Origin of the sequence: Brevundimonas sp. (genome assembly GCF_044239655.1) — a bacterium.
Lineage (GTDB): Bacteria > Pseudomonadota > Alphaproteobacteria > Caulobacterales > Caulobacteraceae > Brevundimonas.
Map to the genome: position 1 here is coordinate 1 of NZ_JBIIAY010000007.1, position 53,776 is coordinate 53,776.

At 66.9% G+C, this 53,776-nt stretch carries 45 protein-coding genes, 2 tRNA genes and 2 pseudogenes; 25 read left to right on the plus strand and 24 right to left on the minus strand.

All coding sequences use genetic code 11. The features are described 5' to 3' along the window. The 3 genes and pseudogenes from ACILQR_RS01925 to ACILQR_RS01935 form a co-directional block, all read left to right on the plus strand. Positions 1-260 (plus strand): annotated as a pseudogene (locus tag ACILQR_RS01925) (protein translocase subunit SecF); the annotation flags it as partial. Positions 261-461: 201 nt separating this feature from the next. Then, positions 462-1,082, plus strand: a complete 621-nt coding sequence (locus tag ACILQR_RS01930) for a hypothetical protein (protein WP_395649835.1) — start codon at positions 462-464, stop codon at positions 1,080-1,082. 1 nt (position 1,083) lies between these two features. Beyond that, a complete protein-coding gene (locus ACILQR_RS01935) occupies positions 1,084-1,734 on the plus strand; it encodes a squalene/phytoene synthase family protein (protein WP_395649836.1) in 651 nt (216 codons plus the stop codon). Here the strand turns inward: ACILQR_RS01935 and ACILQR_RS01940 are convergent. Beyond that, positions 1,731-2,609, minus strand: coding sequence for an oxygenase MpaB family protein (locus ACILQR_RS01940; RefSeq protein ID WP_395649837.1), 879 nt, complete (start codon positions 2,607-2,609; stop codon positions 1,731-1,733). The genes ACILQR_RS01935 and ACILQR_RS01940 overlap by 4 nt on opposite strands. Position 2,610: 1 nt before the next feature. Next, positions 2,611-4,002 carry a methylenetetrahydrofolate--tRNA-(uracil(54)-C(5))-methyltransferase (FADH(2)-oxidizing) TrmFO gene (trmFO, locus tag ACILQR_RS01945; protein ID WP_395649838.1) on the minus strand — a complete coding sequence of 464 codons (1,392 nt, stop codon included), beginning with the start codon at positions 4,000-4,002 and terminating at the stop codon, positions 2,611-2,613. A gap of 81 nt (positions 4,003-4,083) precedes the next feature. Here trmFO and ACILQR_RS01950 point away from each other — a divergent pair, with 81 nt between their 5' ends. The 3 genes from ACILQR_RS01950 to ACILQR_RS01960 all read left to right on the plus strand — a co-directional run bounded on the left by ACILQR_RS01950 (position 4,084) and on the right by ACILQR_RS01960 (position 6,710). Then, positions 4,084-4,887 (plus strand): hypothetical protein, encoded by an 804-nt coding sequence (locus ACILQR_RS01950; RefSeq protein WP_395649839.1) that lies wholly within the window; start codon positions 4,084-4,086, stop codon positions 4,885-4,887. Positions 4,888-5,041: 154 nt separating this feature from the next. Continuing rightward, positions 5,042-5,761 carry a hypothetical protein gene (locus ACILQR_RS01955; RefSeq protein WP_395649840.1) on the plus strand — a complete coding sequence of 240 codons (720 nt, stop codon included), beginning with the start codon at positions 5,042-5,044 and terminating at the stop codon, positions 5,759-5,761. Positions 5,762-5,810: 49 nt separating this feature from the next. Further along, positions 5,811-6,710, plus strand: a complete 900-nt coding sequence (locus ACILQR_RS01960) for a hypothetical protein (protein WP_395649841.1) — start codon at positions 5,811-5,813, stop codon at positions 6,708-6,710. A gap of 6 nt (positions 6,711-6,716) precedes the next feature. On the opposite strand, the gene uvrA is transcribed toward ACILQR_RS01960, so the two are convergent. After that, positions 6,717-9,659: an excinuclease ABC subunit UvrA gene (uvrA, locus tag ACILQR_RS01965; RefSeq protein ID WP_395649842.1), complete on the minus strand. Its 2,943-nt coding sequence runs from the start codon at positions 9,657-9,659 to the stop codon at positions 6,717-6,719. A gap of 103 nt (positions 9,660-9,762) precedes the next feature. Further along, on the minus strand, positions 9,763-10,200 hold the full coding sequence (locus tag ACILQR_RS01970; RefSeq protein WP_395649843.1) for a hypothetical protein: 438 nt from the start codon (positions 10,198-10,200) through the stop codon (positions 9,763-9,765). A gap of 128 nt (positions 10,201-10,328) precedes the next feature. Between ACILQR_RS01970 and ACILQR_RS01975 the strand changes: the two genes are divergently transcribed. Then, on the plus strand, positions 10,329-10,457 hold the full coding sequence (locus tag ACILQR_RS01975; RefSeq protein WP_395649878.1) for a hypothetical protein: 129 nt from the start codon (positions 10,329-10,331) through the stop codon (positions 10,455-10,457). A gap of 64 nt (positions 10,458-10,521) precedes the next feature. Next, on the plus strand, positions 10,522-12,033 hold the full coding sequence (locus tag ACILQR_RS01980) for an ABC-F family ATP-binding cassette domain-containing protein (RefSeq protein WP_395649877.1): 1,512 nt from the start codon (positions 10,522-10,524) through the stop codon (positions 12,031-12,033). Here ACILQR_RS01980 and ACILQR_RS01985 read toward each other — a convergent pair. The 4 genes from ACILQR_RS01985 to ACILQR_RS02000 all read right to left on the minus strand — a co-directional run bounded on the left by ACILQR_RS01985 (position 12,030) and on the right by ACILQR_RS02000 (position 15,548). Then, complete coding sequence (locus ACILQR_RS01985; RefSeq protein ID WP_395649844.1) at positions 12,030-13,610, minus strand: EAL domain-containing protein; 1,581 nt, start codon at positions 13,608-13,610, stop codon at positions 12,030-12,032. The genes ACILQR_RS01980 and ACILQR_RS01985 overlap by 4 nt on opposite strands. Positions 13,611-13,699: 89 nt before the next feature. Next, positions 13,700-14,143 carry a flagellar basal-body protein FlbY gene (locus ACILQR_RS01990; protein WP_395649845.1) on the minus strand — a complete coding sequence of 148 codons (444 nt, stop codon included), beginning with the start codon at positions 14,141-14,143 and terminating at the stop codon, positions 13,700-13,702. Further along, positions 14,140-14,436 (minus strand): rod-binding protein, encoded by a 297-nt coding sequence (locus ACILQR_RS01995; protein ID WP_395649846.1) that lies wholly within the window; start codon positions 14,434-14,436, stop codon positions 14,140-14,142. The genes ACILQR_RS01990 and ACILQR_RS01995 overlap by 4 nt, the downstream gene beginning before the upstream one ends. Continuing rightward, entirely contained in the window at positions 14,436-15,548 is a 1,113-nt protein-coding gene (locus ACILQR_RS02000; protein ID WP_395649847.1) for a flagellar basal body P-ring protein FlgI, read from the minus strand. Before ACILQR_RS02000 ends, ACILQR_RS01995 begins: the two co-directional genes overlap by 1 nt. 181 nt (positions 15,549-15,729) lie before the next feature. Between ACILQR_RS02000 and ACILQR_RS02005 the strand changes: the two genes are divergently transcribed. Further along, positions 15,730-16,155 (plus strand): flagellar assembly protein FliX, encoded by a 426-nt coding sequence (locus ACILQR_RS02005; RefSeq protein WP_395649848.1) that lies wholly within the window; start codon positions 15,730-15,732, stop codon positions 16,153-16,155. Positions 16,156-16,336: 181 nt separating this feature from the next. Beyond that, positions 16,337-16,771: an RNA polymerase-binding protein DksA gene (gene dksA / locus ACILQR_RS02010; protein WP_271143782.1), complete on the plus strand. Its 435-nt coding sequence runs from the start codon at positions 16,337-16,339 to the stop codon at positions 16,769-16,771. Between the two features lie 3 nt (positions 16,772-16,774). On the opposite strand, the gene ACILQR_RS02015 is transcribed toward dksA, so the two are convergent. Next, entirely contained in the window at positions 16,775-17,179 is a 405-nt protein-coding gene (locus ACILQR_RS02015; RefSeq protein WP_395649849.1) for a type II toxin-antitoxin system VapC family toxin, read from the minus strand. Further along, positions 17,176-17,439 carry a type II toxin-antitoxin system VapB family antitoxin gene (locus tag ACILQR_RS02020; RefSeq protein ID WP_395649850.1) on the minus strand — a complete coding sequence of 88 codons (264 nt, stop codon included), beginning with the start codon at positions 17,437-17,439 and terminating at the stop codon, positions 17,176-17,178. The genes ACILQR_RS02015 and ACILQR_RS02020 overlap by 4 nt, the downstream gene beginning before the upstream one ends. 103 nt (positions 17,440-17,542) lie before the next feature. Here ACILQR_RS02020 and gltX point away from each other — a divergent pair, with 103 nt between their 5' ends. Next, positions 17,543-18,889, plus strand: coding sequence for a glutamate--tRNA ligase (gene gltX, locus ACILQR_RS02025; protein ID WP_395649851.1), 1,347 nt, complete (start codon positions 17,543-17,545; stop codon positions 18,887-18,889). Between the two features lie 58 nt (positions 18,890-18,947). Here the strand turns inward: gltX and ACILQR_RS02030 are convergent, their stop codons facing one another. Beyond that, complete coding sequence (locus ACILQR_RS02030; protein WP_395649852.1) at positions 18,948-19,262, minus strand: CC_3452 family protein; 315 nt, start codon at positions 19,260-19,262, stop codon at positions 18,948-18,950. Between the two features lie 121 nt (positions 19,263-19,383). Beyond that, complete coding sequence (locus ACILQR_RS02035) at positions 19,384-19,989, minus strand: TIGR00730 family Rossman fold protein (protein WP_395649853.1); 606 nt, start codon at positions 19,987-19,989, stop codon at positions 19,384-19,386. A 120-nt stretch (positions 19,990-20,109) separates the two neighbouring features. On the opposite strand from ACILQR_RS02035, the gene ACILQR_RS02040 reads away from it, so the two are divergent. The 4 genes from ACILQR_RS02040 to ACILQR_RS02055 all read left to right on the plus strand — a co-directional run bounded on the left by ACILQR_RS02040 (position 20,110) and on the right by ACILQR_RS02055 (position 26,769). Further along, the gene (locus ACILQR_RS02040) at positions 20,110-20,823 is read left to right on the plus strand and encodes a hypothetical protein (RefSeq protein WP_395649854.1); all 714 of its coding nucleotides are present in this window, start codon (positions 20,110-20,112) and stop codon (positions 20,821-20,823) included. A 314-nt stretch (positions 20,824-21,137) separates the two neighbouring features. Continuing rightward, positions 21,138-22,676: a hypothetical protein gene (locus ACILQR_RS02045; RefSeq protein WP_395649855.1), complete on the plus strand. Its 1,539-nt coding sequence runs from the start codon at positions 21,138-21,140 to the stop codon at positions 22,674-22,676. An 80-nt stretch (positions 22,677-22,756) separates the two neighbouring features. Continuing rightward, the gene (locus ACILQR_RS02050; protein ID WP_395649856.1) at positions 22,757-25,396 is read left to right on the plus strand and encodes a TonB-dependent receptor domain-containing protein; all 2,640 of its coding nucleotides are present in this window, start codon (positions 22,757-22,759) and stop codon (positions 25,394-25,396) included. A 152-nt stretch (positions 25,397-25,548) separates the two neighbouring features. Further along, positions 25,549-26,769, plus strand: a complete 1,221-nt coding sequence (locus ACILQR_RS02055) for an NAD(P)/FAD-dependent oxidoreductase (protein ID WP_395649857.1) — start codon at positions 25,549-25,551, stop codon at positions 26,767-26,769. 35 nt (positions 26,770-26,804) lie between these two features. On the opposite strand, the gene ACILQR_RS02060 is transcribed toward ACILQR_RS02055, so the two are convergent. Beyond that, positions 26,805-26,879: transfer RNA gene (locus tag ACILQR_RS02060), tRNA-Asn, on the minus strand. Between the two features lie 65 nt (positions 26,880-26,944). On the opposite strand from ACILQR_RS02060, the gene ACILQR_RS02065 reads away from it, so the two are divergent. After that, a complete protein-coding gene (locus ACILQR_RS02065) occupies positions 26,945-27,751 on the plus strand; it encodes a TrmH family RNA methyltransferase (protein WP_395649858.1) in 807 nt (268 codons plus the stop codon). 320 nt (positions 27,752-28,071) lie between these two features. Then, a complete protein-coding gene (locus tag ACILQR_RS02070; RefSeq protein WP_395649859.1) occupies positions 28,072-29,721 on the plus strand; it encodes a M28 family metallopeptidase in 1,650 nt (549 codons plus the stop codon). A 10-nt stretch (positions 29,722-29,731) separates the two neighbouring features. Here ACILQR_RS02070 and ACILQR_RS02075 read toward each other — a convergent pair whose 3' ends face one another. After that, entirely contained in the window at positions 29,732-31,591 is a 1,860-nt protein-coding gene (locus ACILQR_RS02075) for a hypothetical protein (RefSeq protein WP_395649860.1), read from the minus strand. Further along, positions 31,591-32,931 (minus strand): MFS transporter, encoded by a 1,341-nt coding sequence (locus ACILQR_RS02080; RefSeq protein WP_395649861.1) that lies wholly within the window; start codon positions 32,929-32,931, stop codon positions 31,591-31,593. Before ACILQR_RS02080 ends, ACILQR_RS02075 begins: the two co-directional genes overlap by 1 nt. Before the next feature lie 456 nt (positions 32,932-33,387). On the opposite strand from ACILQR_RS02080, the gene ACILQR_RS02085 reads away from it, so the two are divergent. The 3 genes from ACILQR_RS02085 (at position 33,388) to ACILQR_RS02095 (ending at position 37,970) form a co-directional block, all read left to right on the plus strand. Beyond that, positions 33,388-36,180 carry a TonB-dependent receptor gene (locus tag ACILQR_RS02085; RefSeq protein WP_395649862.1) on the plus strand — a complete coding sequence of 931 codons (2,793 nt, stop codon included), beginning with the start codon at positions 33,388-33,390 and terminating at the stop codon, positions 36,178-36,180. A gap of 130 nt (positions 36,181-36,310) precedes the next feature. Then, positions 36,311-37,708: a DUF6880 family protein gene (locus ACILQR_RS02090; RefSeq protein WP_395649863.1), complete on the plus strand. Its 1,398-nt coding sequence runs from the start codon at positions 36,311-36,313 to the stop codon at positions 37,706-37,708. Positions 37,709-37,885: 177 nt separating this feature from the next. Further along, a tRNA-Leu gene (locus tag ACILQR_RS02095) sits at positions 37,886-37,970 on the plus strand. 124 nt (positions 37,971-38,094) lie between these two features. Here ACILQR_RS02095 and ACILQR_RS02100 read toward each other — a convergent pair. After that, a complete protein-coding gene (locus ACILQR_RS02100; RefSeq protein ID WP_395649864.1) occupies positions 38,095-39,756 on the minus strand; it encodes an amino acid permease in 1,662 nt (553 codons plus the stop codon). A gap of 174 nt (positions 39,757-39,930) precedes the next feature. Here ACILQR_RS02100 and hrpB point away from each other — a divergent pair, with 174 nt between their 5' ends. Both hrpB and ACILQR_RS02110 read left to right on the plus strand, forming a co-directional pair. Continuing rightward, on the plus strand, positions 39,931-42,408 hold the full coding sequence (gene hrpB / locus ACILQR_RS02105) for an ATP-dependent helicase HrpB (protein ID WP_395649865.1): 2,478 nt from the start codon (positions 39,931-39,933) through the stop codon (positions 42,406-42,408). A gap of 63 nt (positions 42,409-42,471) precedes the next feature. Continuing rightward, a complete protein-coding gene (locus tag ACILQR_RS02110) occupies positions 42,472-43,758 on the plus strand; it encodes an MFS transporter (RefSeq protein WP_395649866.1) in 1,287 nt (428 codons plus the stop codon). Here the strand turns inward: ACILQR_RS02110 and ACILQR_RS02115 are convergent. From ACILQR_RS02115 to ACILQR_RS02125, 3 genes are read right to left on the minus strand one after another with little or no spacing between them, the layout of a single operon-like run. Continuing rightward, complete coding sequence (locus ACILQR_RS02115; protein WP_395649867.1) at positions 43,742-44,554, minus strand: TrmH family RNA methyltransferase; 813 nt, start codon at positions 44,552-44,554, stop codon at positions 43,742-43,744. The two genes, ACILQR_RS02110 and ACILQR_RS02115, sit on opposite strands and share 17 nt — an antisense overlap. Continuing rightward, entirely contained in the window at positions 44,551-45,447 is an 897-nt protein-coding gene (locus tag ACILQR_RS02120) for a class I SAM-dependent methyltransferase (protein ID WP_395649868.1), read from the minus strand. The genes ACILQR_RS02115 and ACILQR_RS02120 overlap by 4 nt, the downstream gene beginning before the upstream one ends. A 9-nt stretch (positions 45,448-45,456) precedes the next feature. Then, the gene (locus ACILQR_RS02125; protein WP_395649869.1) at positions 45,457-46,863 is read right to left on the minus strand and encodes a glycosyltransferase; all 1,407 of its coding nucleotides are present in this window, start codon (positions 46,861-46,863) and stop codon (positions 45,457-45,459) included. A gap of 88 nt (positions 46,864-46,951) precedes the next feature. Between ACILQR_RS02125 and ACILQR_RS02130 the strand changes: the two genes are divergently transcribed. Then, complete coding sequence (locus ACILQR_RS02130) at positions 46,952-47,608, plus strand: TetR/AcrR family transcriptional regulator (RefSeq protein ID WP_395649870.1); 657 nt, start codon at positions 46,952-46,954, stop codon at positions 47,606-47,608. A 13-nt stretch (positions 47,609-47,621) separates the two neighbouring features. Here the strand turns inward: ACILQR_RS02130 and ACILQR_RS02135 are convergent, their stop codons facing one another. Then, positions 47,622-49,709: a transglycosylase SLT domain-containing protein gene (locus ACILQR_RS02135; RefSeq protein ID WP_395649871.1), complete on the minus strand. Its 2,088-nt coding sequence runs from the start codon at positions 49,707-49,709 to the stop codon at positions 47,622-47,624. Between the two features lie 93 nt (positions 49,710-49,802). Here ACILQR_RS02135 and dapA point away from each other — a divergent pair, with 93 nt between their 5' ends. Next, positions 49,803-50,699: a 4-hydroxy-tetrahydrodipicolinate synthase gene (gene dapA, locus ACILQR_RS02140; protein ID WP_395649872.1), complete on the plus strand. Its 897-nt coding sequence runs from the start codon at positions 49,803-49,805 to the stop codon at positions 50,697-50,699. After that, positions 50,699-51,202 (plus strand): SsrA-binding protein SmpB, encoded by a 504-nt coding sequence (smpB, locus tag ACILQR_RS02145; RefSeq protein ID WP_395649873.1) that lies wholly within the window; start codon positions 50,699-50,701, stop codon positions 51,200-51,202. The genes dapA and smpB overlap by 1 nt, the downstream gene beginning before the upstream one ends. A 9-nt stretch (positions 51,203-51,211) precedes the next feature. Here the strand turns inward: smpB and ACILQR_RS02150 are convergent, their stop codons facing one another. From ACILQR_RS02150 to ACILQR_RS02165, 4 genes and pseudogenes are all read right to left on the minus strand, one after another. Continuing rightward, positions 51,212-51,439, minus strand: coding sequence for a hypothetical protein (locus tag ACILQR_RS02150; protein ID WP_395649874.1), 228 nt, complete (start codon positions 51,437-51,439; stop codon positions 51,212-51,214). Between the two features lie 54 nt (positions 51,440-51,493). Further along, complete coding sequence (locus tag ACILQR_RS02155; RefSeq protein WP_395649875.1) at positions 51,494-52,441, minus strand: hypothetical protein; 948 nt, start codon at positions 52,439-52,441, stop codon at positions 51,494-51,496. 26 nt (positions 52,442-52,467) lie between these two features. Further along, positions 52,468-53,436, minus strand: coding sequence for a hypothetical protein (locus ACILQR_RS02160; protein ID WP_395649876.1), 969 nt, complete (start codon positions 53,434-53,436; stop codon positions 52,468-52,470). Between the two features lie 17 nt (positions 53,437-53,453). Beyond that, positions 53,454-53,776 (minus strand): annotated as a pseudogene (locus tag ACILQR_RS02165) (hypothetical protein); the annotation flags it as partial.

Here is a 53,776-nt window from a genome sequence, read left to right on the forward strand (position 1 = left end):
TGATCGACCTGTCGCTGAACGAGACCCTGACGCGGACCATCATCACCGGCGTCACCGCCGTCATGGTGCTGGCGGCGCTGGCCATCTGGGGCGGCGAGGCCCTGCGCGGCTTCTCCCTGGCCCTGATGTTCGGGATCATCGTGGGCACCTATTCGTCCATCTACGTCGGCGCGCCGATCATCCTGCTGTGGGGCGTGAAGCGCGGCGAGATCGGCGAGGAAGCCAAGCCGGTGAAGCTGGGGATGGCGTCGCGGCCGTAGGTTTCCTTCTCCCCTTGCGGGAGAAGGTGGCAGCCGCAGGCTGACGGATGAGGGGTCACGCAGACGGTTGGAACAGCGTCCGGCAACCTCATCGTCGAAACCGAGCCACCCCTCATCCGTCACGCTCCGCGTGCCACCTTCTCCCGCAAGGGGAGAAGGACTAGGCTGGCTCTTTCCGAATCCCTGGGGAGGGCTTGATCCATGGCCAATCTGCTGACGAACTTTCGCACGACGATCCTGCTGAGCGTGGCGCTCGCGGTCTTGATGATGTTCGCGTTCGGGCGGGTGGCGCCGGGCGGGTTCGACCTGGGCTTCTGGCAGGCGGCGCTGCGATGGGTCCACGTCGTCGCGGGCATCCTGTGGATCGGGCTGCTGTACTACTTCAACTTCGTCCAGATCCGGGTCATGCCGTCGATCCCGGCCGAGCTGAAGCCCGCCATCGGCAAACATATCGCGCCCGAGGCCCTGTTCTGGTTCCGCTGGTCGGCGCTGGCGACGGTGCTGGCGGGTCTGGCCGTCATGTTCACGCGCGGTCATGCCTATGCGGCCGAGGTGCTGAGCTTCGGGTTTGCGGGCGGGATGGTGCAGGGCGACCAGGGCTTCACCCTGATGGGCGTCGGCGTCTGGCTGGCCGTCATCATGTTCCTCAACGTCTGGGGCATCATCTGGCCGAACCAGAAGCGGGCGCTCGGCATCGTGGTGGTCGATGACGAGAAGAAGGCCAAGGCTGCGCGCGTCGCCATGCTGGGCAGCCGTACCAACCTGTTGCTCAGCCTGCCCATGCTGACCTCCATGGCCATGTACCAGACCCTGTTCGGCTGATTTGGACCAGGCGGCGCCCCCATTCGATGAGGGTGGCCTGGACGACCAGGTCCATGCCGCCGACCTCGATCGCTGGCTGTCCAGCCGGTTCGTGGCGGATGAGCGTGCGCGCGCCGACTTGATCGCGCTCTACGCGTTCGAAGCCGAACTGATGGCCATCCCGACGCGGGTGACCCAGCCGATGCTGGCCGAGATGCGCTATGTCTGGTGGCGCGACCAGCTGGACGGGGTCTTCGCCGGCGTGCCGAGGAAGGGCCATCCGGTGCTGGAGGCCTTGACGGATGTGGTGGCGCGACGGGGGCTGGAGCGCAGCCCCTTAGAGGCGCTCATCGAGGCGCACATTGGTCGGGTCCATGGCGAACCTCACGACCTGGACGCCTTCTACGTCGGGCCGATGCAGGCGGCGGTGCATGTGCTGGCCGGGCCGGGACACGACGCGGCCGTGATCGAGGCCGGGCGGGTCTGGGGCCTCATCCAGGTCGGGCGATCGGAGGAAGCGCGGGCGCTGCGGGGGAGGGCGAACCGCGCGCTCAAGGGCCTGCCGACCGGTGCATTTCCGGCGGTGGCCCATGCGGCGCTGTCGGACCCGTCGCAGGGCGAAGGCGGCAAGCGGCTGCGGCTGGTTTGGGCGAACCTGACCGGACGAATCTAGCGCGGAGCGCCCGTGGGCCATGCCAGGACGTCTTCCGGCCAGACCCGGCGGTTGGGGGAGCCGGTATAGACCCAGTCCAGGGTGCGCTGCATCGTGCGGGCTCCGGCGCGGGTGATGGGCGAGGCGGGCGGCAGGCCATGCATCCGACGAGCCCAGTCGGGCAAGAGGTCGGCACCCGCCGCCATGATCAACTCCGCGGCTCGGTCCTCGGCCAGGCCGCCGACCTTCTGGCGCATGACCAGGGCGGCGACCTCGCGGGTGCGGGCATCGGCCTTCAGTTGCGGCCGCATCGACTGGATCAGGGCCTCGGCCGAGGCGCGGTCGGTGGGGACGGGATCGGCCCCCAGCGCCCGACCGATGCGGGCCATCTCGGCCAGATAGGCGTCCTGGTCCGCCATCGACATGCCGGGCTGGCCATAGCGGACCCAGGCGTCGAGGAAGCTGGTCGTCTCCGTAACATGGACCCAGGCCAGCAGGGCCGGGTCGCTGACGCGATAGGGGGTGCCGTCGGCCGTCGTACCGGAGAGCCTGTCGTGGATCGAGCGCACCTTGTCGATCGCTGCCTGACCCGAAGGGGCGTGGTCATAGGTGGTGACGGCGATGAACTTGGCCGTTCGGCGCAGGCGGCCGTGCATGTCGGCGCGGAAGTCGGAATGGTCCCAGACGCCGGCCAGCACCGCCGGATGCAGCATCTGAAGCAACAGGCCGGACACCCCGCCGATCATCATGGTGACGATGTCGCCGTTGACCCGCCAGGCGACGGAGTCGGCGGGGAACAGGGCGTCGGCGCGGCGCAGGGCGGGTCGCTCGCCCCGCTCATAGTCGTTGAACAGTTCGTTGATCCGGCGACGGATGGCGACCTTGGCGAACTCCATGTCAGGCCGCGTCACGCCACTGCTTGAGCGCCTCGATGGCCCGGATGCTCATCAACCGCTTCTTGGCGCGGCCGCGTTCCTTCAGCGGGATCTTCTTGCCGGCCTCGTCGACCTTGGGCGTGTCGAGGGGCGGCAGCAGGCCGTAGTTGATGTTCATCGGCTGGAATTTCGAGCCCGTCAAATGACCCCCGGTGATGTGCTCGACCAGGGCACCGATGGCGGTGTGGGCGGCAGGGGCATCCAGCGGCTTTCCAAGGCGCTCGGCGGCAGCCAAGCGTCCGGCCAGCAGGCCCGTGGCGGCGCTCTCGACATAGCCCTCGACGCCGGTGACCTGACCCGCGAAGCGCAGTCGGGGCATGGATTTCATCCGTAACTGGCGATCCAGCAGATGCGGGCTGTTCAGATAGGTGTTGCGGTGCAAGCCACCCAGCCGCGCGAACTGGGCGTTCTGAAGCCCCGGGATCATGCGGAAGGTCTCCGCCTGGGCCCCGTGTTTCAGCTTGGTCTGAAAGCCGACGATGTTGAACAATGTGCCGAGCGCATTGTCCTGACGCAGCTGGACGATGGCGTGGGCCTTGACCAGCGGGTCGCGCGGGTTGGTCAGGCCAACGGGCTTCATCGGGCCGTGGCGCAGGGTCTCGCGACCGCGCTCGGCCATGACTTCGATGGGCAGGCAGCCGTCGAAATAGGGGACGTTCTCCCACTCCTTGGACTCGGCCTTGGGGCCGGTGCTCAGGGCGTCGATGAAGGCCTCGTACTCGCCCTTGTTCATCGGGCAGTTGACGTAGGCCGCAGCGTCTCCGCCCGGCCCCTCCTTGTCATAGCGCGACTGCCGCCAGGCGATGTCGAAGTCGATCGACTCGGCGTGGACGATAGGGGCGATGGCATCGAAGAAGCTCAGGGACTCCTCGCCGGTCAGCGTCAGGATCGCCTCGGCCAGGGCGGGGGAGGTCAGGGGGCCGGTGGCCACAATGACGCTATCCCAATCCTCGGGTGGCAGGCCGGCGATTTCCTCGCGTTCGATGGTGACCAGCGGGTGGGCCTGTAGCGTCGCCGTCACCTTCTGCGAGAAGCCTTCGCGGTCGACGGCCAGGGCACCGCCGGCGGGCACCTGATGGTCATGGGCGCTGGCCATGATGATCGAGCCGAGTTCGCGCATCTCTGCGTGCAGCAGGCCCACCGCATTGTGCTCCCAGTCGTCCGACCGGAAGGAGTTGGAACAGACCAGTTCGGCCAGGCCGTCGGTGTGGTGGGCATCGGTCCTGACGCCGGGCACGCCGCGCATCTCGTGCAGGATGACGGGCACGCCGGCCTGGGCGATCTGCCAGGCGGCCTCGGATCCGGCGAGGCCGCCGCCAATGACGTGGATGGGTTTCAGTTCAGTAGGGTTCATCGGGGCCTTCTAGGGCCTTGGGGCGCAATCGTCAGCCTCCGTATGCTGGCGCCGGGCGGGGTGCGTCGTTACGGAAGGGGCATGACCGAGCGGCTGAGCCAGAAACTGATATTGCGCGAGACCCTGGCCGAGACCCTGCGCCGGGTTCCCGAGATGTGGCGGGGCGCGGGCGGGGCGATCGGGATCGCGGTGCTGGCGGCCGTGGTGCTGGCCGTCGTCCCGCTGGCCGGGCCGATGCGGGCGGTCTGCTGGGTGTGGCTGGTGACGGCGTCGCTGGTCGCGTTCGGGGCAGTGACGCGGATCGGGGTGGCGCGGGATCTGGCGGGTGGCAGGGTGCTGGGCCTGGGGCCGTTCGGGTTCCAGCTGACGCGGACCGAGGCACGGCTGGCGGGGGCGACCCTGCTGTGCGCGCTGTTCATGACCATCATCCTGTCGTTGCTGGCGCTGGTGGCCCTGGCCCTGTTCGGCGGAGCGGGGCTGGACGCCGAGGCGATCCGGGCGCGCGACTGGGCCGGGGCGGGGCCGTTGTGGAAGCGGGTGTTGCTGGCCATCGTCGGGGTGATCGTGCTGGGTGCCCCGGTGCTGCTTGGGCTGCGGCTGTCGCTCTTTGCCCAGGCGACGGTAGGGCGCGGGCGGATGACGTCGCTGACGGTCACCCGCCTGACCAACGGGTCGATGCTGCCGCTGTTCGTCGGGTTGCTGCTCGTCGAGATGCCGAAGACCCTGTGGCTGGTCCTGATGGTCGTGGGGGCTGTCAGCGGGCCGGTGGCCGTGATCGGCGGGATCGTCGTGCTGGCAGTCGTCCAGGCTCCCCTGACGGCATCGTTCCTCGGAGCGGCCTATCGACGGCTGGAACGCCCCGGCGAGGATCTGGCCCCGCTTTAGGGCCTTCGCCCCGGTCGGCGACCCATGCTAGAGGCCGCAAATGAAATTCTCGGCAGGCGAAGCGGCGTTTGAAGGCTTTCGGGTCACCCGTCAGCACCCCAGGGCGGTACTGGCCTGGGTCGGGGTCAGCGTCCTGGTCCTCGGAGCCATGGGGTTGACCGCCCTGCCGATCCTCAGCCCTGGCATGAGTGAATTCAAGGCCTCGATGATCAGTGGCGCCCAGCCGTCGACCGAACTTCAAATGCGGATCCTGCGGGCCATGATCGCCGTGATCCCGCTGTACCTCGTCAGCCGGGCCATCCTGCTGCCCGCGCTTTATCGCGCGATGGCTTCCGACAGCCGCGACCGGTTTGGATTTTTGCGCCTGGGGCGGGACGAGTTGCGCGTGTTGGGCGTACTGGCGATCCTGTTGTTCATCTCGCTGGTTCTCGACCAGGCGGGTGCGTTGCTGAACGGCCTGCTCTCGATGGGCGGGCTGGGTGTTCTCGGGAGTGCGGCTGAAGCCGTTGCGATGCTGGCGAGCATCTATGTCTCTGTGCGGCTGGTGCTGCAGGCGCCTGCATCCTTCGTGACCGGAACGATCGATATCTCGGGGGCCTGGCGGGGAACTCGCGGACTGTTCTGGCGTCTGCTCGGCCTGGCCATCATGGCGGGCGTGATGGGGATTGTCGTGACACTGCTTCTTTCGATCGTGGCCCTGCCGTTCAGCGAGGCTGCTGGCGGGTTCACAGAGATGTCGCCCCTCACTACCGTCTCGGGTCTCGGGTTGGTGATCGTCGGAGCTGTCGCCATGACGCTGAGCATGGTCATCGTCTCGGCCCCCTTCATGGCGGTCTATCGCGCCCTGGATGGCGATCATTCACGGCAAGGCTGACAACCGGTCCGGTTTGGCCCTAGTGTGAAGCAGGGCAAGGGGAACAATCATGGCGTTTTCAGCGAGCGATGCGGCGTTCGAGGGGTTTCGGATCGTGCGCCGGCGACCCTTGTCGGTCCTGGCCTGGGCCCTGGCCTATGTGGTCTTCTTCGCCGTGGGCTTCCTGCTGGTCGGGCACTCATTCATTTCGGTGATGACCCAGATCGAGGCGCTGGAACAGGCGGGCGGTTCCCCCACGATGACGGACTTCGCCCCGATCATGGGGGCCTATGGTACGATCTTCGGGGTCGCCTGGCCGCTGTCGATCCTTCTCGGCACCGTCCTGAGTACGGCGATCGCGCGGGCGGTGGTGCGGCCCAAGGACAGCGCCCTGGGCTATCTGCGGCTCGGCATCGACGAGTTCCGGGTGCTCGGGGCCATGGTCGTCCAGTTCCTGCTGCTGATGGTCTATTATGCGGTCGTCGGCGGGGTCTGTGTGGGGTTGGGCGTCTATGCCCATTCCAGCGGCCAGGGTTGGGCATGGTTGGCCTGTGTGCTGGTCGGGCTGATCGGATTTCTGGCGTTGATCTGGCTGATTGTGCGGCTCAGCCTGACCGTGCCGATCATCGTGGCGGAAGGCCGGTTCACCCTGTTTGGCTCGATGCCGGTGACCAAAGGCCGGTTCTGGCCGCTGCTGGGGATGGCGCTGCTGGCCGGTATCATGTCGATCGTGGTGGCGGTCCTCGGCGGGCTGATCTCCATGCCCATCGCGCTTCTGACAGGCGGACCCCTGGTGGCCCAGCTTGAGACGGTCGAGGGGCTGTCGACCATCGAGATCCTGACGAAGCTGGCGCCGGCGCTGATCGCCACCGGCGTCGTCAACGCCATACTGTCGGCGTTGCAGCTTGCCATTCTGTATGCGCCGTTCGCCGAGGCCTATCGCCAGATCAAGGGCGTCGAGGCGAGCTGACGCCGGTCAGCTCGCCTCGACCTTTTTCTTCGCCCTGGCTGGCTTCTCGACCGATGCCGTGAGTGCGGCGACGCGGGCCTTTCGCCGGGTCTCGTGGCGATCGAGCACCTCTTTCAGGTATTTTCCGGTCCAGCTGGCGTCGTTCATGGCGACCTGTTCAGGTGTGCCGACCGCGACGATCTCGCCACCGCCGTCGCCGCCCTCAGGTCCGAAGTCGAGCAGGTAGTCGGCAACCTTGATCACATCCAGATTGTGCTCGATCACCACGATGGTGTTGCCGCTGTCGACCAGTTCCTGAAGCACCTCCAGCAGCTTCCTCGTGTCCTCGAAATGCAGACCGGTGGTGGGCTCGTCGAGGATATACAGGGTCTTACCGGTGGCCCGTTTCGACAGCTCCTTGGACAGCTTGACCCGCTGGGCCTCACCGCCCGACAGGGTCGTCGCCGACTGTCCGACCTTCACGTAGTCCAGGCCGACGCGTGACAGGGTCAGCATCTTGTCGCGGATCGGCGGCACGGCCTTGAAGAAATGCCCGGCCTCCTCGACGGTCATGTCGAGGACATCGCTGATCGACTTGCCCTTGAAGACGATCTCCAGGGTCTCGCGGTTGTAGCGTTTGCCCTTGCAGATGTCGCAGGTGACATAGACGTCGGGCAGGAAGTGCATCTCGATCTTGATCAGCCCGTCGCCCTGACAGGCCTCGCAGCGCCCGCCCTTGACGTTGAAGCTGAACCGACCCGGCCCGTAACCGCGAGCCTTGGATTCAGGGAGGCCGGCGTACCAGTCGCGAATGGGACCGAAGGCCCCGGTATAGGTCGCCGGGTTCGAGCGCGGGGTGCGGCCAATCGGCGACTGGTCGATGTCGATGACCTTGTCGAAATGCTCCAGCCCCTCGATGCGGTCGTAGTTTGCGGGGGCGTCCGAGGCGTTGTGCAGCCGGCGCGCGGCCGCCTTGTACAGGGTCTCGATGGTGAAGGTCGACTTGCCGCCGCCGGACACGCCGGTGACGCAGGTGAACAGGCCGACGGGCACGGCACCGGTCACGGATTTCAGATTGTTGCCGGTCGCGCCGCTGATCTTCAGCATCTTCTTCTTGTCGACCGGGCGACGGCCGTCAGCGGGCAGTTCGATCTCGCGCTCGCCGGTCAGGTATTTGCCGGTCAGGGATTTGGGGTTGGCCATGACCTCTTCGGGCGTGCCCTCGGCACAGATCTCGCCGCCGTGAACGCCGGCGGCCGGGCCCATGTCGATGACATAGTCGGCGGTCAGGATCGCCTCCTCGTCATGCTCGACCACGAGGACGGAGTTGCCGAGGTCGCGCAGGCCGCGCAGGCTTTCCAGCAGTCGGGTGTTGTCGCGCTGGTGCAGGCCGATCGACGGCTCATCGAGCACATACAGCACCCCGGTCAGGCCCGAGCCGATCTGTGACGCCAGCCGGATCCGCTGGCTTTCGCCGCCGGACAGGGTGCCTGAGGCGCGGGAGAGGGACAGGTAGTCGAGGCCGACGTTGTTCAGGAACCGCAGGCGGTCGCCGATTTCCTTCAGGATGCGCCGGCCGATCTCCATCTGCTTGTCGGTCAGTTGCTCCGGCAGGGCGCTGACCCAGTCGTAGGCCTTCTTGATCGACAGGGTCGAGATGTCGGCGATGTCGGAGCCGTCGATCTTGACCGCCAGGGCCTCGGGCTTCAGCCGCTTGCCGTGGCAGAAATCGCAAGGAGTCTCGGACTGGAACCGGCCCAGTTCCTCGCGGACCCAGGCGCTGTCGGTCTCGCGCCAGCGACGGTCGAGGTTGGGGACCACACCCTCGAACGGCTTCGACACCTCGTATTTGCGGGCATTGTCGTCATAGACGAACTTGATCTTTTCGGTGCCCGTGCCGTTCAGGATGACCTTCTGGGCCTTCTCCGGCAGGTCGCGCCACGGCTTGTCCATCGAGAAGCCATAGTGAAGCGCCAGCGCCTGAAGCGTCTGGGTATACAGCGGTGACGGCCCGCGAGACCACGGGGCGACGGCACCCTTGTGCAGGGTCTTGTCGCGGTCGGGGATGACCAGGTCTGCGTCGAAGGCCAGCTTTACGCCCAGGCCGTCGCAGACCGGGCAGGCCCCGAACGGATTGTTGAACGAGAACAGCCGGGGCTCGATCTCACTGATCGTGAAGCCCGAGACCGGACAGGCGAATTTCTCGGAGAAGGTGATCCGACGGGGCTCCTGGCCTTCGTCGGCATTGGCCCATTCGGCGACGGCGATGCCGTCGGCGAGACCGAGCGCCGTCTGGATCGAGTCGGCGTAGCGCGCTTCCAGTCCGCCCTTGGTGACGATCCGGTCCACGACGATGTCGATGTCGTGCTTGAACTTCTTGTCGAGCGTCGGCGCGTCCTCGATGGCATGGAACTGACCGTCGATCTTCAGCCGCTGGAAGCCCGAGCGTTGCCACTCGGCCATCTCCTTCTTGTATTCCCCCTTGCGGCCCCGGACGACGGGAGCCAGCAGCAGCAGGCGTTCGCCGTCGGGCAGGGCGACCAGCTTGTCGACCATCTGACTGATCGTCTGGCTCTCGATCGGCAGGCCGGTCGCGGGCGAATAGGGGACACCGACCCGCGCCCAAAGCAGGCGCATATAGTCATGGATCTCGGTCACCGTGCCGACGGTCGAGCGCGGGTTCTTGGAGGTCGTCTTCTGTTCGATCGAGATCGCTGGCGACAGACCCTCGATCAGATCCACGTCCGGCTTGCCCATCAGTTCCAGGAACTGGCGGGCGTAAGCGCTCAAGCTCTCGACGTAACGCCGCTGGCCCTCCGCATAGATGGTGTCGAACGCCAGCGAGGATTTTCCCGACCCCGACAGGCCGGTCATCACGACCAGCTTCTCGCGCGGGATGTCGACATCCACGCCCTTGAGATTGTGCTCGCGCGCGCCGCGCACGCGGATGAAGTTGTGCTTTTCGGTCATGGGTCCGGGAAACGCAGGGAGCCGGACAAGGGTCCGGTGCAACGTCACTATATGGGGACTGATCCGCTCGATTCAGCAAGAACAATGTGGGAACATTGCCGCGTCAGTCAGCGGAGAGGAACTCTCCGACATTGAGCACCACCGTGCAGCTGTAGTCGCTGGCGCCCTCAGTCGAGCAGCTGTCGATGCCCACAGTGTCCCGGACCAGTCTTTGAGCGTAGCGCTCTGTACGCCCGTACACAGCATACTCGGACAATTGTGCGGCGCTCCACGCACCAAGGGCATCGTAGAAGGCGTGGGCGACCGGACCAGTGCAGGTGAAACGCAGATGGTTCTGGCCGGGCTCCTTTACATAGGTTTTCGCCGCCGCCGCAGCGGCGATGCAGTCGGCGTAGTGGCGAGCCTGGGGCGGAGGCATCTCGCCCTCGGGCCTGATCAGGAAGGGTCCGCGGGTCGGCTGAACCTCCATGGCTTTTGTCGAGGCGCAGGCCGACGCGACCAGGGCGACGACGAGACAGGCGGCGACGGGTGTAGCGCGCATGATGAGGGTCCTCCACATGGGACCTTTTCACACAGCCGTGTTCAGGGCCAGCCGCCGTTGCGCTTGCATCGGCCGGCCTGTGAAGCCATCTTCGACCCATCGCGATCCCCGCGAGGAGACTTCAGCCCATGATCATCGCCCTGGAAATCGGCGCCGCCCTTTCCGCATCCGCGATGTTGATGGTTCTCTATGTCTCGTCTCTCCCCAAGCCCAAGCGGGTCAAGGTCCGCATCCAGGACAGGCGTACCCGCCGCTAAGGCGGGCGTTGTCCTCGATCGGGTCGTCGTTCGCACGCCGGACGGATCCACACTCTTCAACAATCTGAGCCTCGCCTTCAGCGGCGAGCGCACCGGCGTGGTCGGGCGCAATGGCGTCGGCAAGTCCACGCTGCTGCGGCTGGTCGCGGGCGATCAGACCCCGGCCGAGGGTTCAATCGCGCGTGCGGGCTCGGTCGGCGTCCTGGCCCAGCGCGTCGATCCGGGACCTGACGAGACGGTGGCCGAGACCCTTGGCGTGGCGGAGGCGACAGCGGTGATCAGCCGCGTGCTGGCGGGAGAGGGGACGGTCGAGGATCTGGCCGACGCGGACTGGGGTGTTGATGGGCGGATCGAGGATGCTCTGGCGCAGGTCGGGTTGGCGGGCCTCGACCTGTCGCGCGCGACGGCCAGTTTGAGCGGCGGGGAACAGACGCGGGTACGACTGGCGGGACTGCTAATCGCCGCGCCGGACATATTGCTGCTCGATGAGCCGACGAACCATCTCGACGCCGAGGGCCGGGCGATCGTCGCGGAGGTTCTGGGGCGCTGGACCGGTGGCACAGTCGTGGTCAGCCACGATCGGGTGCTACTGCGCCGCATGGACCGGATCGTCGAGCTGTCGAGCCTGGGGGCGTCGATTTATGGCGGCAACTACGATCTCTATCTCGAACTCAAGGCGGCGGAACGGGCAGCGGCAGAGCGGGAACTGGCCTCGGCCGGGCGTGAGGTTGACCGGGTGCAACGCGAGGGCGCTCGCGCAGTCGAGAAGAAGGCCCGCCGTGACCGGGCCGGGCGAGCCTTTGCCGCCTCGGGGTCGGCACCGAAGATCGTCCTGGGCATGATGGCCGAGCGGGCCGAGAGCTCCGGCGCGCGCGAGGGTCGGCTGGCCGAGCGGCGAAGGGAGGAGGCCGAGGCCGCCCTGGCGGAAGCTAAAGCACGAGTTGAACGGGTCCGCGCACTCTCCATCCCGGTCCCGCCGTCTGGGCTGGCGGCGGGGCGGACGGTGCTGCGGATGGAAGGGGCCGGCTGGGCGACGCCGCAGGGGCGGCGGATCGTCGGGCCGCTCGACCTGTCGATCACGGGGGCCCGGCGCGTGGCGATCACCGGGCCGAACGGGGCGGGCAAGACGACCCTGCTGAGGCTGGCCGTCGGAATGCTGGAGCCGACGTCTGGCCGTGTCGAGCGGCCGGTGCGCGCGGCCCTGCTGGATCAGGATGTCTGCCTGTTGCACGCCGGCGAAACCCTGGTTGAGGCGTTCCGACGCCTCAATCCGGAGGCGACGGATCATGAGGCACGGGCTGCCCTCGCGCGGTTCCTGTTCCGTAACGTCGCCGGCGACAAGCGGGTCGAGGTGCTGTCAGGCGGCGAGCGGTTGAGGGCAGGCCTGGCCTGCGTCCTCGGCGGGGCCCGCCCGGCGCAGCTTCTCGTGCTGGACGAACCGACCAACCACCTCGACCTCGACGCGATCGCGGCGGTGGAAGCGGCGCTCCGGGCCTATGACGGTGCCCTGATGGTGGTCAGTCATGATGCTGCGTTTGTGGAGGCGCTCGGGGTGGATGAGGTCGTGCGCCTTTAGCCCCATGCCTCGACGGTTCCCCGGCGTCGCGCAGGTGTTGCGGCGGACAGCACAGTGCGGGGTTCGGGTTCGGCCTTGCCGAACAGCCAACCCTGGCCGTAGTCGACGCCAAGGTCGCGCAGGATGTCGGCCTGGTCCTGGGTCTCCACGAACTCGGCGATGGTGGTCAGGTCCAATGATCCGCACATCTCGACCAGGTGGGCGATCAGGGTGCGGGCGCGGGCGTCGGATCCCAGCCCCCTGACAAACTTGCCGTCGATCTTGACGGTGTCGACCGACAGGCCGTGGATATAGTCGAACGAAGCGGCGCCGGCACCGAAGTCGTCGATGCAGATCTGGATACCCGCCTGGCGCAGGGCGCCCAGCCGGCGATTGGCGGCTCCGATGTCGGCCAGGGCGGCGGATTCGGTGACCTCGACGATCAGGCGACGACGATCCTGAGGCACGGCTGCAGTCATGCGCAGCAGTTGTTGGGCGTACGCATCGTCGGCCAGAGAAGCACCCGAAACATTGACGGCGATCTTGAGAAGGCCCGAACCGGGCTGGCGCAGGCGCTGGATAGCCTTTTCAACGACGGCGAGGTCGAAACCCTCGATCAGGGCCAGTTCCTCGGCCATCTGGATCGTTTGGCCAGGGCTGCCCCAACCGAAGCGGGCCAGGGCCTCGAAATGGTGGACCGCGCCTGTGTCGAGCGCCACGATCGGCTGATAATGCAGGGCGAAGTCGCGGCCCCGAACCATGGCGCGGAATTGGTCGGCTTCGCGCAAGGTGCGGGCAAGGGCGGCGTCGAAGGCCTCGTCGGGCCGACTGTCGGATCCGTCGACCAGGCAGCTCTGGATCGCGAAGCGCAAGGCCCGAAGGGCGTTGACCGGGGACGCTCCGGACAGGTCGGCGATAGAGCCGGTCACATCGACGTCCAGGCCTTCGTCGCGTGCTAGTTCCCCGACCTCGCCAAGGATGTCGCGCGTGTCATTCTGGTCGCGCAGCACGGCGTAGCGATCGTCCGTCAGTCGTGACGCCGCGCCGCCAACAGATGCCGATTGCAGCGCCGCTTCAATCCGGGCGGCGGCTCGCACGCTCTCCGCACCTGACGCCTTCAGGCCGACGACATCGACGAAGGCGACGGCCAGGTTGGCAGGGTCACCGCCGGCCAGGACCGTCCTGGCGCGGGCGAGGAAGGCTTCCGCATCGATCAGCTCGGCAGGCGCGCCTTCCTGGGACGATGCCAAGGTGTAGGCTGGGCCTTCGTAGCGGATCGAGCAGGAAATGCTTGGGGCGAGATCGGGCAGGACAAAGGCGGCCAGGGTCGCGCGACGGACCCTGCCTTCGCCGCACGCCATGAGGATTTCCATCGGGGCGAGCCGACCCCCGGGTTCCAGGGCGGAAAGCGCGGCTCCGACCGCTTCGGGTCGGTGTACGATCAGGGCGTCGAACGGGCGGCCATGAAGGCTGGCCGGGGTTACATTGCTGGTCGGGCCGGCCCCAAGCGCGAACGTGACGGCCCCGTCCGGCTGCATCTCGATCAGCAGATCGCCCGATGCGAAGGCGAAACCCAGAAGGCGGTGGCGGAGCTGCATTCTCGAAATCTAACCCACAAAAGGTTTAGGCTTCGCCGTCCAGAAGGGTTAACCGGCTGGTTTGCCGGGCTCGATCCACCGCATGGACGTCAGGCGCTGCGGTTCAATGTGATGGCGCGGCCATCACCCTGATAGGCCCGTCCAGAGGCACCGTAGCCGGTCCCCATGGCGCGGGCCCCGGCCACCTCGGCGGCGATCGTCTGGATCAGGCCTTCGGAGATGATGCGGGCCGCCTCGACCGCGCGGGCGTGTTTGGCGAGGACGGCTTCGAACCGTTCGGTGGCGCGGATCAAGGCCATGCGTTCGCTGCTCGGGGCTTGCGACATCAGGCCGGGCGCGGCCTTCAGTTGGGCGGACTCGCGGCGATACTGATTGGTCAGGTCCTGGGTCTCGGGCAGGCTGGCCACGACGTCGCCGGGTCGTCGTTCGGCGAAGGCGCGGGTCTCGGCCTCGAGCCGGTCGGTCAGGCGCTCGGTCAGGGCGACTAGGCGGCGAGCGTGGGCAGTGGCGGTTATGGGGTCCGAAGCGTTCACTGACCCTGCTCCTGCATCTTGATCATTTCGGCCATGACGGTGTCGGTCAGGCCGATGCCGCCGGCCTTGACGGTCTGTTTGGCCATGGCGTCGATCAGGAAGCTGCGCCAGGTGGCCTCGGCCTCGCCGCCACCGAACATCCCGTCGGTCGACAGGCCCTCGAACATCGGCTTCATCATCTGGGACATGAAGCTGGTCTCGAAATCCTCCGCGGTGCGACGCATTCGGGCGGTCTGGGCCAGCTGGGCCGGTGTCGGTGCGATGGCGGCGAGTGGAGACGCGACTTCAATCATCACATCACCTCGATTTCGGCCTGGAGGGCCCCGGCGGCCTTGATGGCTTGCAGGATGGAGATCATGTCGCGCGGCGAGACACCCAGGGCGTTCAGGCCGTTGACCAGTGTGGAGAGCGAGGTTCCGCCGTTCACGAGCCTGATCTCGCGGCCGAGTTCCTCCTCGACCGTGACATCGGACTGGGGGACGACGGCGGTCTGGCCCTGGCTGAAGGGGGCCGGCTGGCTGACCTGGGGGCTTTCCTGGACCGAGATGGTCAGGTTGCCCTGCGCGATCGCGACGGTTGAGACGCGGACCGCCTCGCCCATGACGATGACGCCGTTGACCTCGTCGATGATGACCTTGGCCGGCACGTCGACGGTGACAGGCAGGTTCTCGACGCGGCTGATGAAGCCGGCCATGCCCAGTTGGGCCGGGGCGCGCAGGGCGATGACCGAGCCGTTCTCGGCCAGGGCGGTGCCGGGATAGGTCTGGTTGATGGCGGCGGCGACGCGCTGGGCCGTGGTGAAGTCGGGATTGCGCAGGGTCAGGCGGACCTCGGCCATGCCGTCCAGGTTGAAACCGGTCTCGGCCTCGACCGTGGCCCCCGAGGCGATGCGGCCTGCGGTCGGCACGCCACGCGTGACGGAGGATCCCGAACCGCCGGAGCCGGAGACCGAGCCAGTCTGTACGGATCCTTGCGCCACCGCATAGACCTGGCCGTCGGCACCTTGCAGACTGGTGACGATCAGTGTGCCACCCAGCAGGCTCTTGGCGTCGCCCAGACTGGCCACGGCGACGTCAATGCGCGCGCCGGGTGTAGCGAAGGGCGGCAGTTCGGCGGTGACGAGGACGGCGGCGGTGTTCTTGGTGTTGGCGTTGGCGCCGCGGATATTGACGCCGAGCCGCTCGGTCATCCCTTCCAGAGACTGGCGGGTAAAGGGGGCGTTCCTGAGCGAATCGCCGGTCCCGTTCAGTCCGACGACAAGACCGTATCCGACCAGCTGGTTCGTCCGCACGCCCTCGACCGAGGCAATGTCCTTGATGCGGGACTGGGCAAGCGCCCCGCCGGCGCAGGCCACCATCGCCAGGACGGCGAGGGGAGCGATCAGGCGGGTAAGCAACTTCTGCATCGGGCGGCGATCCTGGAGGACTGACATTGCGTGCGTTGCGAAAGTCGTGCCGCAGAAAATGTGTTTATCTTACAGAGCATTGATGATTTGGCCGGGTGCCGAGGCGGCAAAACCTGCCTGGCCGTTAACCAAACAGTGACGGTCCCCGGCGAGGGTTGCGCATGTCCCGGAGCGTGCTTTCATGAAGGTGACCGGCCCATCGGCCCCGACGACCTCGACGCCGTCTCGTGCAGCGCGTTCGACAGGCGGTTTCAGCCTGGGATCGACGGCTGGCACCTCTGCGCCGACGGCCGCGCCCGCAGCCTCGGCCACGACCAATGTCGCCGGTTTGTCGGCCCTGATGGCCTTGCAAGGGGTCGAAACCGCGACCGAACGCCGGCGTCGAGCCATCCGGCGCGGCGGTGGCCTGCTCGACCGGCTGGACGAGCTCAAGATCGCCCTGCTGTCGGGTGAGGCCGGCGAGGGGGCGCTGGAACGGCTTGGTCGGGACTTGCGCGAGGCCCGGACCGACGACGACGAACCCGGGTTGACAGACCTGTTGAACCAGATCGACCTGCGCGCTGCGGTAGAGCTCGCCAAGGCGGAAGTTCGCCGCAGTGCAGCATAAATCCGTCGAATCGCTGGGTTATTTCGCCTGCTACCACCGTCGGTGATGAAGAAATGTCACGCCAACACCACGGACAACCAAACGGCGATCACGGACGCGCGACCTGTGTTGCTCCGACTCTGTCATCTGCCTATAGGCAGGACGACGCCGCAGGGGGGTGTTTAGTATGAGTGTGAGTGCGATGACCGCAGTTGCCTCTGTCGTTGTTCCGGAACCGGTCGCCTATCGACCCTCCGACGACGAGCCGTTCATGAACGAACGGCAACTGGCCTATTTCAAACACAAGCTGATGGCGTGGCGGGACGACATCCTGCGCGAGTCCAAGGGCACGGTGGTCAATCTGAAGGCCGAGACGGAGAACCATCCGGATCTGCTGGACCGCGCGTCCTCGGCCTCCGACCGGGCGCTGGAGCTGCGGACCCGCGACCGACAGCGCAAGCTGATCTCCAAGATCGAAGATGCCCTGCGTCGGATCGAGGACGGCTCATACGGCTACTGTGAGGACACCGGTGAACCGATCGGCCTGGGTCGGCTTGAAGCCCGCCCGACCGCGACCCTGTCCGTCGAGGCCCAGGAGCGCCACGAACGCCGTGAGCGGGTTCACCGGGACGATTGATCGTCAGGCGGTCATGGCAGGAATGGCTGGGATCACGTCTGTTTCGCTGAAATCATTGCCCTTGAACAAAAGCGGCGAGGCAGTCTCCTTTGCCAAGGCATAGGCGAAGCAGTCACCGAGATTGAGCTTCGCGGACGTCCGTTTGCCAAAGGTCGCTTCGGCATCGCAAGCCAGTCTGGCCGTCTCCCAGGTCGCGGGCACCACCCGGATACGAAGGTCGTGGATAACCGACTGCAACTCGGCAACGCCAGAATCTCCCCGCAGACTTCGTAGTCGGGTCGTCGCCTCCCAGTATCCGATCGGCGAAAGCACGAGGTCGGATTGAGCCAAAAGGAACTCGCGAAACGAGATCGCCTCGGGTTCTTCAAGCAGAATGGCCACCAAGGCAGACGCGTCTACGGCTATCACTTCGGCAGGCCGTCTTCGTCATAGAGGTCATCGTCCGCAAGCAGGGGCCCGACGATCGGCAGGGCGTTGAAGCGACGAACCGCCTCCTCGACGCCACGGCGACGTTCGGCGATGTCGGCCTCGCGCGCGGAGGTCAGCCGTTCGTCGCGTTCCCGGACCATTTCCTCGACCAGCTCGGTGATGGACTTGCCCTCGAGGCGCGCCATGCTTCTCAGCCGCTCGGCAACTTCGGGCTTTCGGATCTGGACAGGTGCGTTCATGACAAACAGTAGTCTATCATGACGGTACCATCCGTCCAACCTGCGCCTTGACTTCGCCACCCCTGTAACCGACCTACGCGCCTCGCTTTCGAGGTCGCCCGTCATGTCCGCCAACTCGCCCGTCAAGGTCCGTTTCGCCCCGTCGCCGACCGGGAAATTGCACGTCGGCAACGTGCGGACCGCCCTGGTCAACTGGATGTTTGCGAAAGGGCAGGGGGGCGCGTTCGTGCTGAGGATCGACGACACCGATCTGGCGCGCTCCACGGCCGCGTTCGAGCAGGGGATTGAGGATGACCTGACCTGGCTGGGGTTGGTCTGGGACGAGCGCTATAATCAGTCCAAACGGTTCGATCGTTATGAGGAGGCGGCCGAGCGTCTGAAGGCGGCCGGGCGGCTCTATCCCTGTTACGAGACCGGCGAGGAGCTGGACCGGCGGCGCAAGGTGCAACTGGCGCGCGGCCTGCCGCCCATCTACGACCGCGCAGCGCTCGATCTGACCGACGCCGACAGGGCCGCGTTCGAGGCCGAGGGCCGCAAGCCCCACTGGCGGTTCAAGCTGGAGGGCCGCCGTGTCGCCTGGGAGGATCTGGCGCGCGGTCATGCCGAGGTGGACACGACCTCGATGTCCGATCCGGTGCTGATCCGCGAAGACGGGCTGTTCCTCTACACCCTGCCGTCGGTGGTGGACGACATCGATATGGGCATCACCCATGTGATCCGGGGCGAGGACCATGTCACCAACACCGGGGCCCAGATCGAGATCTTCGAGGCGCTCGGTGGGCCCACGCCTGGCTTTGCGCACATGCCGCTGCTGGTCGGTGCCGACGGTCAGGCCCTGTCCAAGCGGCTGGGGTCACTGTCGATCGCCGAAATGCGCGAGCAGGGCTATGAGCCGATCGCAATCACCAGCCATCTGGGCCGGATCGGTACGTCCGATCCGCTCGAGGTGGGGGCCTCGGTTGAAGCGCTTGGGGAGGCCTTCGCCTTCACCAAGATGGGCCGGTCTCCGGCGCGGTACGACACGGCGGATCTGGACCGGCTGAACGCCCAGGCCCTGCACGCCATGCCGTATTCGGCCGCGCAGGAGAGGCTGGCAGCCTTGGGCGTCGACCTGGGCGAGACCTTCTGGAATGCCGTCCGGCCGAACCTGGTCAAGTTCGGCGACGTGGTCGATCAGGCGCGGATCGTCCAGGGGCCGGTGACGCCGGTGATCGAGGATGCGGCATTCGCCGAGGCGGCGCTGGGGTTGCTGCCGGCCGTGATCGACGAGACGGCCTGGTCGGCCTGGACCTCGGCCGTCAAGGAGGCGACCGGGGCCAAGGGCAAGACCCTGTTCATGCCACTGCGGCTGATCCTGACGGGGCAGGCACACGGGCCGGACATGGCGACCATCATTCCCCTGATCGGGCGCGAACGGATGGTGCAGCGGCTAAAGGGCGGGGTCGCCTGAATACGAAAAAGGGCCGGACGGTCGCCCGTCCGGCCCTCATCTCAGTCTGATCAAGCGATCAGGCGGCGGCGGTGTTGCAGGTCGCCAGTTGGGCGTCCGTCAGAGTCACGCCCTTGTAGGTGAAGCTGGCCAGGGCCACGCCCACCTTGGCGACGACGCGGCGACAGGCCCGCGTGGCGGGCTGGTTCGCACCGACACCGGTGCCGACGCAGACGTTGTTGGTCCCGCAGCGCCAGTTGGTGCCGTCGATGATTACCGGGGCGCTGGGCGTGAAGGCGACGTTCTGGACCGTGAAGCTGGACGCGTTGGACTGGGCAAAGGCGGGGGCGGTGCCGGCCAGCATCAGGGCGGCGGCAAGAGCGAGTGCGCGCATGGGAGGTCTCCGTATGGCGTTCGGAGCCGCACGATGCGCATCCGATGCGTCACTGTCAGTTTCGTTAGAAAACTGTCAAGCCGTTTTCGCTGCACTGCGACAATAAGTGATCGATGATCACCTATCTGGGATCAAACCGCAACACGGGGCCATCGTGGTCCTGCTGCATCAGGGCGATAGCCTCTTCGACCGTGTCACAGACCGAGTAGGCCTGGAGGAAGGATGCGGGCGTCATCCCCTCTGCCACGCTGTGCTCGACCAGGGTGAAGAAGGTGTCCCAGAAGCCCTTGATGTTGAGAAAGATGATCGGCTTGGCATGCAGGTCCAGCCGCTTCCAGGACAGCAACTCGACGACCTCTTCCAGCGTTCCGACGCCGCCTGGTGCCACCACGAAGGCGTCCGAGTTGTCGTACATCAGCTGTTTGCGCTCGTGCATGGAGGTGACGACCACGGTCTCGACCTCGTCGAACAGGCGTTCGCGGCTGCGCAGGAAGCCGGGCATGATACCCACGACGCGGCCGTCCGCCGCATGGGCTGCGCGCGCCGAGGCCCCCATCAGGCCGACGCCGCCGCCGCCATAGACCAGCCGCCAGCCGACACGGGCCGTGGCGGCACCGAACTCACGCGCGGCCTCAAGATAGGCCGGGTCCGCGCCGTCGGACGACGCGCAGAACAGACAGACGGAACGGCCCTCGTAGGGGGCGACGGTCGCGGAGAGAACAGACATGGGGCCTCGGACGGAAATGCGAGACAGGCCGCCGCGCGACGGTCTATCTGGGGCGACAGTCCTATAGGGCCGGCGAGCGGGATGAAACGGGCGAATCTGTTGTCGAGGCGAGTCACAGGGTTGGTCATCGGCGTTGTCCTGGCGACGACGGCGGCCTGTACCGCGCCGCAAAGCGCGCCGAACTCAGCCGCCGCCGAGGCCTCGACCTGGGTCATGACGCCTCAGGTGGAAAGCTTTGAACGGCGCGAGGGCAGCCTGATGCTGGGCGGCCGCGCCGCGCCGGACGGGAGGGTGGTCGTGCGCGGCCCGGGCGGGATCGCCTATGCCACCAGCGCCGACGCCAGCGGGCGGTTCACGGTCCGTATCGACGCTCCCCGGGAGGCCGCCCTGTTCATGGTCGAGACCCAGACCGGTCAGGACGCGACGCCTGCGCCTTACCGACTGCTGGTCAGTGCGGACATCGGGGGACCCATCGCCCTGCTGACCCCCGGAGGGCCCAGTCTCAGACTCGATCAGGCAGGACCGCTGGACGTGATCGACGGCGATGGGCGAAACCTGCTCGCATCCGGGCGTGCCGCCGCTCAGGGGCCAACCGAGGTGACGACCGACGGAAGCCCGGTCGAAATCCAGCCAAATAGGGATGGGCGCTGGGTCCTTCCTCTGGCATCCGGTTCGCGGGTCGTCGTGGTCGCGGACCGGGCCTACTCTATCCCGACGCCGCAGACTGGCATCGCGGCCTCGTTCTCCGTGGAAAGAGCCCCCGGTGGGCGTATTGTGTCCTGGAACACGCCGGGCGGAGCGGTACAGCACGCCTGGTTCCCGGATTCGGCCTGACGGCGTTAGCGCTGCGTTAACCCAATCGGCGTTCTCTCAGGCTGTGCTCTTTTTTGAGGACACCCACCATCACCAGACTGATTTCGCCCGGCGCTCGCGTCGGGCTTTTTTTGTCTCGGAGAAATCCGACGGGTGCGGATCAACCGTCATCATCACGAGACGACAACTTCACACAAGCGCGCCGGAACCGTCATGGTTCGGCGCGGACGGCGTCACGAAGCTTGCCTACTGAGAGCGCCGGGCAGGTTGGGCGAAACTTCGTCGGACGCGAGGCATGACGCCGCGCATCCATCCTGTCGCGACATTGATCAGACATGGTGGACATGATGACCGGCTTTCGACTGACAACCCTCTTGACGGTCGCCGCCAGCGCTCTGACGCTGGCCGCGTGCGGCTCGGCCGAAGTGGCTTCGCCCGGCGAAGGTGATTTCGGCGGCGGCACCACGCCGACCACTCCCACCACTCCGACGACGCCGGCACCCGGCACGCCCGCTGCGGATTGCCCGACCGGCCTGTCAAACGTCGGTCTGGTCGCCAACGGCACGTTGCGCGCCTGCCAGTTGCCCGCCACCATCACCGGCTCCCTGACCCTGTCGGTCCGCGCGGGCACCATCTATTCGATCTCGGGCCGCACCGAAGTCGGCACCGATCGCGGCGCTGATCCGACCGCGCCCGTCGCCGGCAGCGTCCAAGGCATTCTGACCATCGATCCGGGCGTCAAGGTCTTCGCCTCGGGCGGAACCGACTACTTGCTGATCAACCGCGGCTCGCAAATCTTCGCTGAAGGCACCGCCACCAACCCGATCATCTTCACCAGCCGCCAGAACATCGAGGGCACGACGACCGCGACCTCGCAGGGCCAGTGGGGCGGTATCGTCCTCGCGGGTCGCGCACCGGGTGCCGTCTGCCCCGTCGGCGTGACCGCGCCGAACGCGTCCTGCGTCGGTCAGGTCGAAGGCACCAGCGCCAACTACGGCGGCAACTCGCCGGCCGACAACTCGGGCCGTCTGCGCTACGTCCAGGTCAACTATTCGGGCTTTGAACTGTCGCCGAACAACGAGCTTCAGGCCCTGACCCTGGCCGGCGTCGGCAACGGCACGGTGGTCGAGTTCTTCCAGTCCTACAACTCGTCGGACGACGGCATCGAAATCTTTGGTGGCACCGTCAACCTGAAGAACATCGTCATCAACGGTGCCGACGACGACGGCCTGGACACCGACACCGGCTGGCGCGGTGGGGCCCAGTTCGGCATCATCACCCAGAAGCCGACCGCCGTGACCAACGGCAGCCGTGGCTTTGAATGGTCGGCCGCTCCGTCCGGCACGGCATTCTATGCCCAGCCCAAGGTGTCGAACTTCACCATAGTCGGCCGTAACGCTGCCGTCGCCGCCGACGCCTTGCTGACGCTGAACACCGGCACTCAGCCCACGATCATCAACTCGATCGTGACCAACCCGACGACGTCGGCCGCCGCCTGCCTCGACATCGACGACGCCCAGACGGTGACCAACGCCCCGATCTTCCGCTCGGTCTATTTCGCCTGCTCGCGTCCCTATGAGAACGACAGCAACGTCAACGGTGCGGCGACTGAGGCCGTCTTCCTGTCGGCGACAAATGTGTTCAACACCCCGACCGGCTCGTCGACGGGCCTGCTGGCCCCGGCCGGTGCGACGATCCAGAACAGCACGCTGACCTTCATCACGGGTGGCGACGCGGCCCTGGTGACGCCGACCAACGGCAACGCCCTGTACTCGTTCTTCTCGAACGTGACCTACATCGGTGCCGTCCGGAACGCGGCCGACACCTGGTACCTGGGCTGGACCTGCGGCCTGGCTGCTGGCTCCAACTGCTGATGACGAACGACGGGCGGTCTCCGCGAGGAGGCCGCCCGATTTCGCCGGCTTTCGTCACTCCTCTCCAAGGCGCAGATTCCATGAAGACGCTCTCCCTCACCCTGACCGGGGTCCTCCTGGCCACCAGCGCCCTGATCGCGCCGGGCATGGCGTACGCTCAGACCGCCCCCGTCGAGCAGACCCCAGCCGAACAGGCCGAACCCGAGCCCGAGGAGTCGTCGCAACTGGACGAGATCGTCGTCCTGGGCCGCTTCATCCCGCAGCCGAACCGCGAGAGCCCCGAGGTCGCCGCCTTCCTGACGGCCGAAGACCTGCAGCGGACGGGCGACTCCAACGCCGCCGCCGCCCTGACCCGCGTCACCGGCCTGTCGGTCGTCGAGGGCCGGTTTGTCTACGTGCGCGGCCTGGGTGAGCGCTATTCGTCGGCCCTGCTGAATGGTTCGCCCCTGCCCAGCCCCGAGCCGCTGCAACGGGTCGTGCCGCTGGACCTGTTCCCGGCCGACATCCTGAAGGGCGTGACCGTTCAGAAGACCTATTCCGTCAGCTATCCCGGCGAGTTCGGTGGCGGCGTGATCGACCTGCAGACCATCGGCACGCCCAACGAACCCTTCTTCACGATGAAGGCCTCTCTGGCCGGCAACACCGAGTCGACCGGCCAGGAAGCCCTGATCTATTTCGGCTCGCGCTCCGACTTCACCGGCTATGACGACGGTACGCGCAGCGTTCCCGATCCCATCGCGCTGGCCTTCTCGAGCGGCAACCGTATCCAGGCCGGCCCGAACTACACCGCCGCCCAGCTGCGCCAGTTGGGCCAGTCGCTGGAGAACGCGCCGCTTCGCCTGCTCCAGGAAGAAGTCACGCCCGTCAACTTCAGCCTCGGCGTGACCGGCGGCTCGTCGATGGAGACCGGCATCGGCTCGCTCGGCGCCGTTTTCGTCGCCGGCTATGACAACAGCTGGAAGGGCCGTGAAGGCATCCGCCAGTCGGGCCGGATCGACAGCGGCAAGCTGGTCCTGGCCGACGATTACGATTTCCGCTCGAACGAGAACAACATCGGGCTGAACCTGTTCGGGTCGCTGAGCCTCGAGAACGAGAACAACACGGTCAAGTGGACGAACCTGTTCGTTCGCAACGTCACCAAGGAGGCCCGGTCGGTCGAGGGTATCGACGATCTGGGTGGACAGGCGTTCCGCCGCACCGACTACACCGAGTGGTTCGCACGCCAGCTGTTCACGACCCAGCTGGCCGGCGAGCATTCGCTGGGCGAGGCCTGGGACGTCTCGTGGCGCGCAGCCTACGCCAAGACCTCGCGCGACGCGCCGTACGAGACCCAGTTCGGTTATGGCCGCCGTCCCACGGGCGAGATCATCCACAACATCCAGACCAACCGCATCCAGTTCGGCGAGCTGGACGATCAGGTGATCTCGGGTGGGGCGGACGTCAGCTACACCTTGCCGCTGTCGGACTATCGCGAGATCGTTTTCAAGGCGGGTGTCGCCAGCTATGACAACGAGCGGTCGTCGGAACAGCGCGCGCTTCAGTTCATCGCCCCGAACGGCCTGAGCGCCGATCAGGTCGAATCGCGGGTCGACTATCTGTTCTCGGACTTCAACATAGGGCCCTTCCTGCAGATCCAGGAAATCACCGGATCGAACGGTGCCTCGGCCTATGATGCCCAGCTTCAGGTGCTGGCCGGATATGCTCAGGTCGAGGCCGAGATCATTCCCCTGGTCAATCTGAACCTCGGCGTGCGCTACGAGGACGGCGAGCAGTCGGTCAATCCGTTCGACCTGTTCGGAGCTGCGACCGGCTTCCTGCCGACGAAGATCGAGGAGCAGTACTGGCTGCCGGCCGGAACCATCACCTGGAACTTCGCCGAGGACATGCAACTGCGTCTGGGCGCATCCAAGACCATCGGCCGTCCCCAGTTCCGCGAACTGGCACCGCAGCAGTATACCGACGTCGAAAGCGACCGGACCTTCATCGGCAACCCGTATCTCGTCGATACCGAGCTGCTGAACATCGACGCGCGCTACGAGTGGTATTTCGCCCGCCAGCAGTATGTGACCGCCGGCGTTTTCTACAAGGATCTGGAAAACCCGATCGAATCCAGCGTGATCGACCAAGGTGCCAACATCTCCCAGACCTTCCTGAACGCCCCCAAGGCGACGATCATCGGCTTCGAGCTCGAGGGTAAGAAATACTTCGAGTTCCCCGACAACGGCATGAGCTTCATCGCCAACAAGAAGTGGCTGGTCCAGGCCAACTACACCTATGCCTCGTCCGAGGTGAAGGTCGGGGCCGGTGACATCGTGACGACCCAGAACAGCCTTGGGGTCGCCCAGCCGGCCAGCTTCTATGTGGTGGACGGCAGCCGCTTGCAGGGCCAGTCGGACCACGTCGCCAACGCCCAGTTCGGGTGGGAAGACGACACGGCTCGGTCCCAGGCCACGATCATCGTCAACTATGTGTCGGAGCGCACCTCGGCGCGCGGCCGGCCGGGCGAGCCTGACCTGATCCAGGATCCGGGCGTGTTCCTGGACTTCGTCTATCGCAAGGATTTCGACGCGATGGGCCGCGACCTGGGCTTTGCCCTGGAACTGCGCAACCTGCTGCGCACCGACTTCGACGAGTTCCAGACGCTGGGGAACTCCACGATCGCGGTGAACCGCTATGAACTGGGCCGCAGCGCATCGGTCAGCCTGACCGCACGCTTCTAGCGATCAGACCGAACGACATCGAAGGGACCGGCCGCGAGGCTGGTCCCTTTTCGTTGCAGCCAGGGTGATTGGCGTGAGCGCCCGCGTCCTCTAGAGCATCCGCCAGCGGCGCGAGACCAGCGCCGAGGTGTCAGGCCTTTGGGGGACGATCCATGACGACGGTGATCATCGGCGGGGGGCACGGCGGCGGCGCGGTGGCGGGCCAGTTGCGTCAGTTCGGCCATCAGGATCCGATCGTCGTGGTCGGCGAGGAGCCGCATCCTCCGTATCAGAGGCCGCCCCTGTCCAAGGGCTGGCTGAAGGGCGAGGTGGACGGCGACGGCCTGCTGCTGCGTCCGCGCGACTGGTACGCCGAGAATGACATCGACTTGCGCACCTCCACCCGCGTCATCAGGATCGACCGTGACAAGCGTCAGCTGACGCTGTCGACCGACGACACCCTGGACTACGACACCCTGATCCTGGCCACGGGCGCCCGGGCGCGCCAGTTGAAGCTGCCCGGCAGCGATCTGAAGGGCTTTCTGGAACTTCGCACCATCGAGGATGCCGAGGCGATCAAGGCCTGGTTCCGGCCGGGTTTCCGTCTGGCGATCATCGGCGGCGGCTATGTCGGGCTCGAGGTCGCGGCCTCGGCTCGCAAGCTGGGGGCCGAGGTCGATCTGCTGGAGCGCGAGGACAGGCTGCTGGCGCGGGTCGCCGGACCGGTGCTGTCGACCTTCTTCCAGGGCCTGCATGAGGCGCAGGGCGTCCGCTTTCATTTCGGCGTCAACATCGAAGGGTTCGACGGTCTGGACGGCCAGGTTTCGGGCGTTCGCCTGGCCGGCGGGGATACGATCCATTGTGATGCCGTGCTGGTCGGGATCGGGGCCATCCCCAATGACGACCTGGCCAGCGAGGCCGGGCTGACTTGCGACAACGGCGTGGTCGTGGACCACGAGGCGCGGACCTCCGATCCCGCCATCTTCGCCATCGGAGACGTGACGCAACGCCCCATGCCGCTCTACGACCGTTCGCTGAGGCTCGAGAGCGTGCCCAATGCGCTGGAGCAGGCCAAGATCGTCGCCAGCGCCATCACGGGCCGCCCGTTGCCTGCGCCCGAGGTGCCGTGGTTCTGGTCGGATCAGTACGAGGTCAAGCTGCAGATCGCGGGAATGCCGTTCGGCGTCGATCGCCAGATCGTGCGCGGCGATCCCGGTGAGGGCCGATTCGCCGTCTTCCACCTGGCGGGCAACAGGATCGTCTGCGTCGAGGCCATCAGCGCCCCGCCCGAATTCATGGCCGGCCGCCAGCTGATCGGCCGCGCCACGCCCGTCGATCCGGTCAAGCTGGCCGACACAGCGGTCTCGATGAAGGCCGTCGCCGCTGAGGGGTGACGGACGGTCTCGCAATGTCGGGAAAAGCCCCGAGCTGGCTCCGCGGGTAGGATTCGAACCTACGACCAGCCGATTAACAGTCGGCTGCTCTACCACTGAGCTACCGCGGAACAGAGGCTCGGGAGGCGGGCCTATAGCAGTGGCGCGCGCGGCTGTGCAACGGCTAATGTCGGTCATGAACCCGATTAGGATCGACGACCCCGACGACCCCCGCATCGCCGCCTATCGCGACATCAAGGAACGCGATCTGACCGGTCGCGAGGGTCTGTTTATCGCCGAGGGCGAGGTGGTGGTTCGCACCCTGGCGTCGCCCGCGTCACGCTGTCGGATGCGATCGATGCTGCTGGCCGAGAAGCGGGTCGCGGGCCTGTCGGACGTGATCGCAGGGCTGGCAGCCGAGACGCCGGTCTATGTCATGGGGCAGGCGGTGCTGGACGTCGTGGCGGGATTTCCGCTGCACCGGGGTATCCTGGCGCTGGGCGAAAAGCCGCCGATCCTGACGGTCACCGAGGCGCTGTCGGGGTTGACGGAGGACGCCGTGGTCGTCGCCGCCTCAGGCATCGGCAATCACGACAATATCGGCGGCCTGTACCGCAATGCTGCGGCCTTCGGTGCGGGGGCGGTGTTGCTGGACGATCTGTGCGGCGACCCCTTTTATCGCAAGGCGATCCGGGTGTCGGTCGGGGCGGTGCTGAGGACGGCGCGGGTCGAGCCTCTGCCTCTGGACGTGCTGGTCGACGCCCTGATCGCATCCGGGTTCGAGGTCATCGCCCTGACGCCGGGGGCAGGGGAGACCCTGGCGTCGCTGAGGCCCGGGGGGCGACGTGCGATCCTGCTCGGGTCGGAAGGTCCCGGGCTGCCCCGGGCTGTCATCGATCGCTGCCGGGCCGTGCGAATCCCGATGTCGGGCGGCTTCGATTCGCTGAATGTGGCTGTGACCAGCGCGGTGGCCCTGAATCAGCTTACCGCGCTCGCGGACTGATCCGTTCGCCGGGCAGGCGAAACAGGCGTGACCGAATGCGCCCGCTACGTGACAAGTTCCGGAATTCTTTGTGCAAAGATGCACATCCGCTTGATGGAACGATGTTTCTGTGGCGCCCTGTTTGCAGGGGGACGTCATCATGACCCATCTGATCCATTTCGCGCACAGGAACGCCCGGACGGTCGCCATGGCGGCGATGGCGATCGGCGTCGTGCTGGCAGGCGCTATCGGCTGGATGACCGCGCCGGTCTGAGCCCGGTCGACATACGGCACCGAGAAGGGCAGGTTCGCGCGGTCGCCTGCGTCCGTGGAGTTCCGTCATGTCGCCTCGCCTTGTTCTCGCTGCTGTCTCGGCCCTGGCCCTGCTTGCAGGGTGCGCTACGGTGGGGCAGGTGGGCACCGACGGCCGGGTTGATCCGGCGCGGCTGAACGAGACGGTGCGCATCCTGGCCGGCGACGACTTCGAGGGCAGGGGGCCGACCACGCCGGGCGAGGAAAAGACCGTCGACTGGATCGCCGACCAGTTCCAGGCCCTGGGGCTCGAGCCCGCCGGCGATGACGGCACCTGGTTCCAGACCGTGCCGATCAACCGCTTCACCCAGGACGGCCCCGCCGTGATCACCGCCAAGTCGGGCGGCGAGACCCTGACCTTTCAGCGCAGCACCGAGGTCATCGTCGGCAGCCACCGGCCCGTTCCCCGGATCACACTGACCGACACGCCGGTGGTGTTTGTCGGCTATGGCGTGACGGCGCCTGAGCGCGGCTGGGACGACTTCAAGGGCGTCGATGTGCGCGGCAAGATCGTGCTGATGCTGGTCAACGACCCGGATTTCGAGGTCGCCGCCGACAGTCCCGTGGCGGGCAAGTTCGATGGGCGCGGCATGACCTACTACGGCCGCTGGGTCTACAAGTTCGAGGAGGCGGCAAGGCGGGGCGCGGCGGGGGTGCTGGTGATCCATGAGACAGCCGGGGCCGGCTATCCGTGGAATACGCTGCAGAACTCGTCCACGGCGGCCCTGCTCGACATCGTCCGCGCCGACGTCGAGGCCGAGCGGGTCCAGGCGCAGGGCTGGATCCAGCAGCCGATCGCCGCCAAGCTGATGCACGCGGCCGGGCTCGACTATGCGATGCTGAAGGCCTCCGCCCAGACGGCGGAGTTCCGACCCGTCGAGCTGACCGGGGTGACGATGTCGCTGAACTTCGGCCAGACCTATCAGCGGCTGACGACCCGGAACGTCGCCGCGCGGCTGACCGGCACGACGCACCCGGACGAGACGGTGATGTTCGGGGCCCACTGGGACGCCTTCGGACACGCCACGGCCAATGCGGCGGGCGACGACATCTACAACGGGGCGGTCGACAACGCTTCGGGCGTCGCGGGCCTGCTGGAGCTGGCGCGGCTGTTCGCCGAGGCGCCGCGCACCGAGCGTTCGACCCTGTTCATGTCCTGGGCGGCGGAGGAGGCGGGGCTGCTGGGGGCCTATCACTACGCGGCCCATCCGCTGGTGCCGCTGGAGACGACCGTGGCCAACATCAACATTGACTCGCTGTTGCCCGGTCCGGCTGAGCCGCAAATCGTGGTCATCGGCTACGGCAAGACCGACCTTCAGGATCGGCTGGAGCGCGACACCGTCGCCGTCGGCCGCACCCTGATCGCCGACCCCGCACCTCAGGTTGGGGCCTTCTATCGCTCGGACCACTTCCCTCTGGCCAAGATGGGTGTGCCGGCCCTGTTTGCGGCGGCGGGCTTTACCGGGGCGTCGGAACGCAGCCGGGTCTATGTGCGCGATCGCTATCACCAGCCTACGGACGACTGGGATGCCACCTGGACCATGGAGGGCGCCGCCGAGGACGTGCAACTGCTTTACGGCGTCGGCCGCTGGCTGGCTCAGGGACGCGACTGGCCCAAATGGACGCCCGGCAATGAGTTCGAGGCTGTGCGCGAGGCCAGCGCGGCGCGGCGGCGATAAGCCACCGGGCTTACCGGTCCCAGGGAAACTTCAGGGTCGGCGTGTTCGCATAGCGATCCATGGCGAGCACCAAACGCGCGCCGCTGCCGGGCGCAAGGCGGACCGTGACGGTGGCGGCGTCCACCGGCTGGCTCTTGCCGTCGATCGAGACGGCCGAAATCCGGTGTTCCCCATAACCCCCGCCCTGGATCACGACTGTGCGGTTCTGCGTCGGTGACAGATTGACCAGGGTGACGGCGGTCTCGTCGGCGGTCATGCTGTCGATCAGGGCGGCGACATCCTCAGGCACGCCCGCCCTTCGCGCGACGGGATCGAAATAGCGCAGCCGGGCATACAGCGGCGATCCTCCGGCATTCGGCGCGGTCGGTGCCCAGGAGGGACGCGCGATATGCAGCGCCCCCATCATTGCGTGCATCAGTGAGGTCACACTGGCCGGATTGAACTCGATCCGCGCGTCGGCCAGTCGCGTGTCGGGCGTGGACGTGTCCTCGCGTTCGGCCCTGGCCATCTCGGCGACCCGGGCCAGGTCGGCGCGCATCGCGGTCTCGGGCCAGGCGGCGTTGCGGCCTTCCAGGTATGCCACCCACGGATGATCCGGGCCTCGCGTCCGATCCGACGGCTTCATCGAGAACCACCACAGATCCAGGCTGTTGGTCTGGTTCAGCCCGTCCTTCCAGCCATACCAGCCGTCTGGCCCGTACATGGTCGGGGTCTGGACCTTGCCGCCCTCGGTGCGCCGCGCCGCATTGATGCGGTCGGTCTGTTTGCGCCAAGTCTCCAGATACTTGTCGTCGCCGGTCAGCAGATAGGCGTTGAAGAAGCCCAGGATGGTCCGCAGCACCCGGCTGCGATCCTCGCGCAGGCCCGTCACCGGATTGACCGGCGAGAAACCCCAGCCATAGGCTCCGCCCCACCATTTGCCTTCGGCCGACGAGCCGATCACCCCGTCGAGGCCGACGTTGGACGGCAGCAGGTCGTCGTTCGCCTTCGCCCGCTCGGCCCAGGCATCAACGTAGCCGAGCAGCCAGTCACGGTATTTGGCCTCACCGGTAATCAGGAAGGCGTTCAGCGCCAGGGTGGTGGCGAACAGGTTCAGGGGGTGGTCGCCGACGACGTCGGTGTATTCCTCGTAGTGGGCCAGGAACTCTTCATAGGTTTCCTCGCCGTGCTCGATGAAGAAGGCGGACGGGTCGAAGGGATCGCCGACCCAGTCCAGGGCCGTGGCCTTTCTCAGCATCGGCCCCTTCGAGCCGTTCATCAGGCTGCGGATGATCCTGTGCTGGGGATCATAGTTCGGGGCGGCCGGATCCTCGCCCATATAGAGACCGGCGAAGCGCCGGGCGCGGTCGATGAAGCGCGGGCTGTTCGGGTCCGACAGGCCCTGAACGTTGAACAGCGTCATCTCTTCCGCATGGTGCTGCCAGTCCAGCTGGACGCAGAACTCCTTGTGGAACATGCCCTCGCGGGCGATCTCGACCTCGACCGTCTTCGCAGCCGTGTATTGCCGCAGGTGGCCTTCCCAGGCCTGGGTGTACATCGTCTTGACCACCTCGGCCCCGCCCAGGGCATGCAGCAGGGGCCAGTCGTTGACGTTCTCGATCGCGTCGTCGGGGCCGTCGTTGGCCCCCCACCGCTCGAAGCACAGCAGGTATCCCCGCTCGTCGAAATAGCGGTTGTAGAAGACCTTGCAGGCCTCGGCGTTGGCGTCGAGCAATTCGCGCTGCAACAGGGCCCAGGTCGGGGCCGTCATCGGGGTCGAGACCTCGATCGCCGCCGCCGCCGACGCCGTGCAGGGCAGGGCGGCGATCAGCGGAGCCACGGCGGCTCCGCCCAGTATGTCGCGACGGCGCGCCTGTGGCAGGACCCGCATCACCCGGCCGCCTTCAGGGTCAGGCGTTCGATCTTGCCGGTAATCAGGAAATAGGCGGCGATCACCAGGGCGCAGTGCAGGCCGACGAACCACAGGGCCAGGTCGAACGAGCCGGTCGCCTGGACGATATAGCCGATCACGATGGGGGTCACGATGCCCGCCGTGTTGCCGAAGGTGTTGAAGATGCCGCCGGTCACGCCGACGAACTCGCGCGGCGAGGTGTCGGAGATCACCGCCCAGCCCAGCGAGGCGATCCCCTTGCCGAAGAAAGCCACCGCCATGATGACGATCACCAGCCATTCCTGCTCGATATAGGCGCAGGCGATGATCAGGCAGGACAACAGCATGCCGATCAACAGCGGCGTCTTGCGCGCAATGGTCAAACTGCCGGTCCGCTTCAGCAGCTGGTCCGAGATGACCCCGCCCAGTACCCCGCCGACGAAGCCGCACAGAGCCGGTGCCGCCGTCGCCCAGCCGGCGTCCATGATCGACAGGCCACGCTCGCGCACCAGATAGATCGGGAACCAGGTCACGAAGAAATAGGTCAGGACGTTGATCCCGTACTGGCCGATGAAGACGCCCATCAGCATCCGGCTGCCCAGGACCTGAGACACGTTGGCCCAGTTGAAGGCCGCAGACTTGGTCGCCTGCTTGGTCTCCATATTGATCAGGCCGCCGCCGGCCTCGATGTAGTCGAGCTCGGCCTGGTTGACGCCGGGATGGTCGCTGGGGCTGCGGATGATCCACCAGAACACGACGGCACCGATCAGGCCCAGCCCGCCCATGACGAAGAAGACCGAATGCCAGTCAAAGGTATGCACCAGCCAGCTCATCAGGGGCGCGAACACCACCAGCGAGAAATACTGGGCCGAGTTGAACACAGCCGAGGCGAACCCCCGTTCTGACCCGGGAAACCAGGCCGCGACCAGACGGGCGTTACCGGGGAAAGAGGGGCTCTCGGCCAGACCGACCGCAAACCGCATGGCGAACAGACCTGCGAAGATCGCCCCGCCGACCAGGAAGCCCGAGAAGCCCTGAATCATGGTGAAGAAGGACCAGGTCGCGATGGCGATGGCGTAGATCAGCTTGGTGCCGAACCGGTCCAGCAGGGCCCCGCCCGGGATCTGGCCCAGCACATAGGCCCAGGCGAATGCCGACAGGATGTATCCCATCTCGATCGCGTCCAGCCCCAGATCGTCCGCCGCGCTCTTGCCCGCGATCGAGAAGGTCGACCGGTCGGCGTAGTTGATCGTGGTGATCAGGAAGATCAGCAGCAGGATCATGAACCGCACCTTGGTGCGTTTGCTGACGGGGGGCTGCGTGGTCGCGGCGTCGGTCATCGGTCGGCTCCTCAAGCGTCGCAGGATCACGAGCGACACGAGGCGCGGAAAGACCGCATCCTCGACCTGTTCGTTTCCCAGGGGCGCCGGCGGCGCCGACCGTCGCCTCTCGCGGGCGACTGATCCCGACGGACGATAGGGATGCACCCGCGTGGGGTCCAAGCCAATACGACTATGGATCGATCCAGATCAGGTATCGATCGGGTGCCAGATTGTCGCACCTTGCCATGGATGGTCCGATCTGGTGTTTCATCGATGACGTGATGCGCTGCTTGAGGGGTGCATCAGTGCGCGTCCTGCATGGGTCTATGCCCGATTAGGATTGGCCTCGCCCATTGTGGCGCTCCTATGGTCCGATCGAAGCCAGCGGGTGACCGGTGGCGGACATCTGGCGCGAACAGCGCGCCGCCAAGAACGATCCGCAGCATGCGGGCGCCATGGGGAAGGAACACTACGATGCGCACCTCGCACTCATTCCAGTTCGCACTGACGGCCGGAGCTTCCGCTCTCGCCATGACGCTGGCGCTCGCCGGCGCCGCTCACGCCCAGACCGCACCGTCCACGGACGCGCAGGAAGAGACCCAAGTCGACGAAGTCGTCGTCACCGGTTTCCGCGCCTCGCTGCAGAGCGCCGTCAGCGCCAAGCGTCGCGAAAGCGGCGTGGTCGACGTCATCAAGGCCGAGGACATCGCCGACTTCCCCGACCTGAACCTGGCTGAGTCGCTGCAACGCGTCCCCGGCGTGACCATCAGCCGCGCCAACGGCGAAGGCCGCCAGATCTCGGTGCGCGGCCTGGGTTCGGAGTACACCCGCGTTCGCGTCAACGGCATGGAAGCGATCGCCACCACCGGCGGTACGGTCAACTCGGGCGGCACCAACCGCTCGCGCGGCTTCGACTTCAACATGTTCGCGTCCGAGCTGTTCAACAGCCTGACGGTGCGCAAGTCCGCCTCGGCCGACGTCGAGGAAGGATCCCTGGGCGCCACCGTCGATCTCCAGACCGCGCGTCCCTTCGACTATCGTGAACCCACCCTCGTGATGGGTGCCCAGGTCAGCTACAACGACCTGGCTCAGGACGCCAAGCCGCGCTTCACCCTGCTGGCCTCCGACACATGGATGGACGGCAAGTTCGGTGCCCTGATCTCGGCCGCCTATGAGCAGCGCCACATTCTTGAAGAAGGTGCCAACATCACGCGCTGGACCTTCGGCGGTGCCAACGGCGGGTTCAACACGGCCTCGACCCTGGCGGGCTACACCACGGCCCAGATCAACAATACGAACACCGCGACGGCGCTGTATCACCCGCGCATTCCTGCCTATGTCCAGTATGATCACAATACCGAGCGCCTGGGCCTTACCGGATCGTTCCAGTTTCGTCCCGACGACCAGACGACCATCTCGTTGGACGTGCTCTATTCCGACGTGAAGTCGACCCGCGACGAGGCCCAGCTTCAGGCGATCGGCTTCAGCCGCGCGGGCTCCGGCAAGCCCCAGACCATCATCCGGTCGGGCACGGTGGACGGCAGAAACATCGTGGCGGGCGTGTTCGACGCGGTCGATGTGCGTACGCAATCGGCTCACGACGAGCTTCAGACCCAGTTCCAGCAGTACACCCTGACGGCCACACGCAACTGGACAGACCGGTTCCGCACTGGCTTCGTCGGCGGCTATTCGCGCTCGGAGTTCTCCAACCCCGTCTCGACGATCGTGACCTTCGACCGGGCCAACACCAACGGCTTCTCGTACGATTTCACGTCACGGATGCCCAAGTTCGACTTCGGCTTCGATCTGACCAACCCCGCCAACTGGTCGATGATCAACGGCACGTCTGAAGTTCGGATCCGCCCGAACGCGGTGACCAACACCTTCACCACGGCCAAGGGCTATTTCGAGTTCGACGCCAACGAGAACGTCACCCTCAAGGGCGGCCTCGATTATCGCCGGTTCAGTTTCGACTCCGAAGGCCAGTACCGGACCACCGAGACCGTCGTGCAGACCCTGACGGCGACGGAACTGGCAGCCGTATCGCGGGTCTTCTCCGGCTTCGGCCAGAACCTGGGCCTGCCCACGGGTGCGCCGACCAGCTGGCTGGCCCCCGACCTCGACAAGTTCATTGCCACCTACAACATCTATTCGAACACGGGCATCTACGCCCTGACCGGGCTCAACAACTCGTCGGCACGTGGCCAGTACGTCACCGTCGACGAAAAGGATCTGGGTGCCTATGCCCAGGCCGACTTCCGCTTCGACGCCTTCGGTATGCCGTGGCGGGGTGACGCCGGTGTTCGATACGTCCTGACCGAGCAGTATTCGGACGGCTTCGCCGCCACGGGCGGAACGATCCAGCTCGTTCGGGCCCGCCGCGACTATGACATGTGGTTGCCGTCGGCCAACCTGGCCGTCGATCTGACCGACGACGTGGTGGTGCGCCTGTCGGCCGCCCAGACCATCGCCCGGCCGTCCATTTCGGTCCTGACCCCCGGCGGTGACGTCGGCATCCAGGGCGCGAACCGCAGCTTCTCGTCAGGCAATCCCAACATCATGCCGACCAAGTCGGACAATGTGGACTTCTCGCTGGAATGGTATCCGGACGCGGACAGCCTGTTCGCGCTCGGTGTCTTCTACAAGAAGATCAACACCTTCGTTCAGACCCTGCGCCAAGACATTCCGTTCAACCAGTTGGGCCTGCCGACCTCGCTGCTGACCGGCACCACGGCGCTGCCGACCGATCTGTTCGTCGTCACCCAGCCGGTCAATTCGCCGGGTGGCACCCTGCAAGGCTTCGAGATCAACGCTCAGAAGCGCCTCGACTTCCTGCCCGGCTGGATGTCCAACTTCGGGGTTCAGGCCAACTACACCTTCGTGGACTCCAGCATCGAGTACCTGACCTCGACGACCGCCGGGGCACCGACGATCAACGAGACCCTGGTCGGTCTGTCCAAGAACGCCGCCAACTTCACCCTCTACTACGAGACCGAAAAGTTCTCGGTCCGGGGATCGGCCGCTTATCGCCAGGGTTATCTGACCCAGGTTCCGGGCAACGACGGCAACTCGGTCCACGGCACCAATGAGACCCTGAACTTCGATGCCCAGGCCTCGTACAACATCACCGAGAACCTCAAGGTCAGCGTCGAGGGCATCAACCTGACAGACGAGTTCAACGACCAGTATGTCGACGCGTCCAACCGCCTGAACGTCTACAGCCACACCGGGCGTCAGTTCTTCGCGGGCATTCGCTACACCTTCTGATTCACACCCTCTCTCCCGAACGGACGCTCCTCCCAGAGTCTCCGCACTTCGCGCCGGCCCGCAAAACGGGTCGGCGTTTTTTTGTCCGGTGGGTTGGCCGGTTGCATCGGTGGTTGAAGCAGGGGCGGCCATGTCCCACAGGAAGGTCATGGCCAAGAAATCCGCAGCGGCGCGCAAGACGGTGTCGAGCGCCAACCTGATCGAACTGGGCGCGGATCGGCTGGCGGTGCTGCTGCTCGAGGCCGCGACGGGCAACGCCAACCTGAAACGCCGGCTCAAGCTTGAACTCGCCGCCGAGGTCGGGGCGGCCGATCTGGCGCTCGAGATCGACAAGCGGCTGACGGCTCTGGCAGCCAGCCGCACGCGCGTGTCATGGCGCAAGCGGCCCGAACTGATCGACGACCTGTCGATCCATCTGAATTTCATCGCCGAGCGGCTGGCGGGAATGGACGCAGGCCTGGCGCTGGACCGGATCATCGCCTGGTTCGACCTCTACCCCGGCCTGGCATCGCGGGTGAAGGACCCCAAGGGCGAGATATCGGCCCTGTTCTTCGACGCTGCGCCGGACCTCGCGCGGGTCGTTTCAGCCGCTGGGCCCGAGGCCGCCGGACCTCTGCTGTTCGAGGCCTTGCAGACCCGGCTGTCTGACTGGGGCGGCTGGATCGGGCGGGCCGCGCCCGAGCTGAGCGAGCCCGTGGCGGGCGACCTTCTGGCCCGTCTGACCGAGGGACGGCCCCGCCCGACGGGACGACTGGCGCTGGTGGTGCGCAAGCTGGCCGACCGCACCGGCGACGTCCAGGCCTGGGCCGACGCCATCCCCGACATCGAGAAGTCAAAGCCGGAGGTGGGGGCCGAGATCGCCCGCCGTCTGGCCGCCTCCGGCCGAGTCGCCGATGCCCGCGTCGCGCTGGAGGCCTCCCGGCCCCGCCCGCCGACGGCCTCTAAATGGGCGCTGCGTAACGGCGCCGCGCCCCAGGCCGAGCCGTCCGATGTCTGGGATACCGCCGAGATCGTGGTGCTGGAGGCCGAGGGGGCGGCGGACGAGGCTCAAGGCTGCCGCTGGACCCTGTTCGAGCGCACCCTGTCCCCTGACGTCCTGCGGGCCTTCATCGGCCGGTTGCCCGACTTCGACGACGTCGAGGCCCTGGACCGCGCCCAGGCCGTCGCCGCCGCCTGGCCGGACGCGGCCAAGGGGCTGGCCTTCCTGATGGACTGGCCCGCCCTGCGCGAGGCCGCCGCCATGGTGCTAGCCCGTGCGGCCGACCTGCGCCTCGACGCCGATCAGACCGCGCTGTGGTCAGGCCGTCTGGTGGGCCGCTATCCCAATGCGGCGCTGAGCCTGATCCGCGCCCGCGCCCGGTTGTTGTGCCGCCAGGGTCTGGGCCGTTCCGACGAGGTCCGCGCCCTTTCCGCCGAGGCCGCCGGCATGACCGACACGCCGGGCGCGCTGGACGGCATCGTTTCTCACGCGGAGTTCATCGACGAACTGGAGGCCCTGTCGCGCCCGGGCCGCCCCGGCTGGCGTTAAAGGTCCGAGGAGATCATCTGATGCGCGACATCCGCACCGACTGGCACTAGAAGGATCCCGCCGACCGCAAGCCCGCGCGCGAGGACGTGGCACCCCGTGTCGGGACGCGCATGATCGTGGCCATCCGACTGTGGACGTAAGCGAGGCCCGTGTTGTAAGGGCTGCGGCCTACCGAATGCGGATGTGGCGGAACTGGTAGACGCACCAGATTTAGGTTCTGGCATCGCAAGGTGTGGAGGTTCGAGTCCTCTCATCCGCACCAGCCTTGTTTTAGAGCGCTACCGCTCGCGACGCGGTCGCTGGCTGCTTGAGTACGATGCGTCTGGCTCAACAAAAAAGGCCCCGGATCGCTCCGGGGCCTTTGTCGTGTGGGATTGATCGGAAGATCAGTCCTTCTGGTTGTCGACGCCCGATCCCATGGCTTCGGCAGGGGACGACATCGTGGTCTCTTCGGTGATGTCGATGCCCTTGGCCAGTTTGGAGTTGGCGAAGCCGTAGGCGGCGTAGATGATCGCACCGACGACGGCATAGATGCCGAGGATGGTGAGCGGCAGCGGATTGCCGTTCATCGCGTGCTGGATCATCGGCCAGAAGTTGAAGCCGGCCAGCGCCAGACAGGCGAAGATGCCCGCGCCGGCTGTCCAGACACCGCCCGGAACCTTGAACGGCCGTTCCATTTCCGGATGCTTGATCCGCAGGAAGATCACGCTCAGGCACACGATCGAGAAGGCCACGGCCGTGCCCAGCGACACCAGATCGCCCAGGATGGAGATCGGCAGGAAGGACGCCGCGATGGCGATCAGGATGCCCAGCAGGATGGTGCCGATCCACGGTGTGCGGAACTTGGGATGGATCACGGCGAAGGCGCGCGGCAGCAGGCCGTCACGCGCCATGGTGTAGAAGATCCGCGTCTGGCCGTAGCAGAGCACCAGCATGACCGAGGTCAGGCCCGTAATCGCGCCGATCTTGATCAGGAAGCTGATCAGGTTCAGCTGTCCGCCGGCGGCCGAGGCCAGCGGCACATTGGCCCATTCCAGACCCATGCGGTCGATGGCGACGGCGACGGGGGCCGGGCTGGCCAGCTCCAGATAGGGAACGACACCGGTCATGACGGCCGCGACGGCCATGTAGATCAGGGTACAGACGAACAGGGCGCCCAGGATGCCGACGGGAACGTCCTTGGACGGGTTCTTGGCCTCGGCGGCGGCGGTCGAGACGGCCTCGAATCCGACGTAGGCGAAGAAGATGATCGAGGCCCCGCGCAGGATGCCGGTCGCCCCGAACTCACCGAAATTGCCGGACGTGTTCTCGGGGATGAAGGGCACCCAGTTGGCGGGGTTCACATAGCCGATCCCCACCGCGATGAAGGTCAGCAGCACCACGATCTTGATCAGCACGATGATGTTGTTGATCCGGGCCGACTCGCTGACACCCAGCACCAGCAGGCCGCACACGGCGGCGATGCCAACGGCGGCCACCAGATTGAAGGTTCCGGTCAGGGGGAAGGTGCTGCCCGTTTCGGACACCACGGCGTTCACCAGCGGCGTGGCCCATGAGGGGCCTTCACCGCCGGCGTACTGGATCATCGGGAACAGGGTTTCCGACAGGCCGAAATCCTTCAGGATCGAGACGACATAGCCGGACCAGCCGACCGCCACGGTCGAGGCCGCGACGCCGTACTCAAGCACCAGCAGCCAGCCCATGATCCAGGCGAAGACCTCGCCCAGGGTTCCATAGGCATAGGTATAGGCCGAGCCGGACACCGGCATGGTCGAGGCCAGTTCGGCGTAGCAGAGGCCCGCCAGACCGCAGGCGACGCCGGCGACGATGAAGGACAGCATGATGGCCGGGCCCGCATTGGCCGCCGCGACCTGGCCGGTCAGAACGAAAATACCGGCACCGATGATGGCCCCGATGCCCAGGCTCATCAGATTGATCGGACCGAGAGAGCGTTTCAGCTCGCTCTTGGCCGCTTCCTTCTGGATCTGGGCCACCGATTTCTTGAGGAACAACTGGTTCCCCCCAGGCTTGACGCCGTTTGCCGACATGAAGTCGCGCCCCCGAAAAATTGCACGGCAGACCCTCCCCGGGCCGCCTTCCTGGCCGGACGCTAGCGAGGGATTGTGCGGCGCGCAACGCGGTTTACGAACCGTGACGGCCGGGCGACGCTTTCGTGATGCGGGATTCTTGGTGGGAGGGGGCCGTTCGCGCTAGTTGGGCCTGTGATTCCGCTCCCCGCCAGCCAGCCCCGGCTTCCGATCCACGACGTTCTGGACGCGCTGATGGCCGCGCTTTCCGGACACGACGCCGTCGTGCTCGCCGCGCCGCCGGGGGCGGGCAAGACCACGGTCGTGCCGCTGGCTCTGCTGGACGCGCCCTGGCTGGCGGGGGGCAAGATCCTGGTGCTGGAGCCGCGGCGGCTGGCGGCCCGTGCAGCGGCCGAGCGCATGGCGGCGACGCTGGGCCAGACGGCCGGCCAGACAGTCGGCTATCGGACGCGCTTGCAGAGCCGGATCGGCCCGACGACGCGAATCGAGGTCATCACCGAAGGCGTCTTTACCCGGATGATCCTGGACGATCCGGGCCTAGACGGCGTCGGGGCGGTGCTGTTCGACGAGTTCCACGAGCGGTCGCTGGATGCCGACCTGGGGCTGGCGTTGGCGCGGGACAGCCAGTCGCTCCTGCGGCCCGACCTGAAGATGGTGGTGATGTCGGCGACATTGGACATCACCGGGATCGCGCGGCTGCTGGCCCACCCCGATGGAACCGGGGCGCCCGTCGTCGAGGCCAAGGGCCGGATGTTCCCGGTCGAGACGCTGTATCTGGGTCGCGATCCGTCCGAGCGGATCGAGGCGGCGGTGGCCCGGGCCTGTCGGCTGGCCCTGTCAGAGCAGACGGGATCTGTCCTGGCCTTCCTGCCAGGGCAGGGGGAAATCCACCGCACGGTTCAGGCCCTGGCCGATCGCCTGCCGCCCGATGTCGATGTCGCGCCGCTGTATGGTGCCTTGGACAAGGCGGCCCAGGATCGGGCGCTGGAGTCCGCGCCGGCGGGGCGGCGCAAGGTGGTGCTGGCCACCTCGGTCGCGGAGACCAGTCTGACCATCGAGGGCGTTCGCGTGGTGATCGATGGCGGCCTGTCGCGCGTGCCCCGGTTCGAGCCGTCCAGCGGCCTGACGCGCCTGGCCACGGTCCGTGTCAGCCGATCCTCCGCCGAGCAGCGGCGAGGCCGGGCAGGGCGGACCGAGCCTGGGGTCTGCTACCGGCTGTGGGACGAGGAGGCGACGCGGGGTCTGGTCCCGCACCAGAGACCGGAGATTCTGGAGGCTGACCTGACCAGCCTCGCGCTGGATCTGGCCCGCTGGGGCGCGAGGAGGGCGGAAGGTCTGGCCCTGCTGGACCCGCCCCCTGCCGGGGCCTTTGCCGAGGCCCGCGCAGTGTTAACCCGGCTGGGCGCGCTGGACGGGGAGGGGGCCTTGACGGCGCACGGGCGTCGGCTGGCGACCCTGCCGCTGGGCCCGCGCCTGGGCCATCTGGTCGCCGTGGCCTCGGACGGAGGCGACGCCATGACGGGCGCGCGGATCGCGGCGGTGCTGAGCGAACCCGGTCTGGGCGGCAACGACGTTGATCTCAGGGGCCGGCTGAAGGGGTTCGATCGGGACCGCTCGCCCCGCGCCAACGACGCCCGCCGCCTGGCCGAACGTTGGGCCAGAGCTGCGGGGGGTGGCGCGGCAGGCAGCGGCAAGGGCGGCGATGTCGATGTCGGTGCCCTGCTGGCCGAAGCCTTCCCGGAGCGGGTAGCGAAGGCGCGGGGCAAGCCGGGCGAGGTGCTGCTGGCCTCGGGTCGCGGCGCGTTTCTGGACCCCACCGACGCCCTGGCGCGCGAGCCTTGGCTATCCGTCGCTGACCTGGGCGGAGGCGAGGCGCGCGACCGCATCCGCCTGGCCGCGCCGCTCGATCCGGCCGCGCTCGAGCACCGGATCGTCGTCGAGGACCGGCTGACCAAGGAGCCGTCGGGGCGGATGGTCGTCCGCCGCATCCGCCGGGTGGGGGCCCTGGTGATCGATGAGCGGCTGATGGGCCCGCCAGACAGGGAAACGGTCACGGCTGCCTTGAAAGCCGAGGTCGAGCGCGACGGGCTGACCGCACTGCGCTGGGGTGAGCGGTCGACAGGGCTGCGAGAACGTCTGACGTTCGTCGCCGGTCTTGAGGAGGGATGGCCCGATGTCTCTGATGGCGGACTGCTCGGCACGCGGGCGGACTGGCTCTGGCCCGTGCTGCAGACGGCGCGGTCATTGGAGGCGATCTCGGACGGCGATCTGGAACAGGCGATCAAGGGTCTGATCCCCTGGGACCACCAGCGCGCCCTGGATCATCTGGCACCCGCACGCCTGACGACGCCGCTGGGGTCCGCCGCTATCGACTACGCGGCCGAGGGCGGGCCCCGTGTCGATATCCGGGTTCAGGAACTGTTCGGGGTCAGGACCCATCCAACGGTCGGTGGTGGTCGCGTGCCCCTGACTCTGGCGCTACTGTCACCCGCGCGCCGCCCCGTGCAGATGACGAAGGATCTGCCCGGCTTCTGGTCCGGCAGCTGGAGCGCCGTCCGCGCCGAGATGCGAGGCCGCTACCCCCGCCACCCCTGGCCCGAAGACCCCGCCAACGCCGATCCGACGAACCGGGTGAAGCCGAGGGGGACGTGAGACCAGCTTGACCTTTCGCGGCTCTCCGGCTCAATCGCTGGCCTGATTTAAGGAAGCGACGCCTTGACCGACACCCATCTCCTGACGGCACCCAGCCCGGCCTCGACGCGGCGCGTGCTGTTCGCCAGCCTGATCGGGACGACGATCGAGTTCTTCGACTTCTACATCTATGCGACGGCGGCGGTGCTGGTGTTTCCGGCGTTGTTCTTTCCCGGCGAGGACGCGACGACGGCGCAGCTGCAGTCGTTCGCGACGTTCGGGCTCGCGTTTTTCGCCAGACCGGTCGGTGCCGTCGTCTTCGGCCATTTCGGGGATCGGGTGGGGCGCAAGGCGACGCTGGTGGCGGCCTTGATGACCATGGGGCTGTCGACCATCGCCATCGGCCTGCTGCCGACCTATCAGGCGGCAGGCATCATCGCGCCGCTTTTGCTGGCGCTTTGCCGGTTCGGTCAGGGGTTCGGACTGGGCGGCGAATGGGGCGGGGCTGTGCTGCTGGCGACCGAGAACGCGCCGCCGGGACGCAAGGCCTGGTTCGGCATGTTCCCGCAACTGGGCGCGCCGATCGGCTTCATCCTCTCGACCGGATCGTTCCTGATCCTGACCGGCTTCATGGCCGAGGACGACTTCCTGGCCTGGGGCTGGCGTCTGCCGTTCCTGGCGTCTTCGGTACTGGTGTTCGTGGGCCTGTGGGTGCGGTTGCGGATCACCGAGACGCCCGAGTTCAGCCGCGTCATCGAGCGCGCCGAGCGGGTCAAGGCACCGATTCTGACCCTGCTGGCCAAATACAAGGCGGCGCTGATCCTGGGCACGCTGGGGGCGACGACGACCTTTTTGCTGTTCTACCTGATGACCGTCTTCGCGCTCAGCTGGGCGACCTCGTCGATGGGCTTCACCCGTCAGGAGATCCTGCCGATCCAGCTGATCGGCGTGCTGTTCTTCGGGGCCTTCATCCCGATCTCGGCGCTGGCGGCCGACAAATGGGGTCAGCTCAAGGTGCTGGGCGTCGCCTCGATCGGGATCGGCCTGTTCGGCCTTGTTCTGGCGCCCCTGTTCTCCGGCGGGCTTACGGGCCTTCTGATCTTCTTTTCGCTCGGGTTCGCCCTGATGGGGGCGACCTATGGACCGCTGAGCGCCGCCATGGCGCGGCCATTCCGGACGGCGGTGCGCTACACGGGCGCGTCGATGGCGTTCAATCTGGCGGGGATCGTGGGGGCCTCGGTCGCGCCGTTCGCGGCGACCTGGCTGGCCAAGAACGTGGGCCTGCCGTCGGTGGGACTGTATCTGGCGGCGGCCTCGGTGGTGACCCTGCTGGCCCTGATCGGGATGGGACGGCTTAAGGTCGAGGACTGAGGGCGTCCGTGACCGCATAGGCCATGATGCCCGTCGCGATGGCCAGGTTCAGGCTGTCGGCCCGGCCGCGCATGGGAATCTTGACGTTGACGTCGCAGGCGGCGGCCAGTTCGTCGGTCAATCCGGCCTGTTCGTTGCCCATCAGGATCAGGGCGGGCGAATGGAGCGCTGCCTCACGGTAGTTCACCGATCCATCCAGGCGGGTGCCGATCACGCTGCCCGGCCAGGTGTGACGCCAGGCCAGGAACTCGGCGACCGACACCCTGGAGATCGAAACCGCGAAGACCGATCCCATCGTGGCCCTGACCGCCTCGACCGAATAGGGATCGACGCAGTCGCCGATCAGGATCACGCCACCGCATCCCGCCGCGTCTGCGGTGCGGATGATGGTCCCCAGATTGCCGGGATCGCGAACCTGTTCCAGCGCGATCCAGCAGGGCGCGGAGCCCGGCGTGATCGCCGAGATCGGGGTATAGGCCTGTTCGAAGACGCCCAGCACCGTCTGGGGATTGTCGCGCCGGCTGATCTTTTCCAGGATCGGGTGGGTGACGGTGACGACGTCCCCGCCTGCGCGGACGGTCTCTGCTTTCGCGCGGTCCAGCAGCGGATGCGGCCGTGCCTCCATCCCCACCAGCAGGGTGCGGGGCGCGCGACCCTGATCCAGGGCCTCGCCGATGAACTTCAGCCCCTCGGCCAGGAACAGGCCGGTCGCCTCGCGTTCCTTGCGCATATGCAGGGCGCGGACGGCCTTGACCGTGTCGTTGGTCAGGGAGGTGATGATCCGTTCGTCGCTCATGCCGACCACCGCGCGAAGAAGCTCAGACCGATCGCCCGACCTTCCGCCCCGTCCTCGGACAGTGCCAGTTCGCCCCAGTCGATGCGTCCCCCGCGATCCGCAGTCGCCTCGGCCATAAGATGGGCCAGCGACAGGCCCGACACCCGCGCGGCATAGGCATTCAGCAACAGGAAGGACGCGTCGTCGGCCAGCAGGGCCGCGCAGTCCTTGAGCAGGGCGGGCATGTCCTCGAACAGCCGCCACACCTCGCCGGTTGGCCCGCGTCCGTATTTCGGCGGGTCCAGGATGATGCCCTGGTATTTCACGCCGCGCCGGACCTCGCGGGCGACGTATTTGCGGGCATCCTCGACGATCCAGCGGACGGGCCGGTCGGCCAGGCCCGACATCTCGGCGTTCTCGCGCGCCCAGGCGACGGACTTCTTGGACGCATCGACGTGCGTCACCTCGGCCCCGGCGGCGAGACAGGCCAGTGACGCCACGCCGGTATAGCCGAACAGGTTCAACACGCGCGGCTTGTCGAGAGTGCGAAGTCGAGCGTCCAGCCAGGCCCAGTTCGCCGCCTGCTCCGGGAAAAAGGCCAGGTGCCGGAACGGTGTGAACCGCCCGGTGAACCGGGTCTGCCCCCAGCTCAGAGGAAAGGAATCTATCGGCCCGTGCCGGTCGAAGCGCCAGCGCCCGGCGTCCTCCTCTTCCTGTTGAGGATCGAACACGGCGTTGGCGTTGTCGAACGCCGCCGGATCGCGCGGCGTCCAGAAGCACTGGGGCTCCGGCCGCACGACCGTGTGGCGTCCGTACCGCTCCAGCTTCCTGCCATGGCCGCTGTCGAGCAGGGCGTAGTCCGACCATCCGGTGGTCAGCAGGGTTTCGGGCGTTTTCGACAGGACGGGAGGCATCGGCGCTGCTTAGACGATCACAGCGGGCTGCGCATCCTCGTCGCGATGATGGGTGGTCTTGTCCCAGGCAAAAGGCTCTCGGATCAGCCGCCACAGGGCGTGGGCGAAGGCCAGGGTCAGCAGTGACCAGTATGCAGGCGCCGCGATCATGTCCCACGGCCCATAGGGCACGCGTCCTCGATAGGCTCCGATCGCGCATTGCAGCCAGGCTGCGGCCAGGGCCAGGACCAGCACGCTCATGGAGAACAGCGGCGGTGCCGGCGGCAGGCCTGCGGTGACCGACACCAGTACCCAGGCCAGCACCCAGGCCAGCGCAACGGCCTGGGCCGCCGCCGAGACCAGCCCTGCGCCGATCGTCATCGACATGGCGAACAGGCCCCTCAGGCCGAGCGTCCGCAGATCGCGCGTATGGACGCCCCAGGTCTGCATATAGCCCTTCAGCCAGCGCACCCGTTGCGGCAGCCAGTTGTCGAGGTCGCCCGGCGGGGTCTCATAGGTCGGGCGGTTGAGTACGCCCAGCCGCCAGCCGCGCCGCCACAGCTCGAACCCCAGGTCGGCATCCTCGGTGACGTTCCAGGCGTCCCAGCCGCCGACCTCGCGCAGCGGCCCGATGCGGAAATGATTGCTGGTGCCACCGAGCGGAAACGGAAGTCCGAGCCGCGCCATCGCCGGCAATTTGACCTCGAACAAGGCAGCATACTCGACCGCGAACTGGCGGTCGAGAAAGGGCGAGGCGCGTCGATCGTTGCGGCGTCGGATACGCAGCGGCGATTGCAAACAGGCGTAGGCCTCGGTCTTGTCGGCCGCGAACCGGGCGGCGGCCTCGCGCAGTTGAAACGGGTCCGGGTCGTCCTCCGCGTCATAGATGACCAGCAGGTCTCCCGTGGCGTGGGCCAGGCCATGGTTGAGCGCACGCGGCTTGGTCAGGGGCCGGCCGGGCGGCACGACCTTGATCTTGAGCCATTCCGGGCGCTCGACGGCCTGTGTCGCGTCGAGGGTCTCGAGGTCATGCGCTTCCAGCAACAGGAAGGCCTCGATCCTGTCGGGCGGATAGTCGATCTCGGCCAGACGTTCGATCAACTGGCCGACCACCTCGGCCTCGTCATGCAGGGCCGCGAGGATGGTGTAGCGCGGCAGCCTGTCTGCTGCCTCCAGATCCAGCACCTCGTCCGACGGACGATAGCCGCTCCCGGTAATCAGATAGATGCGCCATGCCGCGAGGATCAGAAATCCGGTCTGCAACGCGAACAGAAGTATGGCGAATGACGCCGCCGGCGCGCGGATCGCTGAAACCGTGAACGCCCCGATCAGACCGCAGGTAACGATCGCCTGACCGATGGTCATACCCCGGCGACGGGCGCCGATCCGGACGGGCGCAGTCCGTTCGATCTTCGGCGGCGCGAAATCCCTCGGCATCACGAAAACGCTAGTGACCCGATCAGACTTGGGCAACCCATTGGCGAACGCCTGCCAATGGCGCTATTCAAACCCAAGGTTCACAGGAGTGTCGCGTTTGAGCGTCCTCGTTTCATCCTCGCCGCAAGGTCCCGTGCGGTCCGGTCGCAAACCCAAGGGCGAGGGGCATTCCCGGCGTGCCGAAATCCTGGCCGCGGCCGAGCGAATCTTCGTCGAGCATGGCTATGAGGGCGCGACGATCCGCAAGATCGCCGACGAGGTCGGCCTGTCCTCGACCGCCCTCTACATGCATTTCGCCGACAAGGGCGAGATCCTCCAGGACATCTGCCGCCAGGCCTTCGAAGAACTGCTGGCCGCCAACCGACGGATCACGACGGATGAACCGGACCCCCAGGCCCGGCTGCGCGCGATGCTTCAGGGCTATGTCGCCTTCGGTTTCGCCCAGCCCAACGCCTATCGTCTGATCTACCTGACGCGCCCGATCGAGGCGCGAAGCGGTGCCCAGAACGCCGCCGAGACCCAGGGCCCCGAGCTGTTCCGATCCTTCCAGGTCGTGCTGGAAGAGATCAAGGCCACCGGACGGCTGCGCGGTGACGACGCGGCCGCCGCGGCGCGACTGTTCTGGGCGGGCACGCACGGCATCGTCTCGCTGATCATCACCAAGCCCTATTTCGACTGGGGCGACACGCGCGCCCTCAGCGACGGCATGATCGACGCCCTGATCCGGGGTCTGCTGAAGGCCTGATCGCGCGAGCCCGTCAGTTGCCGCTGTAGGCCTGATAGGCGGTCGGTCCCGGAGGCGTCCCGCGCGAGATGTCCGACGACAGGGTCAGGGGGGCCGAGCCGCCGTTCAGCCGCGCCTTGTAGACCGACAGGTTCTCCATCACCCGCATCATGTAGTTGCGCGTCTCCGTGAACGGCGCGCATTCGATGTAGTTGATGGCGGCCTCGACGCTGCCGCGCGGATCGCCGCAACGGGCCACCCACTGGGGCGCACGACCGGGGCCGGCGTTATAGCCGACGGCGGTCATCAGCATTGACCCACCGAAATTCCCCATCAGCTCGCCCAGGTGATAGCTGCCCAGGGTCATGTTGTAGTCGGCGTCCCACAGCCGCTCGGCCGAATAGCTCATGCCCAGACGCCGTGCGACGCCCGAGGCAGTGGCCGGCAGGAACTGCATCATGCCGCGCGCATCGGCACCCGACCGGGCGCGGGGATCGAAGCTGGATTCCTGGCGCGTGATGGCCAGGGTGAAGGGCAGCGGGGCCGCGCCCGAAACCTGGGGCGGGGTGCGCAAGGGGTACTGGCGTTCGGGCAACAGGATGCCGCGCTGGCTGGCCGCGCGTCCGACCATCATGGCCCCGAAGCCGTCGCCATAGCCGCGCATGGTATCCATCAGCAGGGCCAGATCGGTCGGGTTCGGCAGGGTATCGTCCAGGTGATAGGCGAAGACCCGCAGCAGGCTGGTCTCGCCCGTCTCGCCCAGGATGCGCAGGGCCCGCACCACCTCATTGCCCTCGAAGGCCGCAGCGTCGGCAGAGGTCGGGCGGGGGTCGGCGGGCAGGGTCAGGGTCGTCATCCCGGCCTTCTCGGCGGCGAGCTGGCCATAGAAGGTCTGGATATGCTGGGCCCCGTTGCGGTAGGCCTGCTGGGCACCGGCCTGATCGCCCTGGGCTTCGGCGGCGCGACCCAGCCAGTACATGGCGCGCCCCTGGGTGATCGGCGTGGACGACACGGTGCGCAGGGTCTCGAAATGGCGGGCGGCGCGAGCCGGGTCGTTGAGCTTGGTCAGGGCGACCCAGCCGGCAAAGAACTCCGCGTCGACCTTGCGATCGCCCGACGGGAAGCCGTGCCCGGCCATGGCGTCATAGGCGGCCTGATAATTTCTGTCCTGATAGGCGTCGAGGAAATAGTTGCGGCGCTCGCTCCACAGCGTGTCCTGGCCCTCCTTGTGCGAGGGCGCGGGCGGCAGGTAGCGCAGGATCGAATAGGCCTCGCGCTGGCGGTCCTGGGACCTCAGGATACGGACCCGCTCAAGCGCCACCGCCGGGTCCGTCGCCTGGGACGCGGACAGGTTGGCCACCATGGAATCGGGGCTGTAGGCCGAACGCAGCGCCATCACCGTATTGGCCACGGCGGCCTTTTCGGGTGAGGCCAGATTGACCATGGCCCGTGTCGCCGGACCGTGCGGCCCAAGCAGAAGCATCGACAGGCGGGCGTCGTGGTCGGCGGTGCTCAGCCAGCCGCTCCACTGGCCCAGGATGCGGGTCTGTTCGGGGGCCTCGAACGACCGGGTCCGCCACCAGTCGCGGATCAGGGATTGTGCCTCTGACGTACGGCCGGACTGGTCCAGTGCCCAGGCCAGAGCGATCGCACCCTGCACCGTCGTCGGCTGGCTGGAGCCGAAGAAGGCGAACACGGCGTCGGGCGAACCGCCGGCGCGGTCCAGCGCGATCTCGCCGGCGCTGCGCCGCGCCTCGACCCGGGGCCAGCCGTTCAGGGCCCGCTGGTCGCGCGACAGTTCGGCGTAGGACCTCGGAGGGGCCGAGGTATCGACCAGGGCCCATTCGACCAGCTTCCTCGCGGTCGGGTCGCCGATGCGGCTGATGGCGTCCTGGGTGCCGACAACGTCGCGAGACCGCGCCAGCGTCAGGCCGCGACGAAAGGCGATCGTGTCCGAATCGTTGAGCACGCGCGGTTGATAGGTGGCGGTCGAGACCTGGCTGTAGGGCTGGGCACCGTTCAGTTCCGCCGTCGACTGCGGCAGCAGGGATTCCACAGGGGGAGCCAGGACCGCCAGAGCGGCCGCAATCGTCGTCGCCAGCATCGTTCGTACAAACCCCATTCAACCCGGTTGCAGGCTTTGGGCCCACCACCTACCCTCTACCGCCTGTCACGGGCGCCCGCCGCCCATTTCCCACGCAGGTAGACTGTTTCTATGACCGCCCCTTTGTTCAAGGGCGTGATCACCGCCCTGATCACACCTCTTCGTGACGGAAACGTGGACGATGCCGCGCTGGAACGCCTGATCGAGCGCCAGATCGCCGCAGGCGTCCACGGCATCGTGCCGATGGGCACCACCGGCGAGAGCGCCAGCCTGACCCTGGACGAGGCGAAACACGTCGTCGCGCGCACGGTGGAGATCGTCCGTGGACGGATTCGTGTCATGGCCGGCGCGGGTTCGACCGCCACCGACAAGGCCATCGACCTGGTCCGCCATGCCAAGACGGTCGGCGCGGACGGCACCCTGGTCGTCACCCCATACTACAACCGGCCGTCCCAGGCGGGTCTGGCGGCGCATTTCGAGGCGGTGGCCGATGCGGTCCAGTTGCCGATCGTGCTCTACAATGTGCCCGGCCGGACCGGCGTGGACATGTCGAACGAGACCGTCGCGCGGCTGGCGGCTCATCCGAACATCGTCGGCATCAAGGATGCGACCGCCGACATGGGCCGGGTCAGCTGGATGCACGCCACGATCGGAGGCCAGCCCGGTGTCCAGTTCGACCTGATCAGCGGCGATGACCCCAGCTTCCTGGGCTATGCGGCGCATGGCGGGGTCGGGGTGATTTCTGTCACCTCCAACGTCGCGCCGGAGGCCATGGTCGCCCTGTACAACGCCGTGGTCGCCGGCGACTACACGGCGGCGCGGTCCTGGCAGGATCGGCTGATCGGCCTGCACAAGGCCCTGTTCCTCGACGCCTCGCCGGCACCGGCCAAATATGCGCTGGCCAAGCTGGGCCTCTGCAGCGAGGAAATCCGCCTGCCGCTGGTGCCGACCAGCGATGCGGTCAAGCCGGCCATCGACGCGGCCCTCGACGCCGCCGGGCTGGGCTGATGGCCACGACCAGGGAAAAGGCGGCGGCAGCGACCAAGGCCCCGATCACCAAGGCCAAGCTGATCGCCGAGAACCGCCGCGCCCGCTTCGACTATTTCCTGGAGGACAACCTCGAGGCCGGGATCATGCTGCTGGGCACCGAGATCAAGGCCCTGCGCATGGGCCGCGCCAATATCGCCGAAAGCTATGCGGCGGTAGAAGGCCGCGAAATCGTCCTGATCAACGCCGACATCCCGCCCTACGCCCAGGCCAACCGTTTCAATCACGAGCCGCGCCGGCCGCGGAAACTGCTGCTGCACAGAAAGCAGATCGATCGGCTCATCGGTGCGGTCCAGAAGGACGGCCAGACCATCATCCCCTTGCGCCTGTATCTGAACGACGACGGCAAGGCCAAGCTCGAGATCGCCCTGGCCAAGGGCAAGAAGCTGCACGACAAGCGCGAGGCCTCCGCCGACCGCGACTGGGCGCGCGACAAGGCCCGGCTGATGCGCGACAAGGGCTGAAGTCGGGGTTCAGGCCTCGGGGTCGTCCAGCGCGCACCGCGGCCCCGGCTCGTCGATCGCCTCGCGCCGCTCGATCAGGCCGATCCAGCCGTCGGCCAGCGTCAGCAACCCTTCGCGACGCGCCGCGTCATCTTCGGGCACGGCCTCCGCAATGAGGTCGCTGATGGCGGCGCGGCATTCCTTGACGGTTTTCACAGTGAAACAAGCGGTTACGCCGGGGAGGGCGGACGTGTTCAACCGGTGCGGATCACCGTTGTTCCGTATGGCGAAGGTCGGGTAGCGGACGTTTGTTCAGTCCTGCGTTGCCACGTCCATCGCCCGCCTTGCACGGACGATCGAGCCCGCAATCTCGCTGGCGCTGGCCCTTTGGTTCACCGACATCCGCTGCGCCTGATACAGCCCCTTCAGATAGGCCTCGTCCCACTGGGTCAGGCCGGCGACGCCTTCGGGATCATCGAAGACGTTCAGGATCGTGGCATAGCCGCCGGTGTCGGCGTCGGCATCGACCTGGGCCAGGGTCACCATGGCCAGATAATCGGCCAGCTGATGTGCCGACAGTGCGGCGACCTGATCCACATCGACGATGATGAAGACCCGCTCGATATCATCCTCGGTCGGCGACGACAGTCGCGACCCCAGCGTCTTCACGCCCGGTGCCATGTCCGACGGCAGCAGGCACGACCCGCTGCAATAGCCGGGAATACGAACGGCGTTCCGGCCCATCTCATCGACCGGCAGGGTCACGGTCCACCAGCGCACCGGCCGGTCGGTCGCCTGAAACCGGCGCAGAGCGGCTGCACCCTGATCCATGCCGGCCCCGCCGACGCGGAACAGGCGGGGGCGCATGGCGACGAACTGCGGGGTAAAGACGGCGGCGTCTTCGGTGGCGACGATGATGACATTGGGCGTGCAGCCTGCGCCGCCGGGCGTCAGCCCCACGGTTCGCGCCGTCTCGGACACCCGCTCCACGATGAACCGGGCCGCCGGGGCCTGAAGATTGAGCACGTCGACGCAGATCGCGCCGCGCCACCGCGCCAGACCCCGATTACGGGACGGTGCCCCGACCTCGCGCACGAACTCGCGTGTCGCCGTCTCTAGAGTGCGTCCCGTGACAGTCAGCTCGCCGAGGTCAACGGCATCCACGGTCGGCGTAGACGGGACCGGGCGAGGTGAGACGTCCTGGATCGCGGATTCAGGCGTGGCGGACAGGACGGCACTGAGGATGGCGGCGATCAACATGACGGGCTCCCGGCGGCCGTGCTCAACTACTGCGCTGTATCTTGATTGGCCGCCCTGGCCAGATCGTGGTGGGCACCGATGATGGAGGCGACGATCTCGGTTCGGCTGGCACCCTGGCTCTTGCGGGTGCGGGTCGCGTCATAGAGGCCTTGCAGATAGGCCTTGTCCCAGTTGGTCAGGCCCTCGGTCTGGGTCGGGTCGTCGAATACGTTCAGGATCGTCGCATAGCCGGAGGTGTCGGCCTCCGGATCGACCTGGGCCATCGACACCAGGGCGATATAGTCGGCCAGCTGGGCCAGCGAGATCGCGCCGATCTTCGTCACGTCGACGATGACGAAGGTGCGTTTTGTGTCGTCCACGATCTGGGTGCTTAGTCTGGACGCCGCACGGACGTCGATGTTCGGCGCGAACAGCATGACGTTGTTGGCATCGCCATTATCGGCACCGCCATTGACCGAGCCCGGCAGGCGCACCGCAATCTGGCCCGTGTCGCCATCGACGGGGACGCTGACGTTCCACCAGCGGACGGGCTGGTCGTTGGTCTCGAACCGTTGCAACGCGTTGCGTCCGCGATCCATACCTGTTCCGCCGACGATGAACAGTCGAGGGCGAGAGGCCACGAACTGAGGCGTGAAGGCATTGGCGTCCTGGGTCGCCACGACCAGGATCGACGGCTCACAACCGGGGTCACCGACCCGAAGACCCAGATCCTGTGCCACGGTCGATACCCGGTCGGCGATATACTGGGCCGCGTCGTTCTGAAGGTTCGCCACGCCGACGCAGACCCCATTGCGCCAGCGGGCCAGGCCGCGACCGCCGGCCGGGGCCCCGACCTCCCGGACGAAGTCCTGGGTCACCTCCTCCAGACGACGACCCTCGACGACGATGTCTTCAAGGTCGGTCGCCGGGACCGACGAAGGCTCCTGGGCTTGCGGGACGCTTGCCTGGACCGGTGCGGCCAGCAGGAGGGCGGAGAACAGGGTAGAGATCAGCATTGGAGTCCTGCTTTCAGTTACTGCGCGCCGTCTTCCTCGTTCGTCATGCCCTGGCGAACCCGGATGATCGAGGAGACGACCTCGGCGCGGGCGGCGCCGACGCTGGCACGGGTGCGCTGGGCGTCATAAAGGCCCTTCAGATAGGCCTTGTCCCACTGCGTCAGACCGGGCGCATAGGCCGGCTCGTCGAACAGGTTCAGGATGGTCGCATAGCCGGAGGTGTCGGCCTCCGGGTCGATCTGGGCCAGGGCGACCATGGCGATATAGTCGCCGAGCTGTTGCAGGGTCACATCCCCGATCCGGTCGACATCGACGATCACAAAGGTGCGCTTCAGGTCCT

Coding starts and splice junctions, on each gene's coding strand:
- ACILQR_RS02080 (WP_395649861.1), bottom strand. CDS start 32,931: ATGACCGACGCCGCGACCACGCAGCCCCCCGTCAGCAAACGCACCAAG.
- ACILQR_RS02070 (WP_395649859.1), top strand. CDS start 28,072: ATGTCGCCTCGCCTTGTTCTCGCTGCTGTCTCGGCCCTGGCCCTGCTT.
- ACILQR_RS02055 (WP_395649857.1), top strand. CDS start 25,549: ATGACGACGGTGATCATCGGCGGGGGGCACGGCGGCGGCGCGGTGGCG.
- trmFO (WP_395649838.1), bottom strand. CDS start 4,002: ATGAACCCTACTGAACTGAAACCCATCCACGTCATTGGCGGCGGCCTC.
- ACILQR_RS02120 (WP_395649868.1), bottom strand. CDS start 45,447: ATGCCTCCCGTCCTGTCGAAAACGCCCGAAACCCTGCTGACCACCGGA.
- dksA (WP_271143782.1), top strand. CDS start 16,337: ATGACCGCAGTTGCCTCTGTCGTTGTTCCGGAACCGGTCGCCTATCGA.
- ACILQR_RS02035 (WP_395649853.1), bottom strand. CDS start 19,989: ATGTCTGTTCTCTCCGCGACCGTCGCCCCCTACGAGGGCCGTTCCGTC.
- ACILQR_RS01975 (WP_395649878.1), top strand. CDS start 10,329: ATGATCATCGCCCTGGAAATCGGCGCCGCCCTTTCCGCATCCGCGATG.
- ACILQR_RS01985 (WP_395649844.1), bottom strand. CDS start 13,610: ATGCAGCTCCGCCACCGCCTTCTGGGTTTCGCCTTCGCATCGGGCGAT.
- ACILQR_RS01960 (WP_395649841.1), top strand. CDS start 5,811: ATGGCGTTTTCAGCGAGCGATGCGGCGTTCGAGGGGTTTCGGATCGTG.
- ACILQR_RS02090 (WP_395649863.1), top strand. CDS start 36,311: ATGTCCCACAGGAAGGTCATGGCCAAGAAATCCGCAGCGGCGCGCAAG.
- ACILQR_RS02020 (WP_395649850.1), bottom strand. CDS start 17,439: ATGAACGCACCTGTCCAGATCCGAAAGCCCGAAGTTGCCGAGCGGCTG.
- ACILQR_RS01995 (WP_395649846.1), bottom strand. CDS start 14,436: ATGATTGAAGTCGCGTCTCCACTCGCCGCCATCGCACCGACACCGGCC.
- uvrA (WP_395649842.1), bottom strand. CDS start 9,659: ATGACCGAAAAGCACAACTTCATCCGCGTGCGCGGCGCGCGCGAGCAC.
- ACILQR_RS02030 (WP_395649852.1), bottom strand. CDS start 19,262: ATGCGCGCACTCGCTCTTGCCGCCGCCCTGATGCTGGCCGGCACCGCC.
- ACILQR_RS02000 (WP_395649847.1), bottom strand. CDS start 15,548: ATGCAGAAGTTGCTTACCCGCCTGATCGCTCCCCTCGCCGTCCTGGCG.
- ACILQR_RS02005 (WP_395649848.1), top strand. CDS start 15,730: ATGAAGGTGACCGGCCCATCGGCCCCGACGACCTCGACGCCGTCTCGT.
- ACILQR_RS02135 (WP_395649871.1), bottom strand. CDS start 49,709: ATGGGGTTTGTACGAACGATGCTGGCGACGACGATTGCGGCCGCTCTG.
- ACILQR_RS02050 (WP_395649856.1), top strand. CDS start 22,757: ATGAAGACGCTCTCCCTCACCCTGACCGGGGTCCTCCTGGCCACCAGC.
- ACILQR_RS02115 (WP_395649867.1), bottom strand. CDS start 44,554: ATGAGCGACGAACGGATCATCACCTCCCTGACCAACGACACGGTCAAG.
- ACILQR_RS02125 (WP_395649869.1), bottom strand. CDS start 46,863: ATGCCGAGGGATTTCGCGCCGCCGAAGATCGAACGGACTGCGCCCGTC.
- ACILQR_RS01950 (WP_395649839.1), top strand. CDS start 4,084: ATGACCGAGCGGCTGAGCCAGAAACTGATATTGCGCGAGACCCTGGCC.
- ACILQR_RS01940 (WP_395649837.1), bottom strand. CDS start 2,609: ATGGAGTTCGCCAAGGTCGCCATCCGTCGCCGGATCAACGAACTGTTC.
- ACILQR_RS02160 (WP_395649876.1), bottom strand. CDS start 53,436: ATGCTGATCTCTACCCTGTTCTCCGCCCTCCTGCTGGCCGCACCGGTC.
- ACILQR_RS01970 (WP_395649843.1), bottom strand. CDS start 10,200: ATGCGCGCTACACCCGTCGCCGCCTGTCTCGTCGTCGCCCTGGTCGCG.
- ACILQR_RS02085 (WP_395649862.1), top strand. CDS start 33,388: ATGCGCACCTCGCACTCATTCCAGTTCGCACTGACGGCCGGAGCTTCC.
- ACILQR_RS02065 (WP_395649858.1), top strand. CDS start 26,945: ATGAACCCGATTAGGATCGACGACCCCGACGACCCCCGCATCGCCGCC.
- ACILQR_RS01930 (WP_395649835.1), top strand. CDS start 462: ATGGCCAATCTGCTGACGAACTTTCGCACGACGATCCTGCTGAGCGTG.
- smpB (WP_395649873.1), top strand. CDS start 50,699: ATGGCCACGACCAGGGAAAAGGCGGCGGCAGCGACCAAGGCCCCGATC.
- ACILQR_RS02075 (WP_395649860.1), bottom strand. CDS start 31,591: ATGCGGGTCCTGCCACAGGCGCGCCGTCGCGACATACTGGGCGGAGCC.
- gltX (WP_395649851.1), top strand. CDS start 17,543: ATGTCCGCCAACTCGCCCGTCAAGGTCCGTTTCGCCCCGTCGCCGACC.
- ACILQR_RS02045 (WP_395649855.1), top strand. CDS start 21,138: ATGGTGGACATGATGACCGGCTTTCGACTGACAACCCTCTTGACGGTC.
- dapA (WP_395649872.1), top strand. CDS start 49,803: ATGACCGCCCCTTTGTTCAAGGGCGTGATCACCGCCCTGATCACACCT.
- ACILQR_RS02155 (WP_395649875.1), bottom strand. CDS start 52,441: ATGTTGATCGCCGCCATCCTCAGTGCCGTCCTGTCCGCCACGCCTGAA.
- ACILQR_RS02100 (WP_395649864.1), bottom strand. CDS start 39,756: ATGTCGGCAAACGGCGTCAAGCCTGGGGGGAACCAGTTGTTCCTCAAG.